Origin of the sequence: Caballeronia sp. LZ035 (genome assembly GCF_031451175.1) — a bacterium.
GTDB lineage: Bacteria > Pseudomonadota > Gammaproteobacteria > Burkholderiales > Burkholderiaceae > Caballeronia.
Genome location: NZ_JARUXS010000004.1, coordinates 1,556,924 through 1,613,604, shown reverse-complemented (window position 1 = coordinate 1,613,604; position 56,681 = coordinate 1,556,924). Strand labels below are relative to the sequence as shown.

The 56,681-nt window shown below is 64.6% G+C and carries 53 protein-coding genes and 1 riboswitch (2 of these 54 running past the window's edge); of the genes, 31 read left to right on the top strand and 22 right to left on the bottom strand.

Annotation, left to right across the window (positions count from 1 at the left end; genetic code table 11):
• A protein-coding gene (locus tag QCE88_RS37860) for an efflux RND transporter periplasmic adaptor subunit (protein ID WP_309910811.1) crosses the window boundary here: on the bottom strand, positions 1-182 show its 5' end (the start). 940 nt of this gene lie to the left of the window's left edge; only the first 182 of its 1,122 coding nucleotides appear in the window; the start codon lies at positions 180-182; the stop codon falls past the left edge of the window.
• A gap of 263 nt (positions 183-445) precedes the next feature.
• On the opposite strand from QCE88_RS37860, the gene QCE88_RS37855 reads away from it, so the two are divergent.
• Both QCE88_RS37855 and QCE88_RS37850 read left to right on the top strand, forming a co-directional pair.
• Complete coding sequence (locus QCE88_RS37855) at positions 446-1,069, top strand: TetR/AcrR family transcriptional regulator (RefSeq protein ID WP_309910809.1); 624 nt, start codon at positions 446-448, stop codon at positions 1,067-1,069.
• Between the two features lie 174 nt (positions 1,070-1,243).
• Positions 1,244-1,684, top strand: coding sequence for a hypothetical protein (locus tag QCE88_RS37850; RefSeq protein WP_309910807.1), 441 nt, complete (start codon positions 1,244-1,246; stop codon positions 1,682-1,684).
• A gap of 39 nt (positions 1,685-1,723) precedes the next feature.
• Here QCE88_RS37850 and QCE88_RS37845 read toward each other — a convergent pair whose 3' ends face one another.
• Positions 1,724-2,350 (bottom strand): superoxide dismutase, encoded by a 627-nt coding sequence (locus QCE88_RS37845; RefSeq protein ID WP_309910805.1) that lies wholly within the window; start codon positions 2,348-2,350, stop codon positions 1,724-1,726.
• 29 nt (positions 2,351-2,379) lie between these two features.
• A complete protein-coding gene (locus QCE88_RS37840; protein ID WP_309910804.1) occupies positions 2,380-2,871 on the bottom strand; it encodes a hypothetical protein in 492 nt (163 codons plus the stop codon).
• A gap of 165 nt (positions 2,872-3,036) precedes the next feature.
• On the opposite strand from QCE88_RS37840, the gene QCE88_RS37835 reads away from it, so the two are divergent.
• The gene (locus QCE88_RS37835) at positions 3,037-4,530 is read left to right on the top strand and encodes an MFS transporter (protein WP_309910802.1); all 1,494 of its coding nucleotides are present in this window, start codon (positions 3,037-3,039) and stop codon (positions 4,528-4,530) included.
• A 275-nt stretch (positions 4,531-4,805) separates the two neighbouring features.
• On the top strand, positions 4,806-5,012 hold the full coding sequence (locus QCE88_RS37830; protein WP_309910800.1) for a hypothetical protein: 207 nt from the start codon (positions 4,806-4,808) through the stop codon (positions 5,010-5,012).
• An 86-nt stretch (positions 5,013-5,098) separates the two neighbouring features.
• Here QCE88_RS37830 and QCE88_RS37825 read toward each other — a convergent pair whose 3' ends face one another.
• The gene (locus QCE88_RS37825; protein WP_309910799.1) at positions 5,099-6,010 is read right to left on the bottom strand and encodes a sterol desaturase family protein; all 912 of its coding nucleotides are present in this window, start codon (positions 6,008-6,010) and stop codon (positions 5,099-5,101) included.
• 217 nt (positions 6,011-6,227) lie between these two features.
• Positions 6,228-6,289, top strand: a riboswitch (Fluoride riboswitch).
• Positions 6,290-6,346: 57 nt separating this feature from the next.
• Here QCE88_RS37825 and crcB point away from each other — a divergent pair.
• Complete coding sequence (crcB, locus tag QCE88_RS37820) at positions 6,347-6,739, top strand: fluoride efflux transporter CrcB (protein WP_309910798.1); 393 nt, start codon at positions 6,347-6,349, stop codon at positions 6,737-6,739.
• 7 nt (positions 6,740-6,746) lie between these two features.
• Here crcB and QCE88_RS37815 read toward each other — a convergent pair whose 3' ends face one another.
• Positions 6,747-7,178 carry a helix-turn-helix domain-containing protein gene (locus QCE88_RS37815; protein WP_309910797.1) on the bottom strand — a complete coding sequence of 144 codons (432 nt, stop codon included), beginning with the start codon at positions 7,176-7,178 and terminating at the stop codon, positions 6,747-6,749.
• Positions 7,179-7,283: 105 nt separating this feature from the next.
• Here QCE88_RS37815 and QCE88_RS37810 point away from each other — a divergent pair, with 105 nt between their 5' ends.
• Positions 7,284-8,168, top strand: coding sequence for an NAD(P)H-binding protein (locus tag QCE88_RS37810; RefSeq protein ID WP_309910796.1), 885 nt, complete (start codon positions 7,284-7,286; stop codon positions 8,166-8,168).
• Between the two features lie 14 nt (positions 8,169-8,182).
• Here the strand turns inward: QCE88_RS37810 and QCE88_RS37805 are convergent, their stop codons facing one another.
• Entirely contained in the window at positions 8,183-8,815 is a 633-nt protein-coding gene (locus tag QCE88_RS37805) for a PAS domain-containing protein (protein ID WP_309910794.1), read from the bottom strand.
• 189 nt (positions 8,816-9,004) lie between these two features.
• Between QCE88_RS37805 and QCE88_RS37800 the strand changes: the two genes are divergently transcribed.
• Complete coding sequence (locus QCE88_RS37800) at positions 9,005-9,973, top strand: threo-3-hydroxy-L-aspartate ammonia-lyase (protein ID WP_309910793.1); 969 nt, start codon at positions 9,005-9,007, stop codon at positions 9,971-9,973.
• The gene (locus QCE88_RS37795; protein WP_309911054.1) at positions 9,973-10,464 is read left to right on the top strand and encodes a YbaK/prolyl-tRNA synthetase associated domain-containing protein; all 492 of its coding nucleotides are present in this window, start codon (positions 9,973-9,975) and stop codon (positions 10,462-10,464) included. Before QCE88_RS37800 ends, QCE88_RS37795 begins: the two co-directional genes overlap by 1 nt.
• Positions 10,465-10,474: 10 nt before the next feature.
• Here QCE88_RS37795 and QCE88_RS37790 read toward each other — a convergent pair whose 3' ends face one another.
• Complete coding sequence (locus tag QCE88_RS37790; RefSeq protein WP_309910792.1) at positions 10,475-11,719, bottom strand: MFS transporter; 1,245 nt, start codon at positions 11,717-11,719, stop codon at positions 10,475-10,477.
• Between the two features lie 135 nt (positions 11,720-11,854).
• Here QCE88_RS37790 and QCE88_RS37785 point away from each other — a divergent pair, with 135 nt between their 5' ends.
• From QCE88_RS37785 to QCE88_RS37770, 4 genes are all read left to right on the top strand, one after another.
• Entirely contained in the window at positions 11,855-12,727 is an 873-nt protein-coding gene (locus tag QCE88_RS37785) for a LysR family transcriptional regulator (RefSeq protein WP_309910791.1), read from the top strand.
• 105 nt (positions 12,728-12,832) lie between these two features.
• Positions 12,833-13,207, top strand: a complete 375-nt coding sequence (locus QCE88_RS37780; protein WP_309910790.1) for an H-NS histone family protein — start codon at positions 12,833-12,835, stop codon at positions 13,205-13,207.
• Between the two features lie 181 nt (positions 13,208-13,388).
• On the top strand, positions 13,389-14,609 hold the full coding sequence (locus QCE88_RS37775) for a PepSY-associated TM helix domain-containing protein (RefSeq protein WP_309910789.1): 1,221 nt from the start codon (positions 13,389-13,391) through the stop codon (positions 14,607-14,609).
• 280 nt (positions 14,610-14,889) lie between these two features.
• The gene (locus QCE88_RS37770) at positions 14,890-17,094 is read left to right on the top strand and encodes a TonB-dependent receptor (RefSeq protein ID WP_409018286.1); all 2,205 of its coding nucleotides are present in this window, start codon (positions 14,890-14,892) and stop codon (positions 17,092-17,094) included.
• 94 nt (positions 17,095-17,188) lie between these two features.
• On the opposite strand, the gene QCE88_RS37765 is transcribed toward QCE88_RS37770, so the two are convergent.
• Complete coding sequence (locus QCE88_RS37765; protein ID WP_309910787.1) at positions 17,189-18,340, bottom strand: citrate synthase family protein; 1,152 nt, start codon at positions 18,338-18,340, stop codon at positions 17,189-17,191.
• Between the two features lie 134 nt (positions 18,341-18,474).
• On the opposite strand from QCE88_RS37765, the gene QCE88_RS37760 reads away from it, so the two are divergent.
• From QCE88_RS37760 to QCE88_RS37750, 3 genes are all read left to right on the top strand, one after another.
• Positions 18,475-19,830 (top strand): MFS transporter, encoded by a 1,356-nt coding sequence (locus tag QCE88_RS37760; protein ID WP_309910786.1) that lies wholly within the window; start codon positions 18,475-18,477, stop codon positions 19,828-19,830.
• A 26-nt stretch (positions 19,831-19,856) separates the two neighbouring features.
• Positions 19,857-20,822 (top strand): 2-hydroxyacid dehydrogenase, encoded by a 966-nt coding sequence (locus QCE88_RS37755; RefSeq protein WP_309910785.1) that lies wholly within the window; start codon positions 19,857-19,859, stop codon positions 20,820-20,822.
• Positions 20,823-21,023: 201 nt separating this feature from the next.
• Positions 21,024-23,081: an ATP-binding protein gene (locus tag QCE88_RS37750; protein ID WP_309910784.1), complete on the top strand. Its 2,058-nt coding sequence runs from the start codon at positions 21,024-21,026 to the stop codon at positions 23,079-23,081.
• 4 nt (positions 23,082-23,085) lie between these two features.
• Here the strand turns inward: QCE88_RS37750 and QCE88_RS37745 are convergent, their stop codons facing one another.
• From QCE88_RS37745 to QCE88_RS37735, 3 genes are read right to left on the bottom strand one after another with little or no spacing between them, the layout of a single operon-like run.
• Complete coding sequence (locus QCE88_RS37745) at positions 23,086-24,141, bottom strand: serine hydrolase (protein WP_309910783.1); 1,056 nt, start codon at positions 24,139-24,141, stop codon at positions 23,086-23,088.
• A gap of 20 nt (positions 24,142-24,161) precedes the next feature.
• Positions 24,162-25,454 (bottom strand): MFS transporter, encoded by a 1,293-nt coding sequence (locus tag QCE88_RS37740; RefSeq protein WP_309910781.1) that lies wholly within the window; start codon positions 25,452-25,454, stop codon positions 24,162-24,164.
• A 9-nt stretch (positions 25,455-25,463) separates the two neighbouring features.
• The gene (locus QCE88_RS37735) at positions 25,464-26,891 is read right to left on the bottom strand and encodes a M20 family metallopeptidase (RefSeq protein WP_309910779.1); all 1,428 of its coding nucleotides are present in this window, start codon (positions 26,889-26,891) and stop codon (positions 25,464-25,466) included.
• Positions 26,892-27,012: 121 nt separating this feature from the next.
• Between QCE88_RS37735 and QCE88_RS37730 the strand changes: the two genes are divergently transcribed.
• Positions 27,013-27,921 carry a LysR family transcriptional regulator gene (locus QCE88_RS37730; protein ID WP_309910777.1) on the top strand — a complete coding sequence of 303 codons (909 nt, stop codon included), beginning with the start codon at positions 27,013-27,015 and terminating at the stop codon, positions 27,919-27,921.
• Positions 27,922-27,924: 3 nt separating this feature from the next.
• Here QCE88_RS37730 and QCE88_RS37725 read toward each other — a convergent pair whose 3' ends face one another.
• Positions 27,925-28,821, bottom strand: a complete 897-nt coding sequence (locus tag QCE88_RS37725; protein WP_309910775.1) for a LysR family transcriptional regulator — start codon at positions 28,819-28,821, stop codon at positions 27,925-27,927.
• Between the two features lie 111 nt (positions 28,822-28,932).
• Between QCE88_RS37725 and QCE88_RS37720 the strand changes: the two genes are divergently transcribed.
• Positions 28,933-29,721: an alpha/beta hydrolase gene (locus QCE88_RS37720; RefSeq protein WP_309910774.1), complete on the top strand. Its 789-nt coding sequence runs from the start codon at positions 28,933-28,935 to the stop codon at positions 29,719-29,721.
• A 17-nt stretch (positions 29,722-29,738) separates the two neighbouring features.
• Here QCE88_RS37720 and QCE88_RS37715 read toward each other — a convergent pair whose 3' ends face one another.
• Entirely contained in the window at positions 29,739-30,338 is a 600-nt protein-coding gene (locus tag QCE88_RS37715) for a TetR/AcrR family transcriptional regulator (RefSeq protein WP_309910772.1), read from the bottom strand.
• Between the two features lie 86 nt (positions 30,339-30,424).
• Here QCE88_RS37715 and QCE88_RS37710 point away from each other — a divergent pair, with 86 nt between their 5' ends.
• A complete protein-coding gene (locus QCE88_RS37710; RefSeq protein ID WP_309910770.1) occupies positions 30,425-31,279 on the top strand; it encodes an NAD(P)-dependent oxidoreductase in 855 nt (284 codons plus the stop codon).
• Between the two features lie 39 nt (positions 31,280-31,318).
• Here the strand turns inward: QCE88_RS37710 and QCE88_RS37705 are convergent, their stop codons facing one another.
• Entirely contained in the window at positions 31,319-32,344 is a 1,026-nt protein-coding gene (locus QCE88_RS37705) for a porin (protein WP_309838379.1), read from the bottom strand.
• Between the two features lie 295 nt (positions 32,345-32,639).
• On the opposite strand from QCE88_RS37705, the gene QCE88_RS37700 reads away from it, so the two are divergent.
• The 6 genes from QCE88_RS37700 to QCE88_RS37675 all read left to right on the top strand — a co-directional run bounded on the left by QCE88_RS37700 (position 32,640) and on the right by QCE88_RS37675 (position 37,685).
• Complete coding sequence (locus QCE88_RS37700) at positions 32,640-32,912, top strand: hypothetical protein (protein ID WP_309910769.1); 273 nt, start codon at positions 32,640-32,642, stop codon at positions 32,910-32,912.
• A 210-nt stretch (positions 32,913-33,122) separates the two neighbouring features.
• On the top strand, positions 33,123-34,490 hold the full coding sequence (locus QCE88_RS37695) for a hypothetical protein (protein WP_309910768.1): 1,368 nt from the start codon (positions 33,123-33,125) through the stop codon (positions 34,488-34,490).
• Between the two features lie 77 nt (positions 34,491-34,567).
• Complete coding sequence (purU, locus tag QCE88_RS37690; protein ID WP_309911052.1) at positions 34,568-35,425, top strand: formyltetrahydrofolate deformylase; 858 nt, start codon at positions 34,568-34,570, stop codon at positions 35,423-35,425.
• A 7-nt stretch (positions 35,426-35,432) separates the two neighbouring features.
• Positions 35,433-36,296: a bifunctional methylenetetrahydrofolate dehydrogenase/methenyltetrahydrofolate cyclohydrolase FolD gene (locus tag QCE88_RS37685; RefSeq protein ID WP_309910767.1), complete on the top strand. Its 864-nt coding sequence runs from the start codon at positions 35,433-35,435 to the stop codon at positions 36,294-36,296.
• Positions 36,289-36,684 carry a dihydroneopterin aldolase gene (locus tag QCE88_RS37680; protein ID WP_309910766.1) on the top strand — a complete coding sequence of 132 codons (396 nt, stop codon included), beginning with the start codon at positions 36,289-36,291 and terminating at the stop codon, positions 36,682-36,684. The genes QCE88_RS37685 and QCE88_RS37680 overlap by 8 nt, the downstream gene beginning before the upstream one ends.
• 119 nt (positions 36,685-36,803) lie before the next feature.
• Positions 36,804-37,685: a LysR family transcriptional regulator gene (locus QCE88_RS37675; RefSeq protein ID WP_309911051.1), complete on the top strand. Its 882-nt coding sequence runs from the start codon at positions 36,804-36,806 to the stop codon at positions 37,683-37,685.
• 12 nt (positions 37,686-37,697) lie between these two features.
• Here the strand turns inward: QCE88_RS37675 and QCE88_RS37670 are convergent, their stop codons facing one another.
• On the bottom strand, positions 37,698-38,108 hold the full coding sequence (locus QCE88_RS37670) for a cupin domain-containing protein (RefSeq protein ID WP_309910765.1): 411 nt from the start codon (positions 38,106-38,108) through the stop codon (positions 37,698-37,700).
• Between the two features lie 3 nt (positions 38,109-38,111).
• Positions 38,112-39,548, bottom strand: coding sequence for a methylenetetrahydrofolate reductase C-terminal domain-containing protein (locus QCE88_RS37665; RefSeq protein ID WP_309910763.1), 1,437 nt, complete (start codon positions 39,546-39,548; stop codon positions 38,112-38,114).
• 517 nt (positions 39,549-40,065) lie between these two features.
• On the opposite strand from QCE88_RS37665, the gene QCE88_RS37660 reads away from it, so the two are divergent.
• The 3 genes from QCE88_RS37660 (at position 40,066) to QCE88_RS37650 (ending at position 43,492) form a co-directional block, all read left to right on the top strand.
• Complete coding sequence (locus tag QCE88_RS37660) at positions 40,066-41,346, top strand: MFS transporter (protein WP_309910762.1); 1,281 nt, start codon at positions 40,066-40,068, stop codon at positions 41,344-41,346.
• A 37-nt stretch (positions 41,347-41,383) separates the two neighbouring features.
• On the top strand, positions 41,384-42,370 hold the full coding sequence (locus QCE88_RS37655; RefSeq protein ID WP_309910760.1) for a protocatechuate 3,4-dioxygenase: 987 nt from the start codon (positions 41,384-41,386) through the stop codon (positions 42,368-42,370).
• Between the two features lie 177 nt (positions 42,371-42,547).
• The gene (locus QCE88_RS37650) at positions 42,548-43,492 is read left to right on the top strand and encodes a helix-turn-helix domain-containing protein (protein WP_309910759.1); all 945 of its coding nucleotides are present in this window, start codon (positions 42,548-42,550) and stop codon (positions 43,490-43,492) included.
• 6 nt (positions 43,493-43,498) lie between these two features.
• Here the strand turns inward: QCE88_RS37650 and QCE88_RS37645 are convergent, their stop codons facing one another.
• The 3 genes from QCE88_RS37645 to QCE88_RS37635 are packed head-to-tail and all read right to left on the bottom strand — an operon-like array spanning position 43,499 to position 49,317.
• Complete coding sequence (locus QCE88_RS37645) at positions 43,499-44,959, bottom strand: efflux transporter outer membrane subunit (RefSeq protein ID WP_309910757.1); 1,461 nt, start codon at positions 44,957-44,959, stop codon at positions 43,499-43,501.
• Positions 44,956-48,111: an efflux RND transporter permease subunit gene (locus QCE88_RS37640; protein WP_409018309.1), complete on the bottom strand. Its 3,156-nt coding sequence runs from the start codon at positions 48,109-48,111 to the stop codon at positions 44,956-44,958. The genes QCE88_RS37645 and QCE88_RS37640 overlap by 4 nt, the downstream gene beginning before the upstream one ends.
• Positions 48,112-48,129: 18 nt before the next feature.
• Positions 48,130-49,317, bottom strand: coding sequence for an efflux RND transporter periplasmic adaptor subunit (locus tag QCE88_RS37635; RefSeq protein ID WP_309910755.1), 1,188 nt, complete (start codon positions 49,315-49,317; stop codon positions 48,130-48,132).
• Positions 49,318-49,446: 129 nt separating this feature from the next.
• On the opposite strand from QCE88_RS37635, the gene QCE88_RS37630 reads away from it, so the two are divergent.
• Together QCE88_RS37630 and QCE88_RS37625 are read left to right on the top strand one after the other, a co-directional pair.
• A complete protein-coding gene (locus tag QCE88_RS37630; protein WP_309910753.1) occupies positions 49,447-50,886 on the top strand; it encodes an ATP-binding protein in 1,440 nt (479 codons plus the stop codon).
• Entirely contained in the window at positions 50,883-51,566 is a 684-nt protein-coding gene (locus tag QCE88_RS37625; protein ID WP_309910752.1) for a response regulator, read from the top strand. The genes QCE88_RS37630 and QCE88_RS37625 overlap by 4 nt, the downstream gene beginning before the upstream one ends.
• A 15-nt stretch (positions 51,567-51,581) precedes the next feature.
• Here QCE88_RS37625 and QCE88_RS37620 read toward each other — a convergent pair whose 3' ends face one another.
• The 3 genes from QCE88_RS37620 to QCE88_RS37610 form a co-directional block, all read right to left on the bottom strand.
• Positions 51,582-52,868, bottom strand: coding sequence for an SUMF1/EgtB/PvdO family nonheme iron enzyme (locus QCE88_RS37620; RefSeq protein WP_309910750.1), 1,287 nt, complete (start codon positions 52,866-52,868; stop codon positions 51,582-51,584).
• Between the two features lie 138 nt (positions 52,869-53,006).
• Positions 53,007-53,726 (bottom strand): helix-turn-helix domain-containing protein, encoded by a 720-nt coding sequence (locus QCE88_RS37615; RefSeq protein WP_309910748.1) that lies wholly within the window; start codon positions 53,724-53,726, stop codon positions 53,007-53,009.
• 102 nt (positions 53,727-53,828) lie between these two features.
• Complete coding sequence (locus tag QCE88_RS37610; protein ID WP_309910747.1) at positions 53,829-54,302, bottom strand: universal stress protein; 474 nt, start codon at positions 54,300-54,302, stop codon at positions 53,829-53,831.
• A gap of 278 nt (positions 54,303-54,580) precedes the next feature.
• Between QCE88_RS37610 and QCE88_RS37605 the strand changes: the two genes are divergently transcribed.
• On the top strand, positions 54,581-56,110 hold the full coding sequence (locus tag QCE88_RS37605; protein WP_309911050.1) for an MFS transporter: 1,530 nt from the start codon (positions 54,581-54,583) through the stop codon (positions 56,108-56,110).
• A 364-nt stretch (positions 56,111-56,474) separates the two neighbouring features.
• Positions 56,475-56,681, top strand: partial view of an aldehyde dehydrogenase (NADP(+)) gene (locus QCE88_RS37600; protein WP_309910745.1) — the 5' end (the start) only. It continues 1,368 nt past the right edge of the window; only the first 207 of its 1,575 coding nucleotides appear in the window; it begins with the start codon at positions 56,475-56,477; its stop codon lies off the right edge, out of view.

Genomic DNA, 56,681 nt, shown 5'->3' with positions numbered 1-56,681 from the left:
TGCACCTGACCGGGCAGCGTGGCAAGCGGTGCGGCGCCATCCGTTTTGGCCTCGACCGCGACCACGGGACGCGGCGCGGGCGCCACGGTTTCATGGCGCTGACAGGCGGCGAGCGCGATGCAGATGATCGGAATGGCTGCCGCGCGCGAGAAGGCTGGCGTGGTCAAGGAGATGCGCTTCACAGGAACCTCGGCGCCCGTCGGGGCATGTGAGTGCGCGCGTGCCGCAATGAGCGACGCGCGCCGCTTGGTGGCGAAGCAAAAGCCGGAAAGAGCCGGGATGTCCGTGAAACCTGTTGAGGCCGATGGCTTATTCCATCTACCCGAAAGGCCCGTCCGGAAAGGGCTTCGGTCATCCCGAAAAGAAGCTGCGGGGGATTCTAATACACAGTTGTATCTGAATGCAAAGCCGAATGTGTAAGCTGGCCGATGCTACACTTCGGGCCATGAAACCCGTACGACTGACCCGTGAACAGAGCCGTGACCAGACGCGCCAGCGTTTGCTCGACGCTGCGCAGGCGGTTTTCACGAGGAAGGGTTTCGGCGCGGCGAGCGTCGAGGACGTCGCCGCCGAGGCGGGTTATACGCGCGGCGCGTTCTACTCGAACTTCGACAGCAAGGCGCAGTTGCTGCTGGAAGTGCTCAAGCGCGATCACGACACCACCATGGCGCACCTCTCGAGCATCTTCGAGGACGGCGAGGCGTCGCGTGCGGACCTGGAAGCGCGCGTGCTCCAGTACTACAGCGAGTGTTACCAGGACAATGCCTGCTTCCTGCTGTGGGTCGAGGCGAAGCTCCACGCAAGCCGCGACGCCGCTTTTCGCACCAGCTTCAACGCGCTGATGCGCGAGCTTCGGCAAACCACGACGGACTACATCGAGGCGTTTTCCGAACGCGTGGGCACGCCGTTGAGCATGCCCGCCGGGCAAATGGCGCTCGGGCTGATCGCCCTGTGCGACGGTGTGCAGTTCTTCTATTCGTCGGATCCGCAATCCGTGCCGGCGGAATTCGCGCAGAGCGTGCTCGGGCATTTCTTCCGGCGTGTCGCGCTGAATGGCGGCACGGAATAACGCGGGAAACTTTGCAGCCGGCTTTCGCCTTCAATTCGCATCCGCGCAGCCTGCCATTTTCGATAAGTGGTCGATTTACCACGAGGGTAATCATCGACAGTATCCATCCTGCCGATGGACGTATCATCGAAAGCCGAGTGAGGGATTCCATTCTCAGCCTTTCACGGGCATTCAATGACACGCGTTATCCGGAATATCTGGATCGCCGGCGTCGTGATGATCGCCAGCAGTTCAGTTTCAGCCAATGAGCAGGCCCGCTTGTTTCCTCTGGAGCGAGCCGCCGCAGGCATGGTGTTCTTTCCTTATCCGGCCGTGGTTTCAACAGCCGGCGTTCGCACCGTTCGAACCGTGCATGCGCGCTTCTCTTACGGCGTTTCGGCAAAACATGCAGGCACGGCGGCATTGTCGGGCGCCGGAGTCAGTCTCGTCGATCCGAATACGGTGGATCGGCAATATCCGCAGGCATTGCCTGCCTATTCGCTCGGCAATTCCGGTAAAACGCGCAACGATTTCGCCAGCGATGAAGACGACTGGCATTTCCAGGCCAATCCGCAACTCGGCGTGAATCACGAGCATGAGAAAGGATTGACCTTCCTGATGCGCCGGGGCTTTTGATTCTCTTCACCCCGGCGTCAATGTCGGTGAATGGATCGGTTATTTGCCGCGCGCCTCGGCATAGCGCCGCGCGACCTCGGGCCAGCTGATCACGTTATAGAAAGCCGCAATGTATTCCGGCCGGCGATTCTCGTATTTCAGGTAATAGGCGTGTTCCCAGACGTCGAGGCCGAGAATCGGCTGATTGCCCGATCCGATGCCGCTCATCAGTGGATTGTCCTGATTCGCCGTGCTGCTGACCGCGAGCTTGCCTTGCTTGTCGACTTCGAGCCACGCCCAGCCGCTGCCGAAGCGCGTCAGCGCGGCCTTCGTGAACGCTTCCTTGAAGGCATCGAAACCGCCGAGGTCCGAGTCGATCGCGCGGGCCAGTTCGCCGTCCGGCGTGCCGCCGCCCGTCGGCGACATCACGGTCCAGAACAGGCTGTGGTTCGCGTGGCCGCCGCCGTTGTTGCGCACGGGTCCGCGCAGCGCTTCCGGTAACGCGTCGATATTCGCGATCAGGCTTTCGACCGGCTCGTCCTTGCGGTCGGACTTCTCCAGCGCCGCGTTGAGGTTGTTCACATAGGTCTGGTGATGCTTCGTGTGATGAACCTCCATCGTGCGGGCGTCGATGTTCGGTTCGAGTGCGTCGAAGGCATACGGCAGGGGAGGCAGGGTGTAAGGCATCGAATGCTCCTTTCGGTTCGAAGTGGGGATCAGTGCGGCGCGGTGTGGCTGGGGTGAAGCGCGGCGTCGCCGTCGGCGATGGCGCGTGCAATAAGCGGATGCGGCCCGTGACGGGCGAGATGGCGAATCAGCGCGACATAGGTTTCGCGGCTGTGGCGCAGTGCGGCCTGACGCAGCGAGGCGGGCCGGTCGACGGCCTGCGTGAGCGCGATCAGAACGGCGTGTGCGCGGCACAGCAAGGGCGCCGCGCGATCGAGCGCGCCCTGCGCCACATGCAGGTCCGCGAGATTGTGATGCGCGACCACCAGCGCGGCGAGGCAATCGTCCACACGGCCAGCGGGCGGCGCTTCAAGCAACCGGTGCGCGATGGACAATGCCCGCTCGTAACCGGCGAGCGCCAGCGCGGCGCGTCCGTCGCGCTCGGCCTGGACGGCCTGGCGCATTTCGGCTTCCCACAACGCAAGGGTCGGCTGGCAGGGAACGGACGTGTCCGATGAGAGGTCGGCAATCTGCTGATGCATGGCGAGGGCTCCTGTTCCATCGCCCTTTGCGTCGACCTTGCGTCTGCGTACTCGGGTTCGTCAATAATAACCATTATCATTTAGCCTTGCCAACCCCGCTCCCGACGTGGACATACGCGCGGCTTTGGCCTCTACTTGTGCGAGGTCCACAGACGGGAAGGCATCTTGGCCAGCGCACCCTCTGAAAACCGCGAACGCCCGCACGCAGTCGCCGCACAGGCGAGTCCTTGCGACGAAGGCATCATCCGCGTGCAGCCATGCGCCAACGACGCGCCCTGTAAGCGCAAGCGGCTCGCCTTGTCCGCGACGATTCTCGGGTCGAGCATGGCGTTCATCGACGGCTCCGTCGTGAACGTCGCCTTGCCTTCGATCCAGACCGAACTCGGCGCGAGCATCGCGGCGATGCAGTGGGTCGTGAACGCGTACCTGCTCTTTCTCGGCGCGCTCGTGCTGGTCGGCGGTTCGCTTGGCGACAAGCTCGGACGGCGCACGGTCTTCGTCGCCGGCATCGCGCTGTTCACGGCGGCGTCGGCGGGGTGCGGCTTCGCGCCCGACACGGGCTGGCTCATCGCGGCGCGCGCGGTGCAGGGCATCGGCGCGGCGCTGCTGGTGCCGAGCAGTCTCGCGATCATCGGCGCGGTGTTCGACGGCGCCGAGCGTGGCCGCGCGATCGGCACGTGGGCTGGCGTGGGCGCGATCACCTCGTCAGTGGGTCCGGCGGCGGGCGGCTGGCTCGTCGATGCGTTTTCCTGGCGCGCCATCTTCTTTCTCAACGTGCCGCTTGCAGCCGTGACGATCCTGCTGGCGTTGCTCTCGGTGCCCGACAGCCAGAAGGCCGACGCGCCGTCGACGCTGGACTGGCCAGGCGCAGCGAGCGCCGCCGCGGGGCTCGCCGCGCTGACTTACGGGCTGACCGAAGCGCCCGCGCACGGTTTCGGCGATGCGCGCGTGCTCGGCATGATCGGCGCGGGCGTGCTGTTGCTCGCCGTGTTCCTGGTCATCGAGGCAAGAAGCCGCGATCCGATGATTCCCCTCGACATCTTCCATTCCCGCGATTTCACCGGCGCCAATGTGGTCACCCTGCTGCTGTACTTCGGACTGGGCGGCGTGCTGTTCTTCCTGCCGTTCACGCTGATTCGCGCTTATGGATTCAGTGCGGCACAAGCCGGGGCCGCCCTCTTGCCGATGCCGCTCATCATCGGCCTGCTGTCGCGCTTCACGGGCGGACTGACGGGCCGGCATGGCGCGCGGGCGCTGCTGACCGTGGGGCCGTGCATTGCAGGCATTGGTTTCGTGATGCTGGCGCTGCGCATCGTGCCGGCCAGCTATTGGGCGGGGTTTCTTCCCGCGCTCGTGGTCCTCGGCCTCGGCATGACGATCACCGTCGCCCCGTTGACGACCACCGTGATGGCGTCCGTGCCGGGCGGGCGCGCGGGTATCGCGTCAGGCATCAACAACGCGGTGGCGCGCGTCGCGGGTCTGCTGGCGATTGCCGTGCTCGGCATTGCGTTCGTGTGGTCGCGCGACGCCGTGTTGCACGCCGGCGGCACGCAGGCCGACGCCATTGCCGATGGCCTGCGTGCCGTTGCGCTGCTCTCCGCGATGTGTGCGTTCGCGGCATCGGGCGTGGCGGCGGTAACGATACGCAAGCGCGCTTGAATGCGCTGGTCCGATCTGATTTAGCAGACTCGCACAGCGATAACAATAGGCGGTTTCCGACCCCTGCGTAAATTGCATGGGATAACGAAATGACATAGAAATACCGGGTGTTTTGAGAGTTTTCACGAAGTTGATCGTTCGATTTCAACCTTACAATGAATTCACATTCCTGATGTTTCGAGTTCCTGAATGATCGGGAATGTGGAGGCAAGAAGATCCCGAGTTTCGGGTCAACGGCTTATCGGCCGTGTTTATCTGACTAAGGAATAGAAATCATGATCAAGATCGAAAGAAACGCTTTGGGCCTGTCCCAGGTTGCCGGCGGCGCGCGGAAGCAATCGTCCAGCAGCAGCACCACCATCATCTCAGTGCCGACCGTGCCGGGTCCCACCACGTCGCCGGCCACGGGCACGAGCGGCAGCGCAAGCTCGACCATCTTCGTCAACGGCAAGGAAGTGATTAGCCAGTCGGTCACGTTCTAAGCTTCGCCCGCCGAAATGCAACGTGGGCGGAACATGCGTTCCGCCCACGTTGTTTCGGTGCCGCGTGGTCAGTCTGTCAAGCGTGCTCAGGCGTTCGTGTGTTCCAGCGTCCTGGCGCGCTTCTGAAGTTCTTCCGTCGTGTGTCCTGCGCCGTTCGGCAGCCAGCCGGGAGGACGCAGCACGAAGCCGAATGCATCGGAGACGCTCTTCGCCTGCACCACATCCTTCACGAGACTCGCCCAGTGTTCCAGTTCCACGACGATCGGGTTGTGCGAAGTCGTCGGTGTCGTGAGGCCGTACACGCAGCGTTCTTCAGCGCGTTCCTCCACATAGGTGCCGAACAGCCGGTCGAAGACAATCAGCACGCCGCCGAAATTGGCATCGAGATAGGTTGCATTCGAGGCGTGGTGAACACGGTGCGCCGAAGGCGTGTTGAGCACGTATTCGAGCCAGCCGAGTTTCGGAATCCAGGTGGCGTGCAGCCAGAACTGATACAGCAGGTTGATGGACACCACCGCCAGCACCACGTCGGGCTTCACGCCAAACCACACGAGCGGGGTAAAGAACAGCGCCGAGCCGGCAAGCTTGGTCAGCCAGCCAAGCCGGTAGGCGGAAGACAGGGTCAACTGGTTCGGCGAATGATGCACGGCGTGATTCGCCCAGAAGAAGCGGATCGTGTGCGAGGCGCGGTGGTACCAGTAGTAGCAGAACTCCTGGCCGATAAAGAGCAGGAAGATCGTGAGCGCCGTGTTGCTCGTGACCGTATGAATCCGGTGCTCCCATGCAAAGTTGAAGACCGGCGTGGCCAGCGAGATCGGCACGAACGCAAGCAGCTTGCGGCCGACGAGATCGGCAAGAGAGAGCCAGGCTTCATGCCAGTCGAAGGCGCGGTCGGTGCCTTTGTGCTTGAAGTGCAGGACGAGCGCTTCGATCAGCGACGCGGTGAGCACGATGCCCATCGCGTACAGCGAGATTTTTCCAAGCAGTTCCAGTTCCATGATGGTTCGCCTTGGTGGATGGATTGCGAATGAACCCATTGTGGCGAGCGGCCGGGTCAAAATCCACGCGCAAACTATTTCACCTCATGTCAGCGCGTTCGCTCGAACCCGCGTGGCTTGTGGGGCAGGCGTTCCCGGCGAGTCATGTCATGGCGTGTCAGGCGTGTCAGGCGCGGCAGGGGAAGGCTGCAACGTTGCCGGAAGAGATGCTAAAGTCTCGCTCGATGGGGATGGGGTACCCCCGATAACCGCCGTCCGGCTGATGACTCCTGTTGAATTGCGTTGCGCGACTTCGTTGCCTGCAAGGGTGCGCGCACGTCCGACAGGAGTTTCCTCGTGCAATCGCTTCTTTCCCTCGTTCTGGTCTTTGTCGGCGGCGGCCTCGGCTCGATGGCGCGGCATCTGGCCGGGCGAGCCTCCCTCGCGCTCTTCGGCCCGTCATTCCCGTATGGAACGCTCGGCATCAACGTCTTCGGCTCGTTCGCCATGGGCGTGGTGGCCGGCTGGTTCGCGCTGCGCGGCCACGCGGACCAGAGCGTGCGCCTGTTCCTGACCACGGGCATCATCGGCGGCTTCACCACGTATTCCACCTTCGCGCTCGAAACCGCGCTGCTCTGGGAGCGTGGCGACGTGCTGTCCGTCATGTTGTATGTCGGCGGCACGCTGCTGCTCGGTTTCGTCGGGATATTCGGCGGGCTGGCGCTCGTGCGCGCCGCCTTGGGCGCCTGACGTGCCGCTACGCGGATTGCCTTGCCCCGTCGAAGACTTCGCGCGCTGCCTTCACCGCCGCATGATTCTCGTCGGCCCAGCGAAGCAGGACATGCAGCGCGGCGTACATCGAGCGGCCCAGTTCGGTCAGGCTGTATTCGACACCGGGCGGCTTGGTCGGAAACACTTCCCGGTGGACATAGCCGTCGCGCTGAAGCTCGTGCAGCGTCTGCGTCAGCATGCGCTGCGAGATGTCCGGCACGAGCCGCCGCAACTCGCCGAAGCGGTACGGCTGCTCGGCCAGCGCCATCATCAGCAATGAAGTCCATCGTCCGTCGATCACGTCGATGACATCGCGCACCGGACAGTTCGATACATCGCCGAACTCCTTCCGCGCGGCATCCAGCATCGTCTTGACTGCGCTGGGGGTGGCCTTGGTGATGGCCTTGGTGGTTCCCATTCGGTGCCTATCTCCTGAAAAACTGCCTTCTTTACGGAAGACGATCGACGCCCGATCATCGAGGCGCTCTCAAATTGAGAGTATCACCCGGAATGAGGCAGGACTATGAGCGATACGATTTTCGTGACCGGTGCAGCCGGTCAACTTGGACGGCTGGTCATCAAGCATCTGCTGGCGCGCGGCGTCGGGCCTGGGCGCATCATCGCGGGCAGCCGCAGCCCGGACAAGCTCGCCGATCTCGCCGCGCAAGGCATCGACGTCCGCCGCGCCGACTTCGACGATCCAGCCGGCCTGACCGATGCCTTCAAAGGCGCCGGCACCGTGCTCGTCATCTCGACCGATGCGCTCGACGGCGCCGATACGCGTCAGAAGCAGCATCGCAACGCCGTGGCGGCAGCGGTCGCGGCAGGTGCCGGACGGCTTGCCTATACGTCGCTTCCCAATCCGGACAGTTCGCTGTTGAGCTTCGCGCCGGACCATCTCGAAACCGAACGGGCCATCAAACAGACCGGGCTGCCGTACGCGATTTTCCGCAACGGCTGGTATCAGGAGAACCTGCACATGGCGCTACCCGGCGCGTTTGCGAGCGGCACGTGGCATTCGGCTGCGCGCGGTGGCAGAACGTCCTATGTGGCGCGGGAGGACATCGCCGAAGCCATCGCAGCCGCGCTTGCCACGCCGGACGCCGGGCGCAGCACGTACACGCTGACGGGCCCGGAAGCGCTGAACCGCGAAGAGATTGCCGACCTCGCGCGGCGGGCGACGGGCAGGGCGCTGGCGCTTGTCGATGTATCGGACGAACAGCTCGCAGCGGGCCTGAAAGCGGCCGGCGTGCCGGATGTGTTCGTCGATGTCCTGGTATCAGCCGATGTGGAAACCCGGGCGGGCAATCTTTCCATCGTGACCGATCATCTCGAATCGTTGCTTGGCCGGGCGCCGCGACGGCTCGCGCGCCATCTCGAAGAAGCCGGCGCCGGATACGCGGGCTGACGCGCCCGGCTGGCCTACTTGGCGTCGTTATAAACGGTCGCGCGCGACACGCCGAGATGTTGCGCGACCGTTTCCATCGAGCGTCGTAAATCCAGGAATCCCTCTTGTTTCAGCGCCTGCATCAGCGTGCGGCGCTGGTCGGCGCGCAACGCCTGCGGCGTGGTCGCCTGGCTCACGGCGAAGCGGTCGATTCTCTCGCGCAGCGAATCCGCGCTCGACGGATCCAGCGATTCCCTCACGCTATCCGTACTCAGCGACGAGAACTGCTCAAGCATGTTCGACAGGCTGCGGAACAGCGTGACATCGACGTTCAGGCATAGCGCCGCGATATAGCGGCCGTCCGAATCCTTGATCCCGATCGACGTGCTCTTGGCCTGCCGGCCGTCCGCGAAACGGTTGGCGTAGTTCGCGAGAATCTGCGGATAGGCGTCGTCGGCGATGCGGGCCAGACCGAGTTCTGTTGCCGGATCGCCGACCTTGCGGCCCGACAGATTGTTATGAATGGCGAGCACCGCGTGCTTCGGCGAGCGCAGGTCATGCACGACCACCTCGGTGAACGGCGCCAGGGTTTCGCCCAGACCCGCGGCGATCTGCTTGACCTGTTCGAGAATGGTCCGCTGTTCGACGGTGAGCTTGGCTTGGGTCATGGTGTCTGGATCGGTCGGTCGGGTTGGGTTGCGTCAGCCAGTGCAAAGCATGCCATTTCGAGCCGTCGCACGCATTGATTTTTTGTATAAAAATAGACATACTGTTGAAAATGCGCAGCGAGAGCACGGAATCGTGACCCTGCCATGCGCCGTGTGACTCTGGCCCACCCTTTTCATGGCATGTCCGACATGACGACTCCAAGCCTCCCCACTTATGCCGACGTCGAGGCCGCCGCCTCGCGCATTGCGGGCGTCGCGCATCGTACGCCGGTGCTGACCTCCCGCACGCTCGACGCGCTGACCGGCGCCGAGTTCTTCTTCAAGTGCGAAAACTTCCAGCGCATGGGCGCGTTCAAGTTTCGCGGTGCGTTCAATGCGTTGTCGAAGTTTTCGGCCGAACAGCGCAAGGCCGGCGTGGTGGCGTTTTCTTCAGGGAACCATGCGCAGGGCATCGCGCTGTCCGCGCAGTTGCTGAACATCCCGGCCACCATCGTCATGCCGCACGATGCACCCGCCGCGAAGGTCGCCGCCACCAAGGGCTATGGCGCGCAGGTCGTCGTCTATGACCGCTACAAGGAAGACCGCGAAGCAATCGGCCGCCGTCTCGCGGAAGAAAACGGTCTCACGCTGATTCCGCCTTACGATCATCCTGACATCCTGTCGGGACAGGGCACGGCGGCCCGGGAACTGTTCGAGGAAACGGGCGCGCTGGATCACCTGTTCGTGCCGCTCGGCGGCGGCGGCCTGCTGTCCGGCACGGCGCTCGCCACGCGTGCGCTGGCGCCGCAATGCGTGCTGCATGGCGTCGAGCCCGAAGCGGGCAACGACGGACAGCGTTCTTTCCGTACGGGCGAGATCGTCCATATCGACACGCCGGTCACCATCGCCGATGGCGCGCAGACCCAGCATCTCGGGCATCTCACCTTCGAGATCATCAAGCGCGATGTGAACGACATTCTCACCGCCTCCGATGCCGATCTGGTCGACGCCATGAAGTTCTTCGCCACGCGCATGAAGATGCTGGTGGAACCGACCGGCTGTCTCGGCCTCGCCGCCGCGCGGAACATGCGCGAGCAACTCGCGGGCAAGCGCGTGGGCGTGATCATCAGCGGCGGCAACATCGACCTGGAACGCTTCTGCTCGCTGGCGGTTGCGTGATGGTCACGTCCGCGGTGACTACGCCGTTCGATCAACTGATCGACGCGCTGGAGCGGGAGGGCGCGCGCTATCGCGTGCTCGAGCATCCGGAGGAAGGGCGCTGCGATCTCGTGGCGGCGTTGCGCGGCACGGAACCCGGACAGGGCGCCAAGGCCATGCTCTGCAAGAGCAAGGACGCAGACGGCCAGATGATCCTGGCCATTCTCCCCGGCGACCGCAAACTGGACTTCAAGAAGGTGGCGACGGCAGCGGGCATCAGAAAGGCCACGCTCGCCACGCCGGAAGAAGCGCAGCGCGAGACCGGCTGCGTCATCGGCGCGATTCCGCCGTTTTCGTTTTCGCCTGCGGTGAAGTTGATCGTGGACCCGGAACTGATCGAACGCTTCGACGAGATCGCGTTCAACGCAGGCCGGCTCGACCGCTCGATGTTGCTCGCTTCCGTCGACTATCTGCGCATCGCGCGGCCGCTCGTCAGTCCGCTGTGCGCTTGATGCGCGTCAGTCACGCTTCGGCGGGCTGTCGAATGACGCGCAGCGCCACGCACAGACACAGCACGAGCAGCACAGCGACATAGGCTGCCACGGCGGGCCATGCGCCGTGCTGCCAGAATGCGCCGCCAATCGACCCGAGCACGCTCGAACCGGCGTAATACGCGAGCAGATAGAGCGAGGCCGCGTGACCCTTGGCCGAGCCGGCCAGCCGTCCGACCCAGCCGCTTGCGACCGAATGCGTGATGAAGAAGCCAATCGTCACGAGCACGATGCCCACGATGACCGCCACGAGCGATGTCGACAGCGTCAGTGCCAGGCCGGCAGCGAGCACCACGACGCCGCTGATGAGCACCGGCGCGCGGCCCAGTTTGTCGGCCAGCGCGCCCGCGCTCGACGACGAAACCATGCCGAACAGATATGCACCGAAGATGAGCCCGCACTGGGTCGAATCGAGATTGAAGGGCGGTGCGATGAGGCGGAACCCGGCGTAGTTGTAGACCGTCACGAATGCGCCCATCACGAGGAAGCCGATCGCGAAGACGAACGGAAGACGCGTGTGCAGTAGTTGCGCCTGCCACAGCCGGAGATGATGGCGGAGCGTCAGATCGGTGCGTTTGACGAAGCGTCGCGAGGGCGGCAGCAGCATCACGAAGGCGAGGGCGGCGAGCAGATCGACCACGCCGATTGTCGACATCGCCGTGCGCCACGAGAAATACTGTTCAAGCGCGCTCATGCCGATCCGTCCGATCATCCCGCCGAACGCCGTTCCGCCCACGTAAAGGCCCATCGAGAAGCCGAGTCCTTCGGGCGCGATTTCCTCGGCGAGGTAGGCCATCGCGACGGCCGGCACGCCGCCGAGCGTAAAACCTTCCAGCGCGCGCCAGACGAGCATCAGGTCCCAGCTCGACGCACTGGCCGCCAGCAGGTTGAACAGGGCCGCCGAGGTCATCGAGGCGAACATCAGCCCGCGCCGCCCGACGCGTTCCGACAGCGCGCCGGCGCAAAGAATGGACACGGCAAGGAAGCCGGTGGAAAGCGACAGCGACAGCGAACTCGCCGCCGCGCCGATGCCGAACTCGCGCGCGAACGCGGGCAGCAGCGGTTGCACGCAATAGAGCAGCGAGAACGTGGAGAAGCCGGCGAGAAACAGCGCGAGCGCGATGCGCCGGTACGCGGACGAACTGGGCAAAATGCCGTTCGAGGGCGCGTCGCGACGCGTGCCATCCACCGGGGATGTGAGGGAAGGGGAGGACATCGCCTGATTGCTTGAAGAAGAAAGTTGACTTCATTCTTGCCAATGTCGAGCCATATGTCCAATATATGAAAACATGGGCAACGATATGTTTTAGCACTGACCTTCCAGCTTGAAGCGGCATCAGGAACCGAAAAAATGGAGCTTCGCCACCTGCGCTATTTCCTCGCCGTCGCCGAGACGTCGAATTTCACCAAGGCGGCCGAGCAGCTTGGCATCGGCCAGCCGCCGCTCAGTCAGCAGATCAAGGCGCTGGAACAGGAACTCGACGTGGAACTGTTCAGGCGCAGCGCGCGCGGCGCCGAACTCACGCAGGCCGGAAGAGTCTTCGCGGACGAAGCGCGGCGCGTACTGGACGACGCGCAACGCGCGGCACGGGCGGCGCAGCGTGCCGCACGGGGGGAAACCGGGCATCTGCGAGTCGGCTTCACCGGCACAGCCGCGTTCAATGAACACGTCTCGGGTCTGATCCGGCGCTTCCGCGAACGCTATCCCGAAGCTGAGCTGGCATTGCACGAAGCGGCCTCGGGCGTGCTGCTCGACCTGCTCGAAGCGGGCCAATTGGACGTCGGCATCATCCGGCCGGTGCGGCGTGTCGCCGATTCGCTGCTGCAAAGCGACTGGCGCGAGGAACCCATGCTGGTGGCGCTGCCGGTCGCGCACCGGCTGGCGTCGAAGACGCGCATCGCACTGGCCGATCTCGCCGACGAACCCTTCGTGCAAGTGCCGCGCGTCGCGGGCGGCACGCTGTTCGACGACATCGTCGCCGCATGCGCCGCCGCCGGATTCCAGCCGCAACTGGCGCAGCCCGCGCCGCAGATGGCGTCGGCCGTGACGCTGGTGGCGGCGGGGCTGGGCATTTCCATCGTGCCGAAGTCGATCACGCAGGTGCGCGTGCGGGGCGTGGTGTATCGGCCGCTGCTGGCGCGCGGCTTGCGGGCGCGGCTGGCTATCGCATCCCGGCGCGACGATCCATCGTCCGTCGTGCGCAACTTTCTCGAACTCGCCTGACGAACGCCGGAGGGGTGTTCGAAGTCCTTTCACGAATGTCGTAGAATTTCGAACGCCGAACACAACACAACAGTCGCCGGAACGCGGCGAATCTTCAAGAAGACCATGGCATATCAAAGCGTTGAAATCGCCAAACTGAGGGCGCAGCAAGAAGCCCTGGACCAACAACTGGCCGAAGCGAAAGAAAAGGAAACCCAGCATGTATTGCGGGAAATCGTGCAAAAAATGCGCGAATACGGCATTTCGCTGGCCGAATTGATGGGGCGCAAGACGGTTTCGGAACCGTCCGAACACACCGTGCAGATCCCCGCTGCGGAATCTCCGGTGAAATATCGCGATCCGGTCAGCGGCGCCACCTGGAGCGGCCGTGGCCGCGCCCCGACGTGGATCGCGGGCAAGAACCGCGACGAATTCCTGGCGGACCGGCACGCCGCCGCCCGCGCGATGGTTCAGGCAGCGCTGTTTCCGGAAGGTCATTGAGGCATCGGGCGGCGCGCGCCGTGTTTCATGCGCTGCGTACGCCACGAAAATTTCTTCAGTGCCTTACGAAAGCCTTGTGAATCAGGCTTGCCGTCGATAAACTTGCGAACAATTCCTATTTACGTCGCAAGATTTCGATGAAACCCGTCGCACACGACCGTCGTTCCGGGGGCCTGCAGGCATGAGGCCGGTCATGGTTCGCCTGCATCGCTGGCTTGGCGTTGCCACCGCGCTGTTCCTGTTCGTCTCGGGCCTGACAGGCGCCATCATCGCGTGGGATCATGAAATCGACGCGTGGCTCAATCCCGCGTTCTTCCACGCCCGCACGGACGGCCCGGCGCTGCCGCCGCTCGAACTCGCGCGCCGTGTCGAAGCCGCCGACCCGCGCGTGGAAGTGACCTACATGCCGCTCGGATTCGAGCCGGGCCACACCGCGCAGATGATGGTCATGCCGCGCACGAATCCGGCCACCAACGCGCCGTACGATGTCGCGTACAACCAGATCGCCGTCGATCCCGCGACCGGCCAGGTGCAGGCGCAGCGCATGTGGGGCGCCGTGTCGCTTGCGCGCATCGACCTGATGCCGTTTCTCTACAAGCTGCATTACACGCTGCATCTGCCGTTCGTCGGGGGGATCGACGTGGGCACCTGGCTGCTCGGCATCGTCGGGATCCTGTGGTTCTTCGACAGCGGCATCGCGCTGATCCTGTCGTTCCCGAGCGTGAAGGCGTGGCGCAAGTCGTTTGCGTTTCGCGTCAAGCGCGGCGGCTACGCGCTGACCTTCGACCTGCACCGTTCCGGTGGCGTCTGGATCTGGGGCCTGCTGCTGATGATGGCGCTGACCTCCATCTCGATGAACCTCGCCGAGCCGGTGGTGCGCCCGGTCGTCTCGGCGTTCTCGAAGCTCTCGCCGTCGTTCCTCGACAACCCCGCCCTGGTGCGCGCCGGTCCGCCCGGCCAGCCGCTGGCCACGCGCGAGCAGATCCTCCAGAAGGCCACGCAGGACGCGCAACGCGAAAACCTCACCCAGCCGATGGGCGCGCTCTACTACGCGCCGATGTTCAAGGCGTATGGCGTCGGCTTCTTCGCGCCGGGCCACGATCACGGCGACATGGGTCTCGGCAACGCCTGGCTCTACTACAACGCCCAGACGGGCGCGCTGGCCGGTTCGACCATTCCTGGACGCGGCTCGGCCGGCGACATCTTCATGCAGGCGCAGTTTCCGTTGCATTCGGGGCGGATCGTGGGCATCGGCGGGCGCATTCTCATCAGCGCCGTGGGGATCGCGGTGGCGGTGCTCAGCATTACCGGCCTGATGATCTGGATTCGCAAGCGCGCCGCACGCCGGCAATCGGCGGCGTCCAGCGAACGGGCAGCGCGCGGACGCTCGGTCGCCTCCTGAAGCGGTTTTTAAGCGCTGGCGACACTCGCCAAGCCAGCGCCGATCCCTCGAATAAAGCTCGACACGGTAGTTCCTGCCGAGTGGGATGTTGCGTGAATGCAAATCGTGCAATCAATAAATGATAACGACTCGCATTCACTCTATAATCCGCCGCACAACATCAGTCTCATCCGTCGCGCCTCGTGCGTGACCGGTCTTGCGACGCAGAACAATGCCGCCCGGATTCCAGAGCATGCCCCGGGACGGAAGACCGACCTTCATCGACGCCCTTTCCTGATTCATGTCCGCATTCCGTTCTTACACCGCGCAGGCCACGCCTGCGCTGGCGCAGCGCGCCGCGATCGTCGCCGCCGTTGCGATGGTTTTCTCCCTGTCGGCTCACGCGCAATCGGCTGATACGAGCAACACCGGCACGGCAGCCGCCGCGCCGCAGGACAGCGCGCTGCCGGCCGTCAAGGTGCAGGCGAGCAAGGAACAGCTGCCCGGCGATCTCTCGCCGACCTTCGCGGGCGGCCAGGTCGCGCGCGGCGCCGATTACGGCGTGCTCGGCAAGCAGAAGAACCTCGACATGCCGTTCAGCATGACGACGTACACCTCGAAGCTGATCGAGGACCAGCAGGCGCGCACGATCGGCGACGTGCTGGCGAACGATCCGTCGGTGCGTACAGCGTTCGGCTTCGGCAACTTCGCTGAAACCTATGTGATTCGCGGCTTCGAACTCCAGGGCGACGACATCTCGCTGGACGGCCTGTACGGCATCACGCCGCGTCAGCTCGTGGCCACCGATGCGCTCGAACGCGTCGATCTTTTCAAGGGCGCCAATGCTTTCCTGAACGGCGCGTCGCCGAACGGTTCGGCGGTGGGCGGCGGCATCAACCTGCAACTGAAGCGTGCCGACGACAAGCCGCTCACGCGCGTGACGGTGGATGGCGAAGCGTCCGGCATGTTCGGCGCGCACGTGGACGTGGGCCGTCGTTTCGGCAGCGAAGGCCAGTTCGGCATTCGCGTGAATCAGGCGAATCACGACGGTGAAACGGCGATCGACGGCGAACACAGGCGCGACAACACCACGGCGGTCTCGCTCGACTGGCGCGGCGACAAGCTGCGTCTGTACGCCGACTTCCTGTACCAGCGGCAGCGCATCAACGGCGGGCGTTCGACCGTCTATGACTACGCCAACTACGTTCCGGCGCCGCCCGCCGCGACCTACAACTACGGCCAGTCGTGGGGCTACAGCTCGATCGAGGACACGGTTGGCATCCTGCGCGCCGAGTACGACTTCCTGCCCGGCTGGACCGCCTACGTCGCGGGCGGCATGCGCCACACGGACGAGCACGGCGAATACGCGTCGCCGAGCATCAACGCGGACGGCATCACGCAGTCGCGTCTCGGCGTGCCGCACAAGGAAGACGGCAGCTCGGCCGAAGCCGGCGTGCGCGGCCGTTTCAACACCGGTCCGGTATCGCACTTCGTGACGGCGGGCGCGTCGATCGTGCGCGTCGATTCGATGTCCGCCTATACGTTCAGCGGCTCGTTCCCGTCGAGCATCTACGACACGCCGCGCGTGCCGTATCCGGCGACCGTCGGTTCGGCGGGCGATCTCGGCGATCCGCAAACTGTCTCGCTGAGCCTGCTGCGCAGCGTGTCGGTGTCGGATACGCTCGGCTTCCTGAACGACCGCGTGCTGTTCACGGTCGGCGTGCGTCATCAGGACCTGCACGCGAACAACTTCGACTACACCGGCAAGCAGACCGAGGCCTACAACGATTCGGTCACGACGCCGCTGTTCGGCCTCGTCGTGAAGCCGTGGCAGAACGTTTCGCTGTTCGCGAACCGCAGCGAGGCGCTGACCATCGGCGATTCGGCGCCGTCCACCGCGGCCAACACCGGACAACTGCTGCCGCCTGAGAAGTCGAAGCAATGGGAAGTCGGCGCGAAGTACGACAACGGCCAGTACGGCGCGACGGTCGCGGCATTCCAGATCGAGAAGCCGCTGACCTTCACGAACGCGGCCAACTTTTTCGTTGCGGACGGCACGCAGCGTCATCGCGGCATCGAGGCGTCGGTGTTCGGCGAGCCTGTGAAGGGCGTGCGCCTGATTGCGGGCGGCACGTACATCCACGCGACGCAGCTCGACACCGGCAGCGGGACGACGGACGGCAACAAGCCAATTGGCGTGCCGACCTTCATGTTCAACGTGAACGCGGAATACGACGTGCCGATGCTGCAAGGCCTCACGCTGACGGCGCGCTGGATCTACACGGGTTCGCAGTATCTGAACACGACCAACACGCTGTCGATTCCGCACTGGAACCGCTTCGACCTGGGCGCGCGCTATGCGACCGTGGTGTTCGGCAAGCCGACGACCTTCCGCGCCAGCGTCCTCAACGTGGCGAACAAGTCGTACTGGGCCTCGACGATCGGCGGATATCTGACGCAGGGCGCGCCGCGCACCTTGCTGCTCTCGATGACGACGGACTTCTGAACGTAGCCTGAAGACGCAAGCTGAACGCACACCCCGAATGCCGGATTCCGATCCGGCGTTCGGGGTGTTTTCTATTGGCGCGCGACTTTGCGCTTCAATCGACGACAGCCGGCCCGATGTAATGCGCGCGTGGCCGTAACAACGTGCCTTCCGCGATCTGTTCGATGGCATGCGCCATCCATCCCACGCTGCGCGCAATGGAGAACAGCGCGAACGCCGCGCCTTCCGGCAGCGCGCAATGCTCGACGAGCGCGGCGAGCGCGATGTCGATGGCGGGCGGCGTGCCCGTCAGCCGTCCGACGCATTCGATCAGCTCACGCGCGGCGTGAGGCACGTCGAAGGCGGACAGGAGATTGGCGGCGCGCGGGTCGCCTTGCGGATAGAGTTCGTGTCCGAAGCCCGGCAACGGCTCGCCTCGCGCGACGCGTTCCTGCACGGCGGTTTCGGTGCCGGCGCGTTGCGCGTCGTCCATGAAGGCGCGCACGCGCACGATGGCGTTGCCGTGCATCGGTCCCGAGAACGCGGCCAGTCCCGCGATCATGCTCGCGCCCAATGAAGCCCCGGTCGATGCCGCAACACGCGCTGCGAACGAAGAACTCGTCAGCTCCTGATCGGCGAGCAGCACGAGCACGCGGCGCAACAGATCTGCATGACGCGGCACGCCCCACGCATCCGCGATGCGCTCGTGCAGCGGACCTTGATCGGATCGCGGCGTGAAAAACTGACTCGCGAGCAGTCCCACGAGCCGCGCGGCTTCGCCGAAGCGGTCGGCGTGGTCGCGTGAGAGACGGGCGGCGTCGTGCGCCAGCGCCGCATAGACCCGCGCCTCGGCGGGCCCAGCGAACGCGACCGGCTCGAACGAAGGAAAGTGCGGCAGCCCGGGCGTGTCCCACAGCAATTGCGCGGCGTCCTCGAAACTCGCCGATGCCGCCAGTTGCACCGCATCCCTGCCACGGTAATAGAGCGTGCCGCGCGCGATGGTGGAGATGCGGGTATCGATGATCGGTTCGCCCCAGGCCATGGTGCTGGCCGCGATCTTCTTGCGGCCGCGTCCGAGGCTGCGCTTCTTCAGCAACCCGGCGATATCCGTCGCGCGATAGAGATTGCGGTTCGCCTGCTGCGGGTCGTCCCGCACCTCGATCTGGCCGCGGCTGACATAGGCATACAGCGTCTGCTTGCGCACGCCGAGGGCTTCGCAGGCTTCTTCCTGCGTGATCCAGTTCTTCACGTTGATCGAATCAATCAAGATTGACGCTCATTCGCCACGCCGGTTTAATCGGCTAAACACACCACCCCGAAAGAAGACCCGGCAGTTCGAACGAGGGCATCGGGCGGCGCGTTCAGGCGACCGCTTCAGGGACATGGAAACAGGAGATGACAGTGGCAACAGATCGGACGACCCAGTATATAGCGGGCACGACAGCCCGCACGACGCGCACGCGTTACTCGATTCTCGCGATGATCCTGCTGCTGGCGACCGTCGCCTACGCGGACCGCGCGATCCTCTCGATAGCCGGCCCCGGCATCTCGAAGGAGTTCGGCCTGAATCACGTGCAACTGGGCTACGTGCTGTCGGCGTTCAGCTGGGCGTATGTCGTCGGGCAAATTCCCGGCGGTCTGCTGCTCGATCGCTTCGGCACCAAGACCATGTACGGCGCCACGCTGATCCTGTGGTCCATCGCCACGATGCTGGTCGGGTTCATCGGCAACTTCACGTCGGACCTCTCGGTGGCGCTGAGCCTGCTGTTCGCGCTGCGTTTCGCGCTCGGGCTGATCGAAGCGCCCAGCTTTCCCGCCAACGGCCGCGTCGCGGTCATGTGGTTTCCGAAGGAGGAACGCGGGCTGGCGACGTCGCTGTTTGCATCGGCTTCGTATTTCGCCGTGGCAATCTTCTCGCCGTTCGCCGGCTGGCTCACGTCGCAGTTCGGCTGGCCCGCGCCGTTCATCGCGCTGGGCGTGATCGGGATCGCGGCGGCGGGCGCATGGGCCGTCGTCATGCATGAGCCGCGCAACCATCCGCGCGTGTCCAGCGGCGAACTCGATCACATCATTGCGGGCGGTGCGATGATCGATATCGATTCGAAGCAGTCGCTCAAGGCGCGTCCGCCGCTTTCACGTGGCGTCATGCGCATGCTGCTCGGCAATCGCATGTTGTGGTGCGCGTATGTCGGGCAGTATTGCACCATCGCGCTGAGCTACTTCTTCATCACCTGGTTTCCCATCTACCTCGTGCAGGCGCGCGGCATGAACGTGATGCAGGCAGGCTTCGCGACGATGGTTCCGGCCATCGCGGGCTTCGTCGGCGGCATTGCGGGCGGCACGATCTCGGACTGGGTCAGCACTCCCGGCCCGCGAGTCTCGTGGGCGCGCAAGACGCCGTATATCGTGGGCATGGGGCTGGGGTGCAGTCTCGTGTTGTCGGCGGTCGTCGAGAGTAACACCGTGATCGTCCTGCTGATGACGCTGGCCTTCTTCGGCAAGGGTGCGGCGGCCGGCGCGGGCACCTGGGCCATCGTCAGCGATACGGCGCCGCGCGAAGCCGTCGGGCTCGCCGGTGCGATCTTCAACTGCATCGGCAACATCGGCGGCATTGTGACGCCCATCGTCTTCGGCTACATCGTGCAGGCGACGGGCGGCTATACGGCCGGACTATACTTCGTTGCCGCGCATTGCCTCGTTGCCGCTGTGGTCTACCTGTTCTTCATGGGCAAGATCGAACGCGTGAAGATGGCTTGAATCGCCTTCAATATTCATTCCGTACCATGACCCGACCTATCATTCTCAATGCGGCAGATTTACCCGAGTGGACTCACGAGGAGTTGAGAACGCACTTCACCGTGCTCGATCTGCCCGACGATCCCGCCGCCGCACGCGCGTTCCTGCAAGAGCACGGCAGCAGGATTCGCGGCATTGCGTTGCGCAAGACGAAGATCGATGCCGCCTTTCTCGATGCGCTTCCCGCGCTCGAAATCATCTCGAGTTACAGCGCGGGACTGGATAACGTGGATATCGGGGCGGTGCGCGCGCGGGGCGTGAACATCGAGAACACCTCGCACATCCTGGCGGAAGACGTGGCGAACGCGGCGATGGGCCTGGCGCTGGCGCTCACGCGCGACTTCGTGAACGCCGATGCCTTCGTGCGCTCGGGCCAATGGCCCGTGCAGGGCCAATACCGGCTGGGACGCTCGATCTCGCGGATGAAGATCGGCATTGTCGGGCTGGGCACGATCGGCTCGGCGATCGCGAAACGCCTGCGTGCGTTCGGCTCGACAGTCGCGTATTTCGGGCCGAGCCGCAAGGCCGTCGAATTGCCCTGGTACGACGACGTGACCCGGCTCGCGCACGACAGCGACATGCTGATCCTCACGTGTCCGCTTTCGCCGGCGACCCATCATCTCGTGAACGCGGACGTGATCCGCGCGCTCGGGCCGGATGGCTTCCTCGTGAACATCGCGCGCGGACCGGTGGTGGATGAACGCGCGCTGATCGCGGCGCTGGCAGTGGACGGCCTGGCGGGCGCCGCGCTCGACGTCTTCGAGCATGAACCCGAAGTTCCCGAAGCGCTCCTGCGCGATCGCAGACTGGTGCTGACGCCGCATATCGGTTCGGGCACGCAGGAAACGCGTCACGCGATGGCGGAGCACGTCGTGGATGCGCTCGCCAGGCACTTCGACATCGACGGCCCGCGCACGCGCGCGACCGGGGCGGCTGCGCTTCAAACCACGTAACGCAGGGCTTCGTGGCCGCTTGCAAATGCCGTGCGCTTTGAAAAGAAGGCGTGCGGCATTCGCCCTAACATGCGGGTTGCCTGACATCGCCCGCGCCGCTTCGACGTTGTTCGCCGGCTTCGTCACGCCCAACGCCTGATGAACCCTGACCGGGTGGACGCCATGGACACGAGCGATCGACGATCTCCAGAATCGATTCCCGTGCCCCGGGATTGCACCGATGCCGAAGCCATCCTGATGTCGCGCGAGCTGTCGTGCGAACTGAATCGCGCGCAGCTCATCAGGAAGTTCATGCGGATCGCGGTGGCGCAACTGGGTGTGGAACGAGCGGTCCTGATCCTGTTGATCGACGGCATCGCCGAAGTGGTGGCGGAGGCCGTGACCTTGCCGCAGGGCGTGGAAGTCAGCTGTCGCGCGAACGAAATCTTCAGTGCCTTGCTGCCGATGACGATCGCTCACACGGTGATGAACAGCCGTGAGCGCCTGCTGATCGATCGACCCGAAGCCTTTCCCGATGATCCCTATGTGCATGCTCATCATCCAAAGGCGGGTCTGTTTCTTCCTGTCCTGAGACAAGACCGTCTGGCCGGCATCCTGTACGCGGAGAACCGTTCGACTTCGGCGCTGATCGACCGCGCAAAGATCTCGCTGGTTGAAATCCTGGCGGCGCAGACGGCGGTGTCGATGGAAAACGCCCGGCTGTACGACGCGCTCAAGCAGGAGAATCGAGAGCGCACAATGACTGCCGAACGCTTGCGCCGCAGCGAGGCGCTGCTCGCCGAAGGCCAGCGGATCAGCAAGACGGGCGCGTGGACCTGGAACGCCGACTCCGGCGACATGCAGTGGTCGGAACAGGTCTACGACATCTGGGGCTTGCGCGCAGCCGACGGCATTCCCACCTTCGAAGCGCTGATGCAGCACGTTCACGCATCCGACCGCGAGCGGGTCGTCGGCCTGCACGCGCTGGCCATCGCGAGCGAAGTGAAGGACGAAATCTACACGACCGAATTTTCGATCGACCGGCCCGATGGCGCATGGCGTCGCTTGCAGATCGTGTTGCGGCCATGGAGCCGGCCCGGCGAGCGCCCGCGGCTTTACATCGGCACCACGGCGGATGTCACGGAACGGCGGCTGGCGGAAGACGCACTCAGGCGCAGCGAGGCGCATCTCTCGGAGGCCCAGCGCCTGAGCAACATCGGCAGCCTGAGCTGGATGATCGAGTCACGCACCCTGCAGTGTTCCGCGCAGTGCCGCCGCATTCTCGACGCGGACGATAGCGCCGACATCGAGATCGCGGATATCCTCGCGCGGATTCATCCCGATGACGTGGAAGGCGTCGCGGCCGCGTTCTTCCGCAACGAACCCAGCGACGACACGATCCAGCAGGAGTTCCGGCTGACCGTCAAATCAGGCGGGCTGCGCTATTTGCGCATGGTCGCGCGGTCGATTCGATCGACGAACGGGGCGGTCGACTATGTCGGGGCGCTCGCCGACGTCACCGAGTCCCGCAACGCGCAGAACGCGCTGATGGAAGCACAGACCAACCTCACGCACGTGACGCGCCTGTCGGTGCTGACGGAACTGACGGCCAGCATCGCCGACGAGATGAAGCAGCTTCTCGCGAGCATCATCGCGAATGGCGAGGCGGGCTTGCGCTGGCTCGACCGGCTGTCGCCTTCGGTCGGCGACGCGAGCCGGAGCTTCGATGAAATCGTCAAGTCGGCGCAGCGCACCAATGGCGTCATCAACCGCATTCGCTCGGTCGCCCGCAAGAGCCGCGCGGAACGCAAGATGATCGATCTCGCCGATACCATCCACGACGTGCTGCCGCTCGTGCGTCAGGAACTGGATCGCCACGCCATTACGCTGCGTACCGCCATCGCATCGCATACGCCGATGGTCTGTGCCGACAACATCCAGATGCAGCAGGTCCTGATGAATCTGATCACGAACGCGATACGCTCGATCCAGCGCGCATCGGGCGACAGGAAGGACATCCTGATCACGCTGGATAACGTCGGCGACAGCTACTTCAGGGTGGCGGTCACGGATTCGGGCGCGGGGCTCTCGGTGGATGCGAGACAGCATCTCTTCGAGCCCTTCTTCACGACCGAACCCGAAGGGATCGGCCTGGGTCTGTCCATCTGCCGATCCATCGTCCAGGAACACGACGGCATGATCAGCGCGGAAGACTGCGAAGCAGGTGCCCGCTTTTACTTCGACATCCCGCGTTGCCCGGTCCGCGCGGCCACGCACTGAAGCGTCATCGGTGCAATGGTTCCAGCGCCTCATGCACGAGGCCGAAGAATTCGCCGGCGTAAGCGGAGTCGAGCCACCGCACGATGAGCGCGAGGCGCGTCTGCGGCTCGATCCACATGAACGAACTGCCCGCGCCCACGCCGAAGTAGCTCGATGCCGGCACGCGCGGGAACATCTTCTGTCCGGAGTTGAGCCACACGAGATAGCCGTAGTAAGGCGCGAGCGCCACCGGCGTGCGCATGCGCGCGATCCATTCCGCCGACAGCACGCGCCGCCCGTTCGAGACGCCTTCGTCGAGCAGCATCTGCGCGATCTTCAACTGATCGTTCGCGCTGATCGAAACGCCCGCGCCCCAATGCGTGCCGCCGGGGACGGACTGCATGCGCTTGCCGTCGATGTCGGTCCACGCGTGGTCATAGCCCGCCCAGTTCCAGTTGCCGGAGAGGCCGCAGGGCTCCGCGATGGCCGCACGGAAGACTTCCGGCAGCGGCTCGCGAAACAGATGCAGCAGCGCCAGCGAAAGCTGGTTGATGCGCACGTCGTTGTATTCCCAGTACGTGCCGGGCGTGTTCAAGGGCCGGCGCTCGCCCTTCCTGCCGGCGGGCGGGTCGCCGAACGTGACCGCGCGATAGTGGTCCGCCTGATCGGAGAGACCGAAGCATTCGCCGGTCCATTCGCTCGTCTGTTGCAGCAATTGCGTCCAGGTGACCTGTGCGTTGTGCGCATCGTCGAAGCCGACGCCGCGAATGCGTTCGCGCACGGGTTCGTCGGGATCGGGCAGCAGGCCGCGATCGAATGCGACGCCCGCAAGCAGCGCGAGATACGTCTTCGCGATGCTGAACGTGAGGTCCGCGCGATCCGGTTCGCCCCAACTGGCGATGAGCTTGCCATCGAGCGCAATGGCCCCCGACACGCCGCCGCGATCGTGCACGGGACCCAGCAGCCGGTTCCACGGCGGCGGATCGTTGACATGCACGCCCCAGTTGCCGCTGATCTCGCGATCCCAGGCGGATTCATGGTCGATCGAAAAACGGATCGCGCGTTGCAAAGCCTCGTTCATGCTGCTGACTCCTTCGATACTCAACGAATGTTCAGGCGCCGCTTTGCCCACACCAGGGTGAACAGGCTCAGCACGGCCGCGATCATCAGATACAGGCCGGGCGCGAGATTGTTATGCGTGACGGCAATCAGCGACGCCACGGCGAGCGGCGTGAAGCCGCCGAACACCGTGGTGCCGATGTTATAGCCGAAGGCCATGCCGGTCGTGCGCGTGGCGGTGGGGAACAGTTCGGCCATGAGCGCAGGGATGGGCGCGAAGTAGGTGGCCTTGAGCAACGCGACCCAGACGACCGCGGCGATCAGCGTCGGCAGCGAGGGATGCGCGTTCATGAACATGAACGCCGGATACACGGTCAGGAAGAACACCACGCCGGTCGTGATCATGATGCGATAACGGCCGTACTTGTCCGACAGATGCCCGACCACCGGCACGAGCACCATCATGATGAAGCCTGCCGTGAGCGTCGCGATGAAACCCGACGAAGGCGACAACCCGAGTTGCCGTGTGGCGTAGGTCGGCATGTAGAGCAGCATGTAGTTGGCCGTGGTCGTGAGGACCAGCGAGCCGACCGAGACGAGCAGCCGCTCCTTCTGCGTCGCGAGCATTTCGCGCACGGGAGAAGCGAGCTTTTCCGCCTGCTCGAACTCCGGCGTCTCGTCCATGCGGCGACGGATATACAGTCCGATCGGACCGATCAGCATGCCGAACAGGAACGGAATGCGCCAGCCCCAGCCTTCGAGTTGCGCAGGCGTCAGCGTGCTCGTAAGGACCGCGCCGAACAGCGAAGCGAGCAGCGTGCTCGCGCCCTGGCTGGCGAACTGCCAGCTCGACATGAAGCCGCTGCGTTTCGGGTTGTGCTCGACGAGGAAGGCTGTCGAACTGCCGAACTCGCCGCCTGCCGAGAACCCTTGCAGCAGGCGCGATGCGAACACGAGGATCGGCGCTGCGATGCCGATGGTCGCATACGGCGGCATCAGCGCGACGATACCCGTGCCGACTGTCATCATCGCGATGGACAGCGTCAGTGCGGCCTTGCGGCCGTGCCGGTCGCCGTACGAGCCGAGCACGAGCGCGCCGACGGGCCGCGCGAGATACGACAGCGCGAAGGTGCCGAGCGTCAGCAGCAGCGAGACCGTGTGGTTTTGCGCGGGAAAGAACAGCTTCGAGAGAATCCCGGCGAAGTAGCCGTACACGACGAGGTCGTAGAACTCCAGCGCATTGCCGATCGAGGTCGCGACGATGAGCCGCGCAATCCTGCTCTGCTCGGCCTGCCCGGAGGCGGCCTGGGTCATGCCGACGGAATCAGTGCTCATGAAGAAGCCTCACTTCGCTTGGCGGGGAAGATGAAACGCGGGATTGATCGCGGTCGCGTCGCCTTCGCGCGCACCGAGATCCCAGAACAGGCCGGCCATGATGCGCAGGCCCTCGGCGGCGACGGGTCCGAGCAGATGCTCGTCCGGCGCATGCTGCGAGCAGCCGGGATACGAATGCGGCACCCAAAGTGTGGGCATGCGGAGGATGTCGGCGAAGACGTCGTTGGGCAGCGTGCCGCCGAGATTAGGCAGCAGCACGGGCGCAGCACCCGTGGTCTCGGTGAGCGAACGCAAGGCCCACTGCACCCACGGATTGTCGGGATCGACACGCGTGGCGGGCATGCCGCGTTCGATCTCGACGTCGACCATTGGAAAGCCATGCGCGTCGAGATGGCGGCGCACGATGTCGCGCAGATTGAGCCAGTCCGTGCCGACGACAAAGCGGATCTGCATGTGCGCGAACGCGCGGTCGGGAATCGCGTTGACGGGCTTCTCGGGATTGCCGGTCTTGAAGGCCAGCACTTCGATGTTGTTCCAGCCGAACACGCGCTCGGCGGGCGTGAGTCCGGGCTCGCCGTAATCGACATCGACTTCGGGCTCGCCCGGATTGCCGCCCACTTCGATGTCCTGCAACGCGCGCCGCACCGAATCCGGAATCGGCGGCGGACGCAGTCCTTCGATCAGGATCTTGCCGCGTGCATCGACCATCGAGGCAATCGCATTGGCCAGCACCACGGCCGGATTGCGCAGCAGCCCGCCCCAGTTGCCCGAATGATGCGCGCCGTCGCGCAGCTTCACGTCGAGCCGGAAATTGAGGACGCCGCGCGAACCGAGGAACAATGTCGGACGATGCGCGGCGAGACGCGGACCGTCGGACGCGATCAGCACGTCGGCCGCGAGTTCGTCGCGCAGTTGCTCGCAGAGCGCCCACAGCCCCGGCGAACCGACTTCCTCGCCGGTCTCGAACAAGAGCTTCAGATTGAAACCGAGCTTGCCGCCGCGCGCGTCGAGCACGGCCTTCAACGCGGCGAGATTGATGCTGTGCTGGCCTTTGTTGTCGGCGGTGCCGCGTCCGTACCAGCGCTCGCCTTCGACCTTCACTTCCCATGGCGAAAGACCCGCGCGCCATTGCGCGTCGTAACCACGAAGGACGTCGCCGTGACCGTAGCTCAGCACGGTCGGCAGTTCGTCGCTCTCATGTCGGTGTGCAATGAGAAACGGCCCGGCGCCCGTGTGCGGATTCTCGGCGATGCGGCAGGTGAAGCCCCATGCGTCGAGCGTCGGCATCAGGTCGTCGATGAGATAGGCGCGCAGACGCGCGTCGCTGTCGGCCTCCTGACTGTCGGTGCGATGCGCGACGCGGCGCTGCAGGTCTTCGAGGAACGCGCCCGAGTCGAAATGGCGGGCGGCAAGCTGAATGGCGGTATCGCGGCTCACGTCGTCTCTGTCCAGTAGGTTCGATGACGACCCATGCTGACCTCGCCGATATTTCTGAACAATTACAATATTTCACTGCGACCGTTGCCATTTCGGCAAGGTGATTACGTTATGAAAGCTCATGGATCAGACCGCTTTGCGCTATTTCCTCGAAGTCGTCAAAAGCGGTTCGCTGAGCAAGGCGTCCGAGCGCTTGTTCGTGGCGACCTCGGCGTTGAGCCGGCAGATCGGCAAGCTGGAAGAGCAGGTGGGCACGCCGCTGTTCGAGCGGCGTCCGCGCGGCATGGTGCTCACCGACGCAGGACGGCTGCTCGCGAATCACGCGCGGCGCAGCCAGCTGGAGGAAGAGCGGGTGGTCGAGGAGATTCTGGGACTCAGCGCCAGCGGCCGCGCGACCATTCGCATCGCAGCTTCGGAGGGCGTCGCGCCGGATTTTCTGCCGCAGCTTTTCGCGCATTTCCGCAATACGCATCCGCGCGCGCACTTCGCGCTCGATGTCTCGGCGCCGTCCATCGCGACCCAGCGCGTGCGCGACGGCACGCACGACATTGCCGTGTGCTTCAGCATGGCGCCCGAAGAAAACGTGCAGGTTCACTATGCGCAGCGCGCGCCGGTTTATGCGCTGATGCGGCGGGGTCATCCGCTGGCCTCGCAGTCGATGCTGTCGCTCGCCGATCTCCTGAAGTGGCCGCTCGCGATGCACAGTCAAGGCGTGACGCTGCGGCAACTGTTCGACATTGCATGCAGTCTCGAAGGACTGGTGTTCGAGCCAGTGTTCACCAGCAACTATCACGTGGCGCTGCAGAGCTTCGTGCGGCGTACCGATGCGATCACGCTGACGGGTTACGTCACGGTGCGCGGCCGGCTCGATACCGACGGGCTCGCGGCGATCGCGTTGAGCAATCCCGAACTGCATCAGCGCAGCCTGCAAGTGCAGACGATGGCAGGGCGGCTTCTGCCGCAGCCAGTGCAGGCGTTCGTCGAGTTGCTGAAGGAGGCGATCGACAAGCCGGAGGTGGTTGGAGCGTAGCCGCTACGCCCACCGCTCCCAAGGCGTTTCAGCAAGACAGTCGACAAAACGCCTGACCTTGACCGGGATGCGCCGCGCACTTGGATAGACGGCCTGAATCGCAAGATCGGTCGCGTGATAGTCCGGCAGCAGCGCGATCAGATCGCCGCGCGCAATCGCGTCGCCAAACACGAAGGCCGGACCATATGCGATGCCTGCTCCAGCCAGCGCGGCGGCCAGCAGCATCTGCATGTCGTTGGCCGCCATGCGGCACGGGCCGTCGATGACATGCGCGCGCCGATCCGCGTCGAGCAGTGTCCAGTCGTTGGCCGACACGGCTTCGCTGAAGGCGAGGCGCGGCGCTTGCCGCAGATCGTCGGGATGACGCGGCGTGCCGTGCTGCTCGAGCCACGCCGGCGACGCACACACCACCATCCGGCACGACGCGAGCTTGCGCGTCACGAGTTGCGGATCTTGCAGACGTCCGATGCGAATAGCGACATCCACGCCCGCCTCGATCAGATCGATGTAGCGATCTGACAGCTGCACTTCCACGCTGACGTGCGAATGCGTCTCCAGAAAACGCGCCAGCACACCGCCGAGATGCAGCGCGCCGAAGCTGACCGGCGCGGCGACGCGCAACACGCCGCGCGCGGTGTCCTGAGCGTCGCTGGCCTCGCGATTCGCCTCGTCGTAGGCCTCGAGAATGCGGCGGGCACGCTCGTAGTAGGTCTGGCCGATGTCGGTCAGGCTCAGGCGCCGGGTGGTTCGTTGCAACAGGCGCGCGTTCAGCTCGGCCTCGATTGCGCTGACGTGCTTGCCCGCCATCGCCGCTGATAAGCCGAAGCGGCGCGCAGCCGCTGCGAAGCTACCTTCCTCCACTGCGGCGACGAACACGCCGAGGCTCATGAGCCGGTCCATATGCTCTCCCATTCGATAATGCGATTATCGACTGTCAATAAGGAGGCGGCAATTATCAATCCGGGCGATTGATTCCAGAATGCAAGCTCAACCTCTGGAAAGGACCGAATCATGGACATCGACACGAACGGCGTGCGGATTCACGTCGAGGAACAGAGCAAGGGCGCGCTGGCGCTGGTGTTCCTGCATTACTACGGCGGCTCGTCGCGCACCTGGGATGCGGTTGCCGGCGAACTGAGCAAGCGCTTCCGAACCGTGGCGACTGATCATCGTGGCTGGGGTGCTTCCAGTGCGCCCGCCGACGGCTATCGCATCGCCGATCTCGCCGCCGATGCCGAAGGCGTCATCGATGCGCTGCGCCTGCAACGCTACGTACTCGTCGGCCATTCGATGGGCGGCAAGGTCGCGCAACTGATGGCATCGCGCAGGCCGCGCGGGCTGGAAGGCCTGGTGCTTGTCGCGCCTTCTCCGCCGACACCGACCATCCTTCCCGACGAACAGCGCGCGACCCTGGCCGGCGCGTATCAGTCGCGCGAAGCGGTGGAGTTCGTCATCGATCACGTGCTGACCGCCAGACCGCTCGATGCCGCGCGGCGCGAGCAGGTCATCGAGGACAGCCTGAAGGGCGCGCCGCAGGCCAAACTGGCGTGGCCGAACGTGGCGATGCGTGAAGATATCGGTGTGACGGCGGGTGCGATCGACGTGCCGGTGATCGTCGTTTCCGGCCAGCTCGATCAGGTGGACCCGCCCGACACGTTGCGCGCGGAACTGATGCCCCGCATTCCGCAGGCGACGATGCACATCCTGCCGGGCACGGGACATCTTTCGCCGCTGGAAGCGCCCGGCGAACTGGCGGCCATCATTGCGCGCTTTGCTGACGCGGTCGGGGAAGGCCGTTAGCACAAGCGCAGGCGGGGTTACGCGAGCAACTCGCGCAGTCCCGCCGCAGCAGCCTTCGCGACCTTCACGAGCCGCGCCGCGCTCATGCCTTCGCGCGCGCAACCCGACAAGCCCGACATCACCACCGACACATGGTCCGTCGCGGCATTCGCCTGACGCGGATGCGTCTTCGCGACGAACTTGCGGATCTGCGCGCGACGACGTTCGGCGGCCTGTCGCGCGAGCGCAGCGCTTTCGCTGTCGCCGTTGCCACGCGCCGTTTCAAGCACGAGACAGCCGGTGCATTCAGGATCGCGTGCATAACGCCGCGCCGCGCGTTCGAGCAGGTCCGCAAGGGCTTCGGCGGGCGGACGGTCCTCGCGCAGGAACTCGGTCAGCGCGAGTTCGCTGCCCGCATAGCGCGCCAGCACCTGATCGAAAAACGCTGCCTTGCTGCCGAACGCGGTATAGAAGCTCGGCGGTGTGACGCCGAGCGCATCCGTCAGCCCGTTCAGGCCGACAGCATCGTAACCCGCCGCATGAAACATGCGCTGACCAATCTCGAGTGCCGTGTCGGGATCGAAGGCGCGTGGACGCCCGCGCCCCGGCTTCGCTTCCCTTTTTAAAATAGTGGTCACTATCAAAACTCATTGCGACACGGTTTCTTGAAATATATAGTGGCCACTAGTTTAATTCAAGCTACCCGACCAACAGGAGCAAGGCCATGGAAATCGGCATGATTGGACTGGGCGCGATGGGACGCGCCATGGCGCTCAATCTGGCGCGCGCGGGACACACGGTGAAGGCATGGAATCGTTCGGGCGGATCGGTCGAGGGCGTCACGATGGTGGCGTCGCCCGCTGAAGCCTTCCAGAGCGATGCCGTCTTCACCATGCTCGCCGACGACGACGCCATCCGCTCGACGCTGCTCGTCCCCAATGTGCTTGCTCACGCAAGGCCCGGACTGGTGCACGTGCTTTCGTCGACGATCTCGGTGGCGTTCGCGCGCGAGCTGGTCGCGGCGCACGAGGCGGCGGGCATCGCTTACGTTTCCGCACCGGTGCTCGGACGGCCCGACGTAGCGGCAAAAGGCGAGCTCAACGTGCTGGCAGGCGGACCGCCGGATGCATTGGCGAAGGTGCGTCCGCTGCTTGAAGTGATCGGCGGACGCATCTGGGACATGGGCGATCATGCGCCGACCGCGAATGCCGCGAAGATCGCCTGCAACATGATGATCACAATGGCCATCGAAGCGATGGCCGAAGCCGTGGTGCTGACCGAGGCAAACGGGCTGCCGCGCGAACGCTTTTTCGACGTGATCCTGAATACGCTGTTTGGCAGCCGTTCGTATCAGGTCTATTCGGCGAACATCGCGAACGAAAATTACGAACCCGGCTTCAAGGCGACGCTCGGACTGAAGGACTTGCGGCTTGCATCGGAGGCCGCAAACGATGCCGGCCGCATGCTGCCGATGCTGTCCGCCGTGCATGGCCGCATGCGTGAGACCGTCGAGGCGGGCTTCGGCGAACGGGACTGGTCGGCCATGGCGGCGTTCACGATTGCGGCGGCGGGGAAGTGATCGAAGCGGGCGGCCTGTTTCAAAGCCCGCGATGCGCCATCAGAACTTGTGCGTCATGCCGATGATGATGCCGCGTGCCGTCGCGCCGGGCGTCACCGGTATGCCCGAGTATTCCGTGCCTTCGAGGCCGTGCGTCGCCTGGTTGCGGTTGTCGACGAGACCCGCGAGCGCATAAAGGGTTGAGCGCTTGGAAAGAAAGTACATATAGCCGAGGCCGACCTGCTGCGCGTTGTTGCCGTTGCCGCTGCGGTCATGCAGATAGCCGTACATCAGCGCGACTTCATTCGCCGGATTCAGCAGCACGGACGCCGAAGCCGTATAGATGGCGACGTCCAGACTGTGATCGGACTGCTTCTCGGTCGTGTAGACGAGGTGGAAACGCGCGGCGTCGAAGCGCAGCGACGAGGCCAGCGTGAAGTTGCGCTGAATGGACGTACCCGCCGCGTTGGCCTGCTGCTCGTAGCCGGCTGCGAGATGCAACGGACCGTTGATGTACTTGAACACCGCGTTGTACAACTGGAGTCCGTTGGACGGCTTGGTGGTCGAGTCCCGCATGGCCACCATGAACTGCGCTTCGAAGCCCCGGTACTTCGGCGTGAAGTAGGTGAGCGCGTTGCTGGCGCGCACCGAGACGTCGGCCAGGTCGCTGAATGAAGAGGCGATCGACTTGCCGGCGATCGGGTCGAGTTCGCCATCGAGAAACAGATATTGCGGCTTCTTCTGACGTCCGACGCGGAATTCCCCGAAGTTGCCCGACATGCCGACCCAGGCGAGCCGGTTGAACGCTTCGCCCGCGACTTGCGGGGCACCGGTGAAGGCGGAGAAACCTTGCTCCAGCTGGAAGTTGACATGGACTCCACCGCCGATGTCCTCATGCCCGATCATGCCGTACACCGTCGCGAACAGTCCGCCCGACGATGCGCGCACGACGTGTCCCGCGCCGCCGTCCTGATACTCGATGCCGTTGTCGACGACGCCGTAGAGCGTCACCGAGGTTTGCGCGTGGGCGTCATGCAGCGCGCCGAGGGAAACGAGCGCAGAAGCCGCGAGAAGAGCCTTTTTCATTTGTCTCCGGAGTTTTTATCGTCACTGGGCAAGCGAACCGTTCGATGCGGTTCTGTCTCGTGTCTTGCCGATACGGCAGCAATGCACATGTAAGGAGGTTATTCGGTGCGCCTGCTGCGGTCCCTGCACAAAGCATGGATTCGCTGGTACTTTTGTCTTGACCTAGGGAATACACGGGGATGTGACGTTGCGCGGCGCGGCATGGCCGCATTGACAGGCCGCCGTCAGCCTGACGCAAGCACGCGAAGTCTAAGCTGTATGAGGCGTCTGGCCTCTCGGAAGAAGGAGAAGAAAGATGAGGGCGACCATCGTGCTGTTGACTCTTTCAGGCTGGCTGGCGGCGTGCGCCGGGCCGTCCACGGCTTCTCTGCCGGGCACGCAGCTGAGCGCCGTGCAGTGTCAGGACCTCGTTGCCAGCGGCGACAACAAGGCGCCTGATCGAGCGCGGTTGAAGAGCGAGCTCGCCGCGCTCGCCGATGTCGGCTACGACCCGGTGTCCGAGATGGATACCTATCCCGAGTCCTATCAGGCAGCGCAGCAGCGCATCAATCAGCGCTGCCGGATGTAACGTCGCCCCTCGCTCAACCCGCCACCGACCCCACGCGGATCGATTCGATCGATTTCCGCAAGCTAAGTGTGCGTCTCACCCGCTTTTTCCGCGATTCCCTTGTTCGTAAGATCTCGTCAAGCGCTGTGCTACGGCGTCGACTCGCTGCCAGAGGCCTGGCAACGCATGACAGGCGAGACGAAATCCCTTCACGACCAAGGAAATCATCACATGACCGAATCGAAGACCGAGAGCCTGGAAACCGCAATCCAGCGTGCCGGCAGCGCCGTCGAACTGCTGCGCAACAGCCAGCGTCGCGCGTTTTCGCATGGCACCGTGTCCGGCCAGTTCACCAACTGGCAAAGCGAAGTGAATGCATGGCGTGACGGCGTCGGCTTCATGGACCAGTCGCATCACATGGTCGACCACTACGTCAAAGGACCCGGCGCATTCGATCTGCTGTCCAGCCTCGCGGTCAACAGCTTCAGGAACTTCAAACCGGGCATGGCGAAGCAGTTCATCGCCACGACGCCGGACGGCCATTATCTCGGCGACTGCGTGCTGTTCTATCTCGAGGAAGAGCTGTTCAATCTCGTGGGTCGTCCGACGGCGCTCGACTGGGTGCAATATCACGTCGAGACCGGCAAGTGGGATGTCACGACGGAGCGCGACCCGCAGTCGATGGATCGCGGCGGACGCCCGCCCGTCGTGTACCGCTACGAGCTTCAGGGCCCGCTTGCCGGTCCGCTGGTCGAGAAGCTGACGGGCCAGCCGCTTCCCGATGTCAAGTTCTTCGGCATGACGGACTTCCAGATTGCGGGGCACCGCGTGCGCGCGCTGCGTCACGGCATGGCGGGCGCGGTGGGCTTCGAGATCTTCGGACCGTGGGCTGAAGGCGAAGCGATTCGCGACGCGATTCTTGCGGGAGGAGAAGAGTTCGGCCTGCTGCGCGTGGGCTCGATTGCCTACTCCACGGCCAATCTCGAATCGGGCTGGATTCCCGGCCCGCTGCCCGCGATCTTCAGCCAGGACGAGCTGCAGGGCTATCGCGAGTGGCTGCCTGCCAGGGCGGCCGGCAGTCTCGCGGGCAGTTTCAATTCGAAGGACATCGCCGATTACTACGTGACGCCGCTCGATCTCGGCTATGAGCGCATGGTGGCGTTCGATCACGACTTCGTCGGCGCCGAGGCGCTGAAGGAGCACGCGAAAGGCAAGCGCAGAAAGAAGGTCACGCTGGTGTGGGATGCGCAGGATATGGCGCGCGTGGTGTCGTCGGCATGGACGGATGGCCCGAAGCACAAGCACTTCAACATGCCGAAGGCGCGCTACGGCCTGTATCAGATGGACGAAGTGCGGGTGGGCGGCCAGCGCGTGGGCATCTCGATGGACTGCGGCTATATCGCGAACGAACGCAAGATCGTGTCGCTGGCGGTGGTCGACGAGGCCTACGCCGAGACGGGCACCGAGGTGACCGTGCTGTGGGGCGAGAACCCCGTCTCCACCAAGCCGCAGGTCGAACCGCACGAGCAGACTTCGATCAAGGCAGTCGTCGCACCCGCGCCCTACGGTGCGCATGCGCGCAACACGTACCGCAAGTAAGCGGGACGAGCGGCATGACGGTCCGGCGCGTCCGGGCCGTCGATGCGACGATCACCTTCGAGATGAGCGAGTCTGATGTGACTGAAACCTGCATCCTTACCCTTCAATGCGATGACCGTCCGGGACTCGTCGCGGCCGTCAGCGCGTGCCTGGCCGCGCACGGCGGCAACATCGTCGCCGCCGCGCAATTCAACGACCGCGCGTCGAACCGGTTCTTCATGCGCACCGAATTCGACGTTCACAACGCGGACACCCTCGGTTCGATCGAACGCGATATCGACGGCATCGCGCGTCCTGCCGGCATGCAATGGAAGCTTCGGCGCAAGGCCGCGCCCGTGAAGGTGCTGTTCCTCGTGAGCAAGCTCGATCATTGCCTGGGCGATCTTTTGTACCGGCGCCGCATCGGCGAACTGGCGATGGAGGTGGTCGGCATCGTCGGGAATCATCCGCGCGAGGCGGTCACGATCTCGCTGAGCAGCGGCGTGCCGTATCACCATCTGCCGGTCACGCGGGACACGAAGCCGCAACAGGAAGCGCAGATTCGCGGGATCGTCGAGGAAACCGGTGCCGAACTTGTCGTGCTCGCGCGCTACATGCAGGTGCTCTCGGACCGGATGGCGGGCTTTCTCGCGGGCCGCTGCATCAATATCCATCACTCGTTTTTGCCGGGCTTCAAGGGCGCCAAGCCCTATCACCAGGCGCACGCGCGCGGCGTCAAGATGATCGGCGCCACGGCCCACTACGTGACCGCCGATCTCGACGAAGGCCCGATCATCCATCAGGATGTCGAGCCCATCACGCATGCCGACGAACCCGATGACCTCGTGCGCAAGGGCCGCGACATCGAGCGGCGCGTGCTATCGGAGGCTGTGCGGCTGCATGTCGAGGACCGCGTGCTGCTGTCCGGAAGCAAGACCGTCGTGTTCCGGGACTGAGGCGAACGTGGCTGTCATCATTCAGGGAAAGCAGATTGCACGGGAACTGTGCGACACGATCGCGCGCGAGGCCGGGGCGTTTCGGCGGGAGCACGATCTTCCGCCTGCGCTGGCCGTCGTGCTCGTGGGCGATCATCCGGCGAGCGAAGTGTATGTCCGGCAGAAAGTCATCGAATGCGGCAAGGCCGGGATTCGCTCCGAGGAGTATCGGCTGCCGGGTTCAACGCAACAGGCGGAACTGCTCGAACTCATCGGGCGGTTGAATCGGGACGACAGGGTGCATGGGATTCTTGTCCAGCTGCCGCTGCCGGACGCTATCGACGCCGTCAGCGTGCTCGACGCCATCGCACCCGACAAGGACGTGGACGGCTTCCATCCGGTCAACGTGGGACGACTCTCGACGGGCAGCGACGGACTGGTTCCGTGTACGCCGCTCGGCTGCATGATGCTGCTCGATACCGTGATCGACGAACTGCGCGGCAAGCACGCGGTGGTCATCGGCAAGTCGAACATCGTCGGCAAGCCGGTGGCGCTGATGCTGCTCGAACGCGAATGCACGGTCACCGTCACGCATATCGCGACGCAGGGGCTGCCCGACATCGTGCGCGGGGCGGATATCGTCGTCGCGGCGGCGGGCGCGCCCCGGCTCGTGCGCGGCGACTGGATCAAGCCGGGCGCCGTGGTCATCGACGTAGGCATCACGCGCCAGAAAGGACCGGATGGCAGGACACGGCTCGTCGGCGACTGCGCCGCGCACGAGATGGACCATGCGGCCGCGGTGACGCCGGTGCCGGGCGGCGTCGGTCCCATGACCATCGCGTGTCTCCTGAACAACACGTTGAAGGCGGCACGGAGGCTTGCTCATGGATGAACTCGTGTGCGTGCCGCGCGTGGAGGAAGCCGAGGCGTCGTGTCAGGTCCGGCTCAGCGATATGAAAGTCATGGCGGACATCGGCGTATATGAAAGCGAGCAGGGCATGCCGCAGCCGCTTCTGATCGACGTTGCCGTAACCGTGCTGCCGCCTTCACGGGACGAGTTGTCCCACACCTTCGACTACACGCGTGTACGGGCCCATGCGCTCGAACTCGCGGGACAGCGCATCGCGCTCATCGAGACCTTCGCGTTGCGGCTCGCGCGCCTGTGCCTGGCCGAGCACGGCGTGCTTCAGGCCGAGGTGCGCATCGGCAAGCCGCGCGCCGTGCCCGGTTGTCTCGCGAGCACCAGCGTGACGCTGCGCAAGGACAAGCGCCGGTTTTAGTATCATGCAAGGCGCTTGCCTGGAAAGAAGGCGGTAGCCCACGGTCTTTCGAATCAATCGATCCCGGTTCACGGAGCCTGCCGCATCCAGGCCGGCTTCAGGAGAATGAATTGGATCGGATGAATGCAATGCAGGCTTTCGTCGAGGCGGTGAAGCAGCGCAGCCTCGGCGGCGCGGCGCAGCACCTCGGCATCTCGCGAACGCTCGTCAGTCGTCATATCCAGGCACTCGAAGACGAACTCGGCGTGCGCCTGATGAACCGGACCACGCGCTCCCTGTCCCTGACCGAAGCAGGGCAGAGCTACTACCATTTCTGCGACGACATCCTCACGCGCGTCGAGGAAATGGACCGGCAGGTATCGTCGGAAGCGGCGGAGGCGCGCGGTGAAATCTCCGTGCTCGCGCCGAAGTGGCTGCAAGCGCCCATCACCCATCTGCTGACCGCGTTCGCCAGACGTCATACGGAGATCCGGCCGCGCCTCGTGCTCGGCGGCGTCGCGCAAACGGCCTATGGCTTTCTGGAGCAGGGCTGCGATATCGCGCTGCATACGCGGCCGATACCGGACAGCCGCATCATCGCGCGGCGCATCGCGGACATTCCGTACTGCCTGTGCGGCTCCGCTGACTATCTCGCGGCTGCTGCGCCGCTGACGCATCCGATGGACCTCGCGAAGCATCCCGCGCTGGTGCATTTCGCCTATCACACCTGGCAGTTCGAGCAGGGCGGACGCGAGGAACGTTTCCAGCCGACGCCCGCGTTCTCCACCAACACGTTCTCCGCGTTGCGCGACGCCGCGCTCGACGGCCTCGGGTTGTCCTTGCTGCCGGTGCCGCTGGTGCGTGACGACCTCGCGCAAGGGCGGCTGCGTGCTGTGCTGCCCGAATGGACGCCGTTCGGGCAGACCTTGTATGTGGCGATCGCGCCGGGCAGCGGCGTGCCGGCGAAGGTGACGCTCCTGATGAACTTTGTCGTTGAATGGTTCGGCAAGCATCCGCTTTGATGGCGTCTGCGCTCAATCGCTTCCGTTGAGAACGAAAGGACTGTGCGGCGAATATCCCGGTGAAAGCGTGCAGCCGAACAAGGTCCAGTCGCCGAGACTGCGGCAGGCATGCCAGAAATGCGCGGGCACGGCGAGCTGCGGGCGCTGACCCGCCGACAGATCGCAGCCGAGCAGACTGACTTCGTGCATGCGGCTGCCGTTCGTCACGATCATCTCGGCGGGCGCGCCCAGGTAGTAGTGCCAGACTTCGATGCCTTCCAGCTTGTGCAGCGGCACGGGCTCGTCGCCCGCCAGCAGGACGTACATCGAGGACAGCCGGGGCGGTCCCCACGCTTCGCCGTCGGCATAATGCGGGGCGTACCAGCCCGCCAGATGATGCCGCTCCATACCGAACAACCGGATGATGTCGCGCACGCTGTCCATGCCTTACGACACCGTTGCCACATCGTGCGCCGGTGTACGCAGTCCTGCTTCCACGATGATCTGCGCCAGTACATCCTCGTTCCGGTAGCCCATCAGATGAACGCCGGCCACGCCTTCGATACCGCGTGTGCGCTGAATCATTTCGATGCAGAAGCGTTTCCCTTCGAGCCGCTGATCGACGGCCGCGCCGATCCGCTCCGTCACTGACAGCGGCACGTTCACGCCGGGCACGTGATCGGCCATCCAGCGCAGCGCCTTGGCCGTGGACAACACCCCCACGCCGACGATGATCGCTGCACGCCGATGCAGCCCGCGTGCGCGCACGGCGTGCATGAACTGCTCGAGCCGTTCGACATCGAAGCAGAACTGCGTCTGGATGAACTGCGCGCCGGCATCCACCTTGCGTTCGAGATTGGCAATGCGTTCGGCATACGGCGGCACGAAAGGGTTCGCGGTGGCGCCGAGGAACAGGCGCGGGGCGTGTTGCAGCTTGCGGCCCGATGCATATTCGCCGCGCTCGCTCATGCCCTTCAGCGTGTGCAGCAGATTGACCGAATCGAGATCGAAGACGGGTTTGGCGCCGGCATGATCGCCCTTGGAGACGTCGTCGCCGGTGAGGCACAGCACATTGCGGATACCGAGCGCCGCCGCGCCGAGCACGTCGCCTTGCAGCGCGATGCGGTTGCGGTCGCGGCAACTGACCTGACTGACGGGCGTGTAGCCGGCGGCGTGCAACAACGCGCTGGCGGCCGCGCTCGACATGTGGCAGTTCGCGCCCGCGCCGTCGGTGATGTTGATGGCATCGGTGAGGCCGCGGAACACGGCGGCGCGATCCAGCAGCGCGCGGGGATCGGCGGAGTCCGGTGGCGAGATTTCGACCGTGACGATGAAGCGATTGCGCTCGCGGCACAGGGTCGCGAACGGGTTGTCGACGGGATCGTTTTGAGCGCGCGGCGCTTGCGTCGCCGATGCAGCGGCTGGAACAGCAGTGGTCCTGGGTGGCGCGATCATCGGCATCCAGGTCGATCTGCCGGTCAGGCGATAGTCGCGCGGCCCTGCACGCCGGGTCCATGTGCTCGTGTGTCCCGGAAGAATGCGCGCATCGCCTTCGGTTGCATCGACCCAGGTGCAGCGGCGTTCGGGGCGGACTTCGCATTGACCGTCCAGGCGCACGCCGCCGCACGGCCCGTTGCGCATGCCCTTGGCGCAGCCCGTCGGACATGCCATGCCCGTCACCGAGAGGCCGCATTGACCGCACATCTGACAGTCGAAGAACGCGCGCTTGGCTGCGCGCTCGATCGGCAGGACGACGGCTTCCAGTCTCTGAACGCCGATCTTCTCCGCTACCGGCGCGAGCCGCGGCGCCATCCGTTCGAACAGGCCATACAGTCCGCGCATGCCGCGCGCATGCTTCAACGACCAGCGACGCAAGGTCTTCATCGCGGACTCGTCGATGAAAGCCGGCGAGCGTAAGCGGCGCGCTGTTCACGGGGTGAAGCGGTCATTGCATGTCTCCCATACGAGTCTTCGGATCGTCTTGCTCCATGGTCGCGAATGGCATCGCGTTCGTGGGAGCCTTCAACGATCTTATGCCTCGGCCGCATGGGGAAAAAGCACGTGAACCGCACACTTAGCTTGCGCAAATCAGGCGAATCCGCGGCGTTTGAGAGCGCTGACTTTCTGAACGAGCGGGTCTCCCTGAAGCAACGCGTGCCGCCAGCGAGCACAGTCATCCACGCCCGTGAAACCCCAACGTGCGCAAAAAGTGCCATCGAAACTCACTTTTGTGTAGGGACAGCCGCCGTGGCCTTCCCTATGCTGGGCACATTCGACGTCATCTATCCTGACGCTTTCCGTGATGCCGGGCCGCAATCCCGCCCAAGGCCACGATTCAGGCGTGACATGTCCCGATGACAGCCACGCGCGAAGTTTCAATCAAACATAAGAGACAAAGCATATGGAGACAACCGACCCCGGTCGATCAGGCATGTCGTACCGCTTCAGCGTGCTCGCGCTGCTGGCGCTGGGCGTGCTGATCGCCTACATCGACCGCACGAGCATTTCGGCCACGCTGGCGCATCCGGACTTCATCCGCCACTTCGCACTCGACGACATCGATCGCGGCTGGATCAACGCCGCGTTCTTCTGGTCCTACGGCGTGTTCCAGGTGCCGATGGGCTGGGTCGCCGACCGCTACGGCGTCAAGTGGCCGTATGCCATCAGTTTCGCGCTGTGGTGCGTCGCGACCGCGCTGATGGGCGCCGTGACCGCGCTGGCCAGTCTCGTGGTGATGCGGCTCGTCATCGGCGCGGCCGAAGCCATCGTGATTCCGGCGAGCTATCGCTGGATCCGCAATAACTTCGACGAAAGCCAGAACGGCCTCGCCGTCGGCCTGCTGGCGATGGGAAACAAGTTCGGTCCCGCGTTCGGCGCGCCGCTGGGTGCATGGATCATCGTCAACTATTCGTGGCAGGCCATGTTCATCGGCACCGGCCTGGTCGGGTTGATGTGGCTGCTGCCATGGCTCACGATGGTGCGCAGCGACTATCCGGCCCAACCCGAAGTCATCCGCTCGCACATCAGCGCGCGTACCGTGACGCTGGGCAATATCCTCAGCAGCCCGGTGGTGTGGGGCGGCATCATCACCAACTTCTGCTACGGCTATTTCACGTTCTATTGCATGACGTGGATGCCCGCCTATCTGGTCGAACAGCGGCATCTGTCGATCTCCCGGTCCGGCGTGTTCACGTTCTTCAGCTTCGCGGGCATCGCCATTGTCGCGTTGGTGGCGGGCTGGGTCGCGGATCGCGTGATCGCGGGCGGCCGCAATCCGATTCTCGTCCGCAAGGTCTTCACGGTGACCGGCTTCCTCGGCGGCTGCACGGTGCTGCTCGGCGCCTATGCGGACACCGTGCAGATGGCCTTGTTCTGGAACGTGCTGTCGCTGTCGCTGCTCGGACTCGTCACCGCCAACAATCTCGTGCTGTCGCGGCTCACGCTGATTCCGAAGCAGGCCATCGGCCTCGTCACGGGGATTCAGGGCGTGGCGACGAGCCTGGCCGGCGGCGTCACCGCGAGCCTGTCCGGCTGGCTTCTTCAAGTCAGCGGAAGCTATCGTCTGCCGATGCTCATCATTCTCGTCTTCCTGGTCGTCGGCGCGCTGGCCACGGCCTTCCTCTATCGCCCCGAATGGGCGCCCCGGGTGAGCGAACCCGAGGGCGAGCTGCACCAGGCATGAACTCACACAAGATCGTCAATTCACAGAAAGGGCATTCATGGCGAAAATCGTATTCGGAATGGCCGTGCCGCACAGCGGCATGCTCGGGCAGGCACCGGAAGACTGGCTCAAGAACGGCGAGCGTGACCGCAACAATCCCGAGCTCTGGTTCCGCAACCGCACGTGGACGTATCCCGAACTCGAAGCGCATCGCGAAGCAGCCTTCGAGCCCTTCCTGACGCTCGAGGATCGCACCGCGCGCGCAGCGCGCTGCCGCGTCGCGCTCGACAAGATGGCGGCGGCGTACCGTGAAGCGAACATCGACGTCGCCATCATTCTCGGCAAGGACCAGAAGGAAATCTTCACGGACTTTTCGCCTTCCATTGCCATCTATAGCGGCGCGGAAGTGCACAACGGTCCGCCGCAGCGCTCCGTGTATGCGCCGGATCATCATGTCGTGCATCCATGCCATCCGACGCTGGCCACCTACCTGATCGACTATTTCCAGCGCGAGAACTTCGATCTGACCGACCTGTTCGCGTGGCCCGACAACGTCTGGATGAAGCCGCTGCCCGACTATCCGGTCGCGCCGCATGCGTACAGCTTCGTGTATCACCAGATCATGGGCGACGAGCCGCCGCCGCACGTGCCCGTCATCATGAACTGCTTCTATCCGCCGACGCAGCCTTCCATGTCGCGCTGCATCGAGTTCGGCCGCGTGTTGCGCGATGCGATCACCGCATGGCCCGAAGACGTGCGCGTGGGCATCTTCGCGTCGGGCGGCCTGTCGCACTTCGTAAACGACGAGGAATTCGATCAGCGCATCATGAAGATGCTGGCCGCCTACGACTACGACGGTCTCGCCGCCGTGGACGATCGCTCGTATCAGTCGGGCACGTCGGAAATCAAGCTCTACGTGAGCGTGATGAAGGCCGTCGAGGAAACCGGCGCGGCGATGACGCTGGTCGATTACGTGCCCTGCTGGCGCACGGCGGCGGGCACCGGCGAAGGCATGGGCTTCATGTACTGGAAGGGCGCGGAATAACGCGCGGGCCGGGTAAGCCGCAAGCGCCCGTCGAGGCGATCCGTGCGACACTTCAACCCAGCGCGACCCTTCTTCGTCTGAACGAGTCGGACGGAAGGCATGGCCACCGCCGCAACCTGCGCGCGGAACGGGAACACGAGGCCGGCCAGAGCACAGCCGGTCCGCAAGGAGACATCAATGACGCAGGGTGCCTCGGGGAAACCGCCCGCCAGGACCTTCGCCGACGCAACGCTCAAGACCGTTCCGAAGGTGCGGCTCTACGTGGAGCGGCCTGAAGAAAAGCAGTGGTTCGTCCATGTGGGCCACGTCACGGACCGCGGCCGCTGGCGCACGGAGCCGCACGCGCATCCCGAATATGGGCAACTGATTTTTGTGCGCAGCGGTTGCGGCGTGATGAATCTCGAAGGCCGCAACGTGCCGTTCGAAGGGCCCTGCGCGTTGCTGCTGCCCACCGAATGCGTGCATGGTCTGGACTACCAGCACGATGCCGACCGCTGGGTCGTCACCATCGAGGTGTCCTATCTCGCCCAGGTCAATGCAAGACTGGATGATTTCATCGCGCTGTGGTCGGCGCCCCGCGTCATTTCATTCGCGGGCACGCGCGACGGCGGCGCCGAGTTTCATAGCCTCGTCCGACGTCTCAAGGCGGAAGCCGCAGCGCTAGCCATGGGGCACATCGTCGGCACCGAGGCGCGCCTGACTTTGCTGTTGCTCGAACTCGTGCGCGAAGCCCGTCTCGATGAAAGCGGAACTGAGTCGGGCACGCGTAACGACGTCCGTGTGGTGGAGCGCTTCAGAAAGCTCATCGACGAGCATTTCCGCGATAACTTCTCGCTGCAGGAGTACGTCTCGATGATGGCGATCTCGCTCGTGCAGCTGCGTACCGCGTGCGCGTCGGCGGCGGAGCAGAGTCCGACCAAGCTCATTCACGCGCGCATCATCACCGAAGCGAAGCGCAACCTGATCTTCGGCGATCTCTCGGTGGAACAGATTGCGTTCGGACTCGGTTTCGCCGATGCCGCGTACTTCACCCGTTTTTTCCGCCGCGAAACCGGACAGGCGCCCAGCCAGTTCCGTGCCGCCGCGCGCTTGCAGCACGCGCCGAAATCGGTCACGTCCTGAGCCGCCTCATTGCTTCGCGGCTTCCTCCAGCCCGCCGCCCAGCGCCGCATAGAGCGTGACGAGACTCGTCTGCGCGGAAAGCTGCGTCGTCGCGAGCGATTGTTGAGCGGCATACAGCAACCGCTGCTCCGTCAACGCGTCGAGCAGACTGGCGCTGCCTTGCCGGTATAACGCCATCGACAGATCGTACGCATGCTGGTCGGCATCGACGGTCTGGGTCTGGGCATCGAGCTGCTCGCCGATGGTCGCGCGCGTCGCGAGCGCATTCGCCACTTCCTCGAATGCGGTCTGAATGGTCTTCTCGTAGGTCGCGACGTCGATGCGATAGGTCACTTTCGCGGCGTCCAGCGTGGCCCGGTTCGCGCCCGCATTGAAGATGGGCAGCGACGCCGACGGCTCGAACGACCAGCTCCGGTTGCCGCCGCTGAAAAGCGACGCCAGCGCCGGACTCTCGAAGCCGAGCGCGGCCGTGAGGCTGATGGTCGGGAAGAAGTTGGCGCGCGCCGCGCCGATGTCCGCGTCGTCCGCCTTTAAAGCATGTTCCGCCGCGAGCACGTCGGGGCGTTGCTGAAGCACGGAAGAAGGGACCCCGGCTGGAATAGCCGTGAGACTCGTGACCGGGTCGATGCTCGCATCGGGCAGATCGGCTTCGGGCACCGGCGCGCCCGCGACGAGGTCGAGCGCATTGCGCGCCTGCGCCACCGTCGTCATCGCCTGCGCGACGGCATTGCGCGCCGACTGCACGCTGCTGCGCGCCTGTTCGTAGTCGAGGCCGCTGGTCGCGCCCAGCGCATGTTCGCGTTGCACGAGGTTGAAGGTGCGTTGCTGGCTGTCGAGCATGTCGCGCGCGATCGCCAGCAGGCGCTTGTCCGTGGCGAGCGTCAGCCAGTCGCTCGCCACATCCGAGACGAGGCTGATCTGCGTGCTGCGGCGTGTTTCCTGCGTGGCGAGGAAGGTTTCCAGCGCGGCATCGCTCAGGTTGCGCACCCGGCCGAACAGGTCGATCTCATAGGCTGTGAAACCCAGGTCGGCGCTATAGATATGCGACGTGGTGCCGCTGCCGTTGCCCGTGGTGCTGCCCGAGCCGGACTCGGCGCGGCGCACGGAGTTCGGCGTGCGGCCCGCGTCCTGGCTCGCGCCCACATCGATCTCAGGCAGCAGCGACGCGCGCTGGATCCGGTACTGCGCGCGCTCTTTCTCGATGTTCAATATCGCGATGCGCAGATCCCGGTTGCTCGCGAGCGCCAGTTCAAGGGTTCGCTGCAGACGCGGATCGACGAAGAAGGTACGCCAGCCGATGTCGGCGGCCAGGGTGTCTGTGGCGGCCGTTACGGTCGGCCCGGGCCACGAAGCGGGCACCGGCGCGGCGGGCCGCTGGTAATCCGGCGCCAGATTGATACAGCCGCCGAGCATGCCCAGCCCGCCGACCGCCGCCGCGACGGGCAGCCAACGCCATGCCGCCTTCATGCTTCACCTCCGTTCGAATCCACATCCCGCGCACTCCAGTCGCCGCCCTGGCCACCCGGATGCGAGCGCTTGCTCGAGAACTTGCGCACCATGAAATACGCCAGCGGCGTGAAGAAGATGCCAAGCAGGGTGCCGACGAGCGTCCCGCCGAACACGCCGGTGCCGATGGAATGCCGCGCCGCCGCGCCCGCGCCGGTGGCGACCACGAGCGGCGCGACGCCGAGCAGGAAGGCAAGCGACGTCATGATGATGGGACGGATACGCAGCGCGACCGCCTGTTCGATAGCTTTCATCGTGGACTTGCCTTCGCGTTCGAGCATCACGGCGAACTCGACGATGAGAATCGCGTTCTTCGATGCCAGCCCCACGGTGACGAGCAGGCCGACCTGGAAGTAGACGTCGTTGGAGAGCGCCCGCAGGCTCGTGGCGAGCGACGCGCCGAGCACGCCCAGCGGCACGATGAGCAGCACGGCCAACGGCACCGACCAGCTCTCGTAGAGCGCGGCGAGGCACAGGAACACGAACAGCACGGACACGGCATAGAGATACGGTGCCTGTCCGCCCGAGAGCTGTTCCTGGTACGACAGTCCGGTCCACGCGGAGGTGATGCCCTTCGGCAACTGGGCGACGAGTTGTTCCATCGTCTGCATGGCCTGTCCGGAACTGACGCCCGTTGCCGGATCGCCGACAATTTCGAACGACGATTGCGCGTTGTAGCGGTCGAGTTCGGGCGGGCCGTAGGTCCAGTGCGAAGTCGCGAACGCGGAGAACGGCACCATCGTTCCCGATGCATTGCGCACGTACCATTGCAACAGCGATTCAGGCGTCATGCGAAACGGCGCGTCGCCCTGCACGTAGACCTTCTTGATGCGCTCCTGGTCGAGAAACTCGTCCACGTACTGGCTGCCGAGCGCACCTTCGATGGTCGCGTTGACGTCGCTGATGTTCAGGCCCATGGCGCTGGCCTTGCGGTCGTCGATGGCGAGCGACAACTGCGGCGTGTCGCTCAGGCCGTTGAAGCGCACCTGACGCACGAGGCCGCTCTGGTTCGCCTGCGCGATCAGCTTGTCGCGCGCCGCCGCGAGCGCCGCGTGCCCGACATTGTCCTGGTCCACCAGCTCCATGTCGAAGCCGGAACTGACGCCCATGCCGCGCACGGTCGGCGGCTGGAAGATGAAGACCTTCGCGTCGCGGATGGTTCGCGACAGGTCGCGCGATGCCTTCGTGACCAGGCTTTCCGCCGAGTCGTTCGCGCTGCTGCGCTGGTCCCAGTCCTTGAGCTTCACCCACATCATGCCGACGTTCTGACCGTTGCTGCCGGTGGCATAGCCGGCCACGTTGAACACTTCGGTGATGTCCGGCTGCTTCAGCAGATAGTCTTCCACCTTCTGCATGATCGCTTCGGTGCGTTCGCGGGTCGCGCCGACCGGCGCCTTGACGGTGACCATCAGTCTGCCCTGGTCTTCGAGCGGCAGGAACGAGGTGGGCAGATGCATGAACAGCAGGCCGCCGCCAATCACCAGCAGCGCATACACGATGATCGCGGGCTTGCGGTGATGCAGCATCTTGTCGACGGCGCGGCGGTAGGCGTTGTCGGTCTTGTCGAAGCCGCGGTTGAAGCGCGTGAAGAACCCGCCCTTCGGCTTGACGTGGCCTTCCTTGAGCAAGGTGGCGCACAACGCGGGCGTGAAGGTCAGCGCGACGAGCACGGACAAGGCCATCGCCGACACCACCGACACCGAAAACTGGCGATAGATGATGCCCGTGGAGCCGCCGAAGAAAGCCATCGGCAGCAGCACGGCGGACAGCACCATGGCGATGGCCACGAGCGCGCTGCTGATCTCGGTCATCGATTTGCGCGTGGCTTCGCGCGGCGACAGATGTTCCTCCGACATCAGCCGCTCGACGTTCTCGACCACGACGATCGCGTCGTCCACCAGCAAGCCGATGGCGAGCACGAGGCCGAACATCGTCATCATGTTGATGGAGTAGCCGAACAGATCGAGGATGCCGAAGGTGCCGAGCAGCACCACCGGCACCGCAATGGCCGGGATCAGCGTGGTCCGCCAGTTTTGCAGGAACAGGAACATGATCGCGACCACGAGCACGATGGCTTCGAGCAGCGTCTTCACCACTTCCTCGATGGACGTCTTGATGAAGGGCACCATCTCGTACGGATATTCGACCTTCAAACCGGCAGGGAAGGTGGACGCGCGCTTTTCGAGGAAGTCATGCACTTCCTTGTCCACCTGAACTTCGTTGGCGCCGATCGCGAGCTGCAGCCCGAGCCCCGCAGCGGGCTTGTTGTTGAAGTTCGATTCGACCGTGTATTCCTGCGGCCCGAGCGCCACGCGCGCGACGTCGCTCAACAGCACCTGCGAGCCGTTGGTCTGCGTCTTGAGCACGATGTTGCGGAACTGCTCCGCTGTGGTGAGGCGGCTGCGCGCGGTGATCGTGGCGTCGAGTTCCTGTCCCTTGACCGACGGCGTCTTGCCGACTTCGCCCGCGGCGATATCGACGTTCTGCGTATTGATCGCGCTGACGATGTCCGCCGGCATCAGCGCATATTTTTGGAGCTTGTTCGGATCGAGCCAGATGTGCATGGCGTACTGATAGCCGAACTGCTGCGCCTGACCGACGCCCGGAAGACGCTCGATCGGTTCCTCGAGCTGGCTGTAGAGATAATCGGCGATGGCCGACTTGCTCATCTTGCCGTCTTCGGACACGAGGTTGAACACGAGGAACGTATCCGGCGATGCTTTCCTCACGGTCACGCCACTCTGCTGCACTTCCGTGGGCAGCAGCGCGTTCGCGGACTGCAACTGGTCCTGCACCTGAACCTGCGCCGTATCGGGATTGGTGCCTGCCGCAAAGGTGAGCTTGATCGAGATGCTGCCCTGCGAGTTCGCGCTCGACGACATGTACATCAGGTTGTCGAGCCCGACCATCTGCTGCTCGATCACCTGCACTACCGCGTCCTGATTGGTCTGCGCAGACGCGCCGTCGTAGGTGGCCGCGATCTGGATGGTCGGCGGCGCGATGTCGGGATACTGGTCCAGCGGCAACTGCGTGATGGTGAACGCGCCGGTCAGCGTGACGATGATCGCCAGCACCCAGGCAAAGACAGGCCGGTCGATGAAAAAGTGAGCAATGCGCATGCGTCGGCTCCTTCAGTCAGCCGAAGCGGTGGAAGTCGGCGGCTGCGTTGCCGCCACGGCCGAGGCTGGCATCTCGACCGCTTTCACGGTGTCGCCGGCATCGACATACTGCGAGCCTTCCACGACGATGCGGTCACCCGAGGCGAGCCCGCCCGTCACCACCCATTGATTGCCGTCGGCGGTGCCGGACAGGGTCAGCGTGCGCTGTTCGATCTTGCTCTTTGCGCCGACCACCAGTGCGCTCGCATCGCCGCGCTGGTCGTGCGTGACCGCTTGCTGCGGCACCAGGATCGCGTTCTCGTCGATGCCCTGATCCACCACCGCATGCAGATACTCACCGGGCAGCAGCATCTTCTCCGGATTCGGCACCACGATGCGCAGCGTGATGGTGCCCGTGGTCTGATCGACGCCCACGCCCGCGAACTTGAGCGTGCCTTCATGCTTGTAGGTCGTGCCGTCTTCCAGCGTAATCCGCACTTTCGCGTTGCCGGCTGCATCGGTTTTCAGGCTGCCGTCCGCGAGCTTCTTGCGCAACGCAAGCACCGCCGTGCTCGACTGCGTCACGTCGAGATACATCTGGTCATAGGCGTAGATGGTGGCAAGCGCGGTGCTCTGATCGGCCGTGACCAGCGCGCCCGGCGTGTAGGTCGACGCGCTGATCGTCCCGCTGATGGGCGCGGTCAGGCGCGTATAGCCCAGGTTGATGCGCGCGCTTTCGAGCGCGGCACGGTCAGCGTCGATGGTCGCTTCATCCTGCTTGAGCGTGGCCTCGGCTTGTTCGAGCGTTTCCTTGCTGATCGCATCGATGGCGGCGAGCGACTTGTCGCGCTCGGCGATCGGCCGCGCCGACAGCAAAGCCGCCTGCGCCTTCTCCAGATCGGCCTTGTCGGCGTCATAGGTGGCCTGATAGGGCGCGGGATCGATCTGATAGAGCACTTGTCCCGCGCGCACTTCGCCGCCTTCTTCGAATAAACGCTTCTGGATGATGCCGCTGACCTGCGGTGTGACCTGCGACGTGAGGAAGGCGGTCGTGCGTCCCGGCAGCGAAACCGACTGCGCGTATCGCGTCGTGTGGACGGTCATCACGTTGACGCTCTGTACCTTCTTCTGCTCTTGCTTCGAAGCCGGCGAGCAGGCCGTCAAAGAACCTGTGAACGACAGCACAGCCATGCCGTACAGCACGGAACGCGGAACTCTCATGGGGTCGACCTCGATGCGACAAGCGCGGCATTTGCCAGATGAGCCGATTATCCAAAGCAATTTCGCAAGAAATTAGGAAGTTCGGTCCGGCATGTTGGCGACGTCAAACCAGGCAGTAGAATCCGCTGCATGACGACCCCCACCACGCACACCAAGGCGGCAAAGAAGACGTTTGGCCTCACGGCCAAGCTGTTCGTTGCCATGCTGGCGGTGAACATCGTGCTGATCGGGGCCATGTCCATTGGCGCGCGCATCAGCTTTCAGCGCGGCTTTCTCGGCTATCTGACGCAGCAGGACCAGAAGCGCCTCGACGACAGCGTGGCGCCGCTCGCCAACGCCTATCAACAGCACGGCAACTGGGACTTCATCCGCCAGGACCGGCATCTGTGGCACATGCTGATGCTGCCGAGCGGCCGCTCCTTTACGCCGTCGCCCGACAACGCGCCGTTTCCGGTGCCGCCGCTCGCGGATCTGATCGGCGCGAACCTGCGCTTCACGCTGGTCGATGCGAACCACGTCTATCTGGCCGGCAATCGCCGCATGTTCGACGGCGCGCCGCGCAAGCCGGTTGTCGTCGAGGGCAAGACGGTCGGCTGGCTGCTCATCGCGCCGGTGCAGGACGTCATGGAGCCGGGCGATCTGCGCCTTCAGGAAACCCAGCGCGAGGCGAGCTGGGTGCTGGCCGTGGCGGCCACGCTGATCGCCGTGCTGATCTCGCTATGGATTGCGCGCAGCCTGGGCTTGCCCTTGCAGCGCATCGCGCGTGCGACGCACGTGCTGGCGCGCGGCGAGTTCAACGAGCGCGTGCCCGTGGTCTCGGGCGGAGAACTGGGACAACTCGAAGCGGATTTCAACAATCTCGCTGAAACGCTCGAACGCAATGAACAGATGCGCGCGGCGCTGGTCGCCGATGTCTCGCACGAACTGCGCACGCCGCTCGCCGTGATGCGCGCGGAAGTCGAGGCGCTCGAAGTGGGCGTGCGCGAGATGAATGTCGACGCCATGCGTTCGCTGTCGCTGGAACTGGAGCGGCTCAGCCGGCTCACCGACGATCTCTATCACCTCTCGCTGTCCGATGTCGGCGCGTTGCAGTATCACTTCGGCGATGTCGATGTGAGCGACGCGCTCGACGAAATCCTGCGCCTGTTCGGCCGACGTCTGGCGGACGCGGGCATCACGCTGGAAACGCGGCTGCCCGACGCTGCGCCGCTCGTGTACGGCGACGAACGCCGTCTGCAACAGGTGTTTTCGAACATCCTGCAGAACGTCGTGCGCTACGTGCCCGCCGGCGCGACGCTGAGCGTTGGTGTGAGAGCAGAGGGCGGACGGGTGCATGTCGACTTCCAGGACAGCGGGCCGGGCGTGCCGGAGGCATCGCTGGCCGTGCTGTTCGAACGTTTCTATCGCGTCGAGAGTTCGCGCAGCCGCGCGACGGGCGGCGCGGGTCTCGGCTTGCCGATCTGCCGCAGCATCGTCCAGGCGCACGACGGGCGCATTTCGGCCGCAAAGGCGCCGCAGGGCGGTCTGTGGATCGCCATTGTTCTTCCACGCCAGAGCGAGGATTCGTGAGCGACACAAGTGTTGATATCGACGTGCTGATCGTCGAGGACGAACCCAAGCTGGCGTCCGTGATGGTCGATTTCATCCGCGCGGCCGGGTATGCGCCGCGCTGGGTCGCGAACGGCGCGCAGGTTGCCGCGGCCGTGGCCGGGCATATGCCGCATCTGATCATTCTCGACCTGATGCTGCCGGGCCGTGACGGACGCGATATCTGCCGCGACCTGCGCAGCTTCAGCGACGTGCCGATCATCATGGTCACGGCGCAGGCGGAGGAGGTGGATCGGCTGCTGGGACTCGAACTCGGCGCGGACGATTACGTCTGCAAGCCCTTCAGCCCGCTGGAACTGGTGGCGCGCGTCAAGGCGATCCTGCGGCGTGCGCGGATTCACGCGCATCCGGAAACGAGCCCGCTGCAACTCGATGAAGCGCGTTTGCAGGCTACGTATCGCGGCGCGGCGCTCGACCTGACGCCAATCGAATTCCGCCTGCTCGCCACACTCGCGAGCCGGCCGGCGCAGGTGTTCTCGCGCAACAAGCTGATGGACCGGCTCTATACGGACGGGCGCATCGTGGAGGACCGCACCATCGACAGCCATGTGCGCAAGCTCCGGCGCAAGCTCGAAGCGATTGCGCCGGAGGAGGACGTGGTGCAGTCGGTGTACGGCGCGGGGTTCAAGCTCGTCCTGTAGACGACGAGCGGGTCGTCACGCGTTGACGCACCTGAAGCCGGCATACACGTACTGGTAATGCCCCTGGAACCAGTTGCGGAAGCTCGGCCGCAACATGCAGGCGGCCGTGCGCGGCGAGCCGCCCTTGATGACGAAGTGCTTGCCGTCGAAGAAATTGGCGGAATAGCCGAGGTAGAACGGAAACGGCTCGAAACCGTCGAGCGGCGCGAATTCCGTCGAGGTCCATTCCCAGCCGTTGCCGAACTGGCCTTCCACGCCGAACTCGCTGCGGTTGTCCGGGTGCGCCTGCACCGGCGAGGGGTCCCAGCGGCGGAAATCGAAGTTGCCTTCCGCGACATGCGGCGCGCCCGACGCCGCGCGCTGCCATTGCGCCTCGCTCGGCAGTTTCTTGCCGGCCCAGCGGGCGTAGGCCTTCGCTTCCGCATGACTCACGAACACGGGCCAGTCGAGCGGCAGCGCGATTTCGTCGAACATCGTGCGGAGAGTCCACGAGGCGCCGGACGGAATCCAGAACGCCGGATGCGCGATGCGCTGTTCTTCCTTCCACGCCCAGTCGGCATCGTCCCAACAGGCACGGTTCGCGTAACCACCGGCTTCGATAAAACGCAGCCAGTCGCCGTTCGTGACCATGTGGCGGTCGATCTCGAAAGCGGGTACGTCCACGCGCTGTGCACCGAATTCGTTATCCCAGCCGAACATTCCGCTGTCCCGCGCCAGACCCAGCGTCGCCGCACCGGCCGGCACGCGCACGGTTTCATGTGCGAGCGGACGGTCCGAGGTGCGGTCGGACGAAGCATTGGGTGGTGCAGTTTTTCTATCGACCGGCAATTGATGCAACATGTACGCGAGTGTCTCCGCATGCATCAGACGATGCTCGATGGCGACTTCGAGCAGTTGCGCAGCCGATTCTTCCGGAGATAGCGGAGCCGTCGCGAGTTCGACCGGATCGAAACAAGCGTCGATCGCCGCGCGCACCGTGTCGCGGTAGGCGCGCACTTCGTCGAGTGTGGGCCAGTCGGCGGGCTGGTCGGTGGGCAGGCCGCCGTCCACCGGATCGATGCCGAACGCGAACAGATCGTCGTAAGCGGCATTGGGGCTCGGCAGATGGAACAGCCGCTGGTCGAACAGATTGCGGTCGAAGGCTTCCAGATGCCCGATATAGAACACGATGCGATGCCGTTCGGCAATCGGCCTGTCATACAGATGTTCGGGCTTGACGACGCCGAAGAGTTCGTCCATGACGCGTCGCGCCTCGGCGAGGCGTTCGAGCAGAGGGTGACGCAGTGAAGGGTCGCGATTCATCTCGCTCATTCTCCTTGGCAGGCCAGCTAGGCTAAAGAGCCTAATGCGTAGCGAGCAGCGTGCCAACTGAAAAATGAGCGCCGATTATTCTCAGGCTGGAAACAATCGCCGGCGGATCCACACCGGACGGGGCCGCGATCAGACGGCGCGCAGACCGTCGAAGTCGCAAATGCGGATGAACTTGCCCTGCGTTTCGATCAACCCCGACCGGTCGAAGCGCGACAGCGTGCGGCTGACGGTTTCGAGCGTCATGCCGAGATAGCTGCCCATGTCGTCGCGCGTCATGCGCAGCGTGAACTCCGACGCCGCGTAGCCGCGTCGCGAGAGCCGCGAGGAAATGTCGAGCAGCAGACGCGCGACGCGTTCGTCGGCGCGCAGCATGCCGAGCCTGACGACGTGATTCGTTTCCCGGTTCAGCGCGTGGCTCATCATGCGGTGCAGGCGCTTCTGCAAGGCATCGGTTTCGCGGCACATGCGCTCGAACAGCGTGTAGGGCACCACGCACACGGTGCTGTCTTCCAGCGCGACGGCGTCGCAGGTATGCGCGCCTTCCTCGATGCTCTCGAAGCCGAGCGCGTCTCCCGCCAGCAGCAGGCCGGTCACCTGCTCGCGGCCGCCGTCCTGCGTGACGACCGTCTTGAGCGAGCCGGCGCGCAGCGCGAACAGGGCGTCGAAACGGTCGCCGGCGCGAAACAGGGCTTCGCCCCGTTTCACCTTGCGCGTGACGGAGATGATGTTCTCCAGCTTGGCGATATCGCTGGCGCAGAGTCCTTCAGGCATGCAGAGATGACGCATGGCGCAGGTGGAGCAATTCGCCGCGGCGCGCCGCGCGCGGTGGGTGTCGGACAGTGCGCTCATGGGCTTCGTTTGTTGATGAATGACAAACGATTTTCCCACGCTGCTTTCGGCGCCCAGCGTGGAAAATTGACGCAGGCTGAAACCGATACAGCATTTTTTACATCAGGCGTCCGCGGCGTCCTCGTCGGTGCCGGCGGCGGATGGAATCAGCAAGACCGGCAGTGTCGCCTGGCGCAGGCAGCGCTCGGCCACGCTGCCGACAATCAGCCGCCGGAAGCCCTTGCGGCCGTGCGTGCCCATGACCAGCAGGTCGGCATTGAAGGCCCCGGCCGCCTGGATGATGAGCGTCGCCACGTCGTCGCTGGCGGTGGCTTCCACCGTCACCACGTCGCCGGCAATCCCGCGCGCCTTCATCGCGGCGGCGGTGTCGCGCGCCAGTTCGGCGCCTTGCTCCATCAGGCTCTTTTGCAGCGAGGTCGGATCGTAGCCGGGCACGTCCATGTACATCGGACCCGTCTCGACGACGTAAAACGGCTGCATGACCGCTTGATGCGTGGCGGCGAGATCGAGGGCGGCATCGAACGCGTGTTGCGAGGTGCGGCTGCCGTCGATGGCGACGAGAATGCGTTTGAACATGGCGATTTCCCCCTGATGATGATCGATCGGCGAACGGCGGTAGCCGCCGTGCCTCCGGATGATAAGGCGCGGGTCTTGCCGTGCCGTGCGGCTTTTTGGCGAAAGGTCGATCCCGCGCAAGGCAGGCCGTACAATTCGTGCTTCTCGGCATCAGCGGCTGCTTAATTCGCGCGGCCGCGATCTCCTTGTAGCATTTCTTCAGCCTGTCTGCCTGACTTACCGTGACCACGACGCCGCCCGCCGCACCCGCTCTCGCTTTCAGAACCGCCCTTTACGCGATGCTCGGCATCGGTCTCGTCAACATGCTGGTCGCGCTCGACCAGACCGTGGTCAGCACGGCCTTGCCGTCGATCGTGGCGGAGCTGCACGGCTTCGAGTTCTATGCGTGGATCGCGAGCGCGTACCTGCTGGCGTCGGTGGTGACGGTGCCGGTGTTCGGACGGCTCGGCGACTACTTCGGGCGCAAGCGTTTCGTCGTGGCGGCGGTGATCGTGTTCACGCTGGCCTCGGTCTTGTGCGGACTCGCGCCGAACATGCTGTTCCTCGTGCTGGCGCGCGGCCTGCAGGGCGTGGGCGGCGGCATGATGGTGGGCACCGCGTTCGCCTCGATTCCCGACCTGTTCCCCGATCCGCGCACCCGCGTGCGCTGGCAAGTGGTGCTCGCGGCGGCCTACGGCATCGGCACGGCGGCGGGGCCTTCGCTGGGCGGCTGGATGAGCGAGCACTGGGGCTGGCGCTCGACCTTCCTCGTCAATCTGCCGGTCGGCATCGCGGCCCTGTACTTCATCTGGTCGCACCTGCCGAACCTGCACCGGCCGCGCGCGGGCGGCGTGAAGATCGACTGGACCGGCGCGGCGCTCGTCGGGCTCGTGCTCGGCGGCTTCCAGGCGCTGATCGAGGCGCTGCCGAAGGACGGCTTCACGACCGGCAATATCGCGCTGGGTGTGGGCGTGGTGCTCTGCGCGGCGGCGCTCCTGATCTGCGAGCGGCGCGCGACGCATCCGATCATCCCGCTCGACATCTTCCGCGACAGCCAGCTCAACACCTTGTTCACGCTGTCGTTCCTGGCGGGCTTCGTGATGTTCTCGCTGATTTTCTTCGCGCCGCTGCTGCTGCAAGGCGGTTTCGGGCTGTCGCCGCAGCAGGCGGGCCTGCTCGCGACGCCCATCGCCGCATGTATCGCGCTCGGCAGCTTCATCAACACGCGCATCGTGATTCACATGAAGAAGCCGGTGAACATCCTGTCGATCGGCTTTACGCTGCTGCTGGTCGCGTCCGTGGCGCTGGCGTTCGCGCGCATCTCGACGCCGCATGTCTGGATCGAGCTGCCGATGGCCGCCATCGGCATCGGCCTGGGCTTCATCCTCAACAACATGAACATCTTCGGGCAGGAGATCGCGGGCCGCGAGCGCTTCGGCATCACCACGGCGCTGCTGCAATCCACGCGCATGGTGGGCGGCATGATGGGCACGAGCATTGTCGGGACGATCGTCGCGCATCACTACGCGAGCGTCGTCGAGCGCACGGTCAGCGTGCTGGGTCCGCAGGTCTCGGCACAGTGGCTGCCGCGCATGGCCGATCCGCGCATTCTCGTCGACGAAGCGCTGCGCGAACATCTGCTCGGCGAACTGACTGCCGCGGGCCTCGACGCACCCGCGCTGTTCGACGCCGCCCGCGACGCGCTCGTGCAGTCGATTCACATCGGCGTAATGCTGACGGCGGTCGCGGCGCTGGTCGCGGTGCTATTGGTGCGGCGCATCGCGCACATCACGTTCCGCAAGCCGGCGGCGCCCGCGGCGAAGTCCTGAGTCATTGCTGCGGGGCTGCATTGACGACGCGTTGGTCAGCCCTGCGTTATTGACGGCCGTCGCGGTGCTGCTGGTGCTGCTGGTGCGACGCATCGCGCACATCACGCTCCGCAAGCCGGCGGCGAAGCCCTGAATCTTCGCGCGCGACGTTGACGCTTCGTTCCCCGGGCCTGTAGCTTCTGCTTTGCGCCCAAGCGTACAGGCCGATCTTCCGATGCCCGCCACGACCGTGCATCCCGTTTGCTTCACGCCTTTCCATCGCGGATTGCATGGAACGCCTGGCGCAACCCGCGAGTCTTCGCATTAGCGGGCGGCGCGAGCGCAGGCTGGCCGCTCCCCCTGCCCATCACCATGAGGAGCTGACATGAAGATCACCGGAGAGATGCTGATTGGCGCATCGGCCGTGCGGGGCACCGATGCCACGCTCCGCGCGTTCGACCCCGCGCGCAACGCCGACCTGGAGCCCACCTTCGGCGGCGGCGGCGCGGCGGAAGTCGCGCGCGCCTGCGAACTCGCTGAAGCCGCCTTCGACGCCTATCGGAACGCCCCGTTCGAAACGCGTGCGCAGTTC

Excerpts from the sequence above, each read along its gene's own strand:
- QCE88_RS37855 (WP_309910809.1), top strand. The coding sequence starts at position 446 with ATGAAACCCGTACGACTGACCCGTGAACAGAGCCGTGACCAGACGCGC.
- QCE88_RS37850 (WP_309910807.1), top strand. The coding sequence starts at position 1,244 with ATGACACGCGTTATCCGGAATATCTGGATCGCCGGCGTCGTGATGATC.
- QCE88_RS37845 (WP_309910805.1), bottom strand. The coding sequence starts at position 2,350 with ATGCCTTACACCCTGCCTCCCCTGCCGTATGCCTTCGACGCACTCGAA.
- QCE88_RS37840 (WP_309910804.1), bottom strand. The coding sequence starts at position 2,871 with ATGCATCAGCAGATTGCCGACCTCTCATCGGACACGTCCGTTCCCTGC.
- QCE88_RS37830 (WP_309910800.1), top strand. The coding sequence starts at position 4,806 with ATGATCAAGATCGAAAGAAACGCTTTGGGCCTGTCCCAGGTTGCCGGC.
- QCE88_RS37825 (WP_309910799.1), bottom strand. The coding sequence starts at position 6,010 with ATGGAACTGGAACTGCTTGGAAAAATCTCGCTGTACGCGATGGGCATC.
- QCE88_RS37815 (WP_309910797.1), bottom strand. The coding sequence starts at position 7,178 with ATGGGAACCACCAAGGCCATCACCAAGGCCACCCCCAGCGCAGTCAAG.
- QCE88_RS37810 (WP_309910796.1), top strand. The coding sequence starts at position 7,284 with ATGAGCGATACGATTTTCGTGACCGGTGCAGCCGGTCAACTTGGACGG.
- QCE88_RS37805 (WP_309910794.1), bottom strand. The coding sequence starts at position 8,815 with ATGACCCAAGCCAAGCTCACCGTCGAACAGCGGACCATTCTCGAACAG.
- QCE88_RS37800 (WP_309910793.1), top strand. The coding sequence starts at position 9,005 with ATGACGACTCCAAGCCTCCCCACTTATGCCGACGTCGAGGCCGCCGCC.
- QCE88_RS37795 (WP_309911054.1), top strand. The coding sequence starts at position 9,973 with ATGGTCACGTCCGCGGTGACTACGCCGTTCGATCAACTGATCGACGCG.
- QCE88_RS37790 (WP_309910792.1), bottom strand. The coding sequence starts at position 11,719 with ATGTCCTCCCCTTCCCTCACATCCCCGGTGGATGGCACGCGTCGCGAC.
- QCE88_RS37785 (WP_309910791.1), top strand. The coding sequence starts at position 11,855 with ATGGAGCTTCGCCACCTGCGCTATTTCCTCGCCGTCGCCGAGACGTCG.
- QCE88_RS37780 (WP_309910790.1), top strand. The coding sequence starts at position 12,833 with ATGGCATATCAAAGCGTTGAAATCGCCAAACTGAGGGCGCAGCAAGAA.
- QCE88_RS37775 (WP_309910789.1), top strand. The coding sequence starts at position 13,389 with ATGAGGCCGGTCATGGTTCGCCTGCATCGCTGGCTTGGCGTTGCCACC.
- QCE88_RS37770 (WP_409018286.1), top strand. The coding sequence starts at position 14,890 with ATGTCCGCATTCCGTTCTTACACCGCGCAGGCCACGCCTGCGCTGGCG.
- QCE88_RS37755 (WP_309910785.1), top strand. The coding sequence starts at position 19,857 with ATGACCCGACCTATCATTCTCAATGCGGCAGATTTACCCGAGTGGACT.
- QCE88_RS37745 (WP_309910783.1), bottom strand. The coding sequence starts at position 24,141 with ATGAACGAGGCTTTGCAACGCGCGATCCGTTTTTCGATCGACCATGAA.
- QCE88_RS37740 (WP_309910781.1), bottom strand. The coding sequence starts at position 25,454 with ATGAGCACTGATTCCGTCGGCATGACCCAGGCCGCCTCCGGGCAGGCC.
- QCE88_RS37730 (WP_309910777.1), top strand. The coding sequence starts at position 27,013 with ATGGATCAGACCGCTTTGCGCTATTTCCTCGAAGTCGTCAAAAGCGGT.
- QCE88_RS37725 (WP_309910775.1), bottom strand. The coding sequence starts at position 28,821 with ATGGACCGGCTCATGAGCCTCGGCGTGTTCGTCGCCGCAGTGGAGGAA.
- QCE88_RS37720 (WP_309910774.1), top strand. The coding sequence starts at position 28,933 with ATGGACATCGACACGAACGGCGTGCGGATTCACGTCGAGGAACAGAGC.
- QCE88_RS37710 (WP_309910770.1), top strand. The coding sequence starts at position 30,425 with ATGGAAATCGGCATGATTGGACTGGGCGCGATGGGACGCGCCATGGCG.
- QCE88_RS37705 (WP_309838379.1), bottom strand. The coding sequence starts at position 32,344 with ATGAAAAAGGCTCTTCTCGCGGCTTCTGCGCTCGTTTCCCTCGGCGCG.
- QCE88_RS37700 (WP_309910769.1), top strand. The coding sequence starts at position 32,640 with ATGAGGGCGACCATCGTGCTGTTGACTCTTTCAGGCTGGCTGGCGGCG.
- QCE88_RS37695 (WP_309910768.1), top strand. The coding sequence starts at position 33,123 with ATGACCGAATCGAAGACCGAGAGCCTGGAAACCGCAATCCAGCGTGCC.
- QCE88_RS37680 (WP_309910766.1), top strand. The coding sequence starts at position 36,289 with ATGGATGAACTCGTGTGCGTGCCGCGCGTGGAGGAAGCCGAGGCGTCG.
- QCE88_RS37675 (WP_309911051.1), top strand. The coding sequence starts at position 36,804 with ATGAATGCAATGCAGGCTTTCGTCGAGGCGGTGAAGCAGCGCAGCCTC.
- QCE88_RS37670 (WP_309910765.1), bottom strand. The coding sequence starts at position 38,108 with ATGGACAGCGTGCGCGACATCATCCGGTTGTTCGGTATGGAGCGGCAT.
- QCE88_RS37665 (WP_309910763.1), bottom strand. The coding sequence starts at position 39,548 with ATGAAGACCTTGCGTCGCTGGTCGTTGAAGCATGCGCGCGGCATGCGC.
- QCE88_RS37660 (WP_309910762.1), top strand. The coding sequence starts at position 40,066 with ATGGAGACAACCGACCCCGGTCGATCAGGCATGTCGTACCGCTTCAGC.
- QCE88_RS37655 (WP_309910760.1), top strand. The coding sequence starts at position 41,384 with ATGGCGAAAATCGTATTCGGAATGGCCGTGCCGCACAGCGGCATGCTC.
- QCE88_RS37650 (WP_309910759.1), top strand. The coding sequence starts at position 42,548 with ATGACGCAGGGTGCCTCGGGGAAACCGCCCGCCAGGACCTTCGCCGAC.
- QCE88_RS37645 (WP_309910757.1), bottom strand. The coding sequence starts at position 44,959 with ATGAAGGCGGCATGGCGTTGGCTGCCCGTCGCGGCGGCGGTCGGCGGG.
- QCE88_RS37635 (WP_309910755.1), bottom strand. The coding sequence starts at position 49,317 with ATGAGAGTTCCGCGTTCCGTGCTGTACGGCATGGCTGTGCTGTCGTTC.
- QCE88_RS37630 (WP_309910753.1), top strand. The coding sequence starts at position 49,447 with ATGACGACCCCCACCACGCACACCAAGGCGGCAAAGAAGACGTTTGGC.
- QCE88_RS37620 (WP_309910750.1), bottom strand. The coding sequence starts at position 52,868 with ATGAATCGCGACCCTTCACTGCGTCACCCTCTGCTCGAACGCCTCGCC.
- QCE88_RS37615 (WP_309910748.1), bottom strand. The coding sequence starts at position 53,726 with ATGAGCGCACTGTCCGACACCCACCGCGCGCGGCGCGCCGCGGCGAAT.
- QCE88_RS37610 (WP_309910747.1), bottom strand. The coding sequence starts at position 54,302 with ATGTTCAAACGCATTCTCGTCGCCATCGACGGCAGCCGCACCTCGCAA.
- QCE88_RS37605 (WP_309911050.1), top strand. The coding sequence starts at position 54,581 with ATGCTCGGCATCGGTCTCGTCAACATGCTGGTCGCGCTCGACCAGACC.